Source organism: Roseateles sp. GW821-FHT09G03 (assembly GCF_059416045.1).
Genome location: NZ_JBWKOK010000010.1, coordinates 115344 through 170042, shown reverse-complemented (window position 1 = coordinate 170042; position 54699 = coordinate 115344). Strand labels below are relative to the sequence as shown.

Annotated in this window: 60 protein-coding genes (1 of these 60 cut by a window edge); 27 read left to right on the top strand and 33 right to left on the bottom strand. The window is 65.0% G+C overall.

What is annotated here, in order from left to right; all coding sequences use genetic code 11:
* Nucleotides 1-56: 56 nt before the first annotated feature.
* From AC07OZ_RS27500 to AC07OZ_RS27485, 4 genes are all read left to right on the top strand, one after another.
* Complete coding sequence (locus tag AC07OZ_RS27500; RefSeq protein ID WP_495470210.1) at nt 57-464, top strand: Hpt domain-containing protein; 408 nt, start codon at nt 57-59, stop codon at nt 462-464.
* On the top strand, nt 461-2668 hold the full coding sequence (locus AC07OZ_RS27495; protein WP_495470209.1) for a putative bifunctional diguanylate cyclase/phosphodiesterase: 2208 nt from the start codon (nt 461-463) through the stop codon (nt 2666-2668). Before AC07OZ_RS27500 ends, AC07OZ_RS27495 begins: the two co-directional genes overlap by 4 nt.
* A gap of 57 nt (nt 2669-2725) precedes the next feature.
* Nucleotides 2726-4591, top strand: a complete 1866-nt coding sequence (locus tag AC07OZ_RS27490) for a GGDEF domain-containing protein (protein WP_495470208.1) — start codon at nt 2726-2728, stop codon at nt 4589-4591.
* A gap of 116 nt (nt 4592-4707) precedes the next feature.
* Nucleotides 4708-5298, top strand: a complete 591-nt coding sequence (locus AC07OZ_RS27485) for a hypothetical protein (protein ID WP_495470207.1) — start codon at nt 4708-4710, stop codon at nt 5296-5298.
* A 27-nt stretch (nt 5299-5325) separates the two neighbouring features.
* On the opposite strand, the gene AC07OZ_RS27480 is transcribed toward AC07OZ_RS27485, so the two are convergent.
* The 7 genes from AC07OZ_RS27480 to AC07OZ_RS27450 all read right to left on the bottom strand — a co-directional run bounded on the left by AC07OZ_RS27480 (nt 5326) and on the right by AC07OZ_RS27450 (nt 10561).
* Entirely contained in the window at nt 5326-5841 is a 516-nt protein-coding gene (locus AC07OZ_RS27480; protein ID WP_495470206.1) for a DUF1697 domain-containing protein, read from the bottom strand.
* A 59-nt stretch (nt 5842-5900) separates the two neighbouring features.
* A complete protein-coding gene (locus AC07OZ_RS27475) occupies nt 5901-6335 on the bottom strand; it encodes a hypothetical protein (protein ID WP_495470205.1) in 435 nt (144 codons plus the stop codon).
* The gene (locus tag AC07OZ_RS27470) at nt 6325-6909 is read right to left on the bottom strand and encodes a nucleotidyltransferase domain-containing protein (protein ID WP_495470204.1); all 585 of its coding nucleotides are present in this window, start codon (nt 6907-6909) and stop codon (nt 6325-6327) included. The genes AC07OZ_RS27475 and AC07OZ_RS27470 overlap by 11 nt, the downstream gene beginning before the upstream one ends.
* A gap of 117 nt (nt 6910-7026) precedes the next feature.
* Complete coding sequence (locus AC07OZ_RS27465; protein ID WP_495470203.1) at nt 7027-8271, bottom strand: DUF445 domain-containing protein; 1245 nt, start codon at nt 8269-8271, stop codon at nt 7027-7029.
* A gap of 275 nt (nt 8272-8546) precedes the next feature.
* A complete protein-coding gene (locus tag AC07OZ_RS27460; protein ID WP_495470202.1) occupies nt 8547-9110 on the bottom strand; it encodes an SMI1/KNR4 family protein in 564 nt (187 codons plus the stop codon).
* A gap of 53 nt (nt 9111-9163) precedes the next feature.
* Complete coding sequence (locus tag AC07OZ_RS27455; RefSeq protein WP_495470201.1) at nt 9164-9541, bottom strand: hypothetical protein; 378 nt, start codon at nt 9539-9541, stop codon at nt 9164-9166.
* A gap of 279 nt (nt 9542-9820) precedes the next feature.
* Nucleotides 9821-10561: a hypothetical protein gene (locus tag AC07OZ_RS27450; RefSeq protein ID WP_495470200.1), complete on the bottom strand. Its 741-nt coding sequence runs from the start codon at nt 10559-10561 to the stop codon at nt 9821-9823.
* Nucleotides 10562-10699: 138 nt separating this feature from the next.
* On the opposite strand from AC07OZ_RS27450, the gene AC07OZ_RS27445 reads away from it, so the two are divergent.
* Nucleotides 10700-11494 carry a hypothetical protein gene (locus tag AC07OZ_RS27445; protein WP_495470199.1) on the top strand — a complete coding sequence of 265 codons (795 nt, stop codon included), beginning with the start codon at nt 10700-10702 and terminating at the stop codon, nt 11492-11494.
* Between the two features lie 36 nt (nt 11495-11530).
* Here the strand turns inward: AC07OZ_RS27445 and AC07OZ_RS27440 are convergent, their stop codons facing one another.
* Nucleotides 11531-11815 carry a hypothetical protein gene (locus AC07OZ_RS27440; RefSeq protein ID WP_495470198.1) on the bottom strand — a complete coding sequence of 95 codons (285 nt, stop codon included), beginning with the start codon at nt 11813-11815 and terminating at the stop codon, nt 11531-11533.
* 37 nt (nt 11816-11852) lie between these two features.
* Nucleotides 11853-12353, bottom strand: a complete 501-nt coding sequence (locus AC07OZ_RS27435; protein ID WP_495470197.1) for an endonuclease V — start codon at nt 12351-12353, stop codon at nt 11853-11855.
* Nucleotides 12354-12472: 119 nt separating this feature from the next.
* Between AC07OZ_RS27435 and AC07OZ_RS27430 the strand changes: the two genes are divergently transcribed.
* A complete protein-coding gene (locus AC07OZ_RS27430) occupies nt 12473-12946 on the top strand; it encodes a hypothetical protein (protein WP_495470196.1) in 474 nt (157 codons plus the stop codon).
* A gap of 60 nt (nt 12947-13006) precedes the next feature.
* Entirely contained in the window at nt 13007-13462 is a 456-nt protein-coding gene (locus AC07OZ_RS27425) for a GNAT family N-acetyltransferase (RefSeq protein ID WP_495470195.1), read from the top strand.
* A gap of 337 nt (nt 13463-13799) precedes the next feature.
* On the opposite strand, the gene AC07OZ_RS27420 is transcribed toward AC07OZ_RS27425, so the two are convergent.
* The 3 genes from AC07OZ_RS27420 to AC07OZ_RS27410 all read right to left on the bottom strand — a co-directional run bounded on the left by AC07OZ_RS27420 (nt 13800) and on the right by AC07OZ_RS27410 (nt 15604).
* Complete coding sequence (locus AC07OZ_RS27420; RefSeq protein ID WP_495470194.1) at nt 13800-14165, bottom strand: hypothetical protein; 366 nt, start codon at nt 14163-14165, stop codon at nt 13800-13802.
* 103 nt (nt 14166-14268) lie between these two features.
* Complete coding sequence (locus AC07OZ_RS27415) at nt 14269-15021, bottom strand: hypothetical protein (RefSeq protein WP_495470193.1); 753 nt, start codon at nt 15019-15021, stop codon at nt 14269-14271.
* A complete protein-coding gene (locus tag AC07OZ_RS27410) occupies nt 14996-15604 on the bottom strand; it encodes a hypothetical protein (protein ID WP_495470192.1) in 609 nt (202 codons plus the stop codon). The genes AC07OZ_RS27415 and AC07OZ_RS27410 overlap by 26 nt, the downstream gene beginning before the upstream one ends.
* A 924-nt stretch (nt 15605-16528) precedes the next feature.
* On the opposite strand from AC07OZ_RS27410, the gene AC07OZ_RS27405 reads away from it, so the two are divergent.
* Together AC07OZ_RS27405 and AC07OZ_RS27400 are read left to right on the top strand one after the other, a co-directional pair.
* Nucleotides 16529-17248 (top strand): hypothetical protein, encoded by a 720-nt coding sequence (locus AC07OZ_RS27405; RefSeq protein WP_495470191.1) that lies wholly within the window; start codon nt 16529-16531, stop codon nt 17246-17248.
* A gap of 57 nt (nt 17249-17305) precedes the next feature.
* Nucleotides 17306-18217 (top strand): hypothetical protein, encoded by a 912-nt coding sequence (locus AC07OZ_RS27400; protein WP_495470190.1) that lies wholly within the window; start codon nt 17306-17308, stop codon nt 18215-18217.
* A gap of 150 nt (nt 18218-18367) precedes the next feature.
* Here the strand turns inward: AC07OZ_RS27400 and AC07OZ_RS27395 are convergent, their stop codons facing one another.
* The 20 genes from AC07OZ_RS27395 to AC07OZ_RS27300 form a co-directional block, all read right to left on the bottom strand.
* Nucleotides 18368-18640: a hypothetical protein gene (locus AC07OZ_RS27395; protein WP_495470189.1), complete on the bottom strand. Its 273-nt coding sequence runs from the start codon at nt 18638-18640 to the stop codon at nt 18368-18370.
* A 138-nt stretch (nt 18641-18778) separates the two neighbouring features.
* Nucleotides 18779-19255 carry a hypothetical protein gene (locus AC07OZ_RS27390; protein WP_495470188.1) on the bottom strand — a complete coding sequence of 159 codons (477 nt, stop codon included), beginning with the start codon at nt 19253-19255 and terminating at the stop codon, nt 18779-18781.
* Nucleotides 19256-19545: 290 nt separating this feature from the next.
* Nucleotides 19546-20271: an abortive infection system antitoxin AbiGi family protein gene (locus AC07OZ_RS27385; RefSeq protein ID WP_495470187.1), complete on the bottom strand. Its 726-nt coding sequence runs from the start codon at nt 20269-20271 to the stop codon at nt 19546-19548.
* A 25-nt stretch (nt 20272-20296) separates the two neighbouring features.
* The gene (locus AC07OZ_RS27380; protein WP_495470186.1) at nt 20297-21661 is read right to left on the bottom strand and encodes a methyl-accepting chemotaxis protein; all 1365 of its coding nucleotides are present in this window, start codon (nt 21659-21661) and stop codon (nt 20297-20299) included.
* 71 nt (nt 21662-21732) lie between these two features.
* Nucleotides 21733-22446, bottom strand: a complete 714-nt coding sequence (locus AC07OZ_RS27375; RefSeq protein WP_495470185.1) for an RNA polymerase sigma factor FliA — start codon at nt 22444-22446, stop codon at nt 21733-21735.
* Nucleotides 22447-22467: 21 nt separating this feature from the next.
* Nucleotides 22468-23289, bottom strand: a complete 822-nt coding sequence (locus tag AC07OZ_RS27370) for a MinD/ParA family ATP-binding protein (protein WP_495470184.1) — start codon at nt 23287-23289, stop codon at nt 22468-22470.
* A gap of 318 nt (nt 23290-23607) precedes the next feature.
* Nucleotides 23608-25296: a flagellar biosynthesis GTPase FlhF gene (flhF, locus tag AC07OZ_RS27365; RefSeq protein WP_495470183.1), complete on the bottom strand. Its 1689-nt coding sequence runs from the start codon at nt 25294-25296 to the stop codon at nt 23608-23610.
* On the bottom strand, nt 25293-27395 hold the full coding sequence (gene flhA / locus AC07OZ_RS27360) for a flagellar biosynthesis protein FlhA (RefSeq protein WP_495470182.1): 2103 nt from the start codon (nt 27393-27395) through the stop codon (nt 25293-25295). Before flhA ends, flhF begins: the two co-directional genes overlap by 4 nt.
* A 137-nt stretch (nt 27396-27532) precedes the next feature.
* Nucleotides 27533-28729 carry an EscU/YscU/HrcU family type III secretion system export apparatus switch protein gene (locus AC07OZ_RS27355; RefSeq protein ID WP_495470181.1) on the bottom strand — a complete coding sequence of 399 codons (1197 nt, stop codon included), beginning with the start codon at nt 28727-28729 and terminating at the stop codon, nt 27533-27535.
* Nucleotides 28730-28897: 168 nt separating this feature from the next.
* Nucleotides 28898-29536 carry a protein phosphatase CheZ gene (locus AC07OZ_RS27350; RefSeq protein WP_421033191.1) on the bottom strand — a complete coding sequence of 213 codons (639 nt, stop codon included), beginning with the start codon at nt 29534-29536 and terminating at the stop codon, nt 28898-28900.
* Nucleotides 29537-29552: 16 nt separating this feature from the next.
* Nucleotides 29553-29945: a chemotaxis response regulator CheY gene (cheY, locus tag AC07OZ_RS27345; protein WP_067276146.1), complete on the bottom strand. Its 393-nt coding sequence runs from the start codon at nt 29943-29945 to the stop codon at nt 29553-29555.
* A gap of 73 nt (nt 29946-30018) precedes the next feature.
* A complete protein-coding gene (motB, locus tag AC07OZ_RS27340; protein WP_495470180.1) occupies nt 30019-30966 on the bottom strand; it encodes a flagellar motor protein MotB in 948 nt (315 codons plus the stop codon).
* A 15-nt stretch (nt 30967-30981) separates the two neighbouring features.
* Nucleotides 30982-31839 (bottom strand): flagellar motor stator protein MotA, encoded by an 858-nt coding sequence (gene motA, locus AC07OZ_RS27335; RefSeq protein ID WP_088403404.1) that lies wholly within the window; start codon nt 31837-31839, stop codon nt 30982-30984.
* A gap of 181 nt (nt 31840-32020) precedes the next feature.
* Complete coding sequence (locus tag AC07OZ_RS27330; RefSeq protein WP_495470179.1) at nt 32021-32779, bottom strand: class I SAM-dependent methyltransferase; 759 nt, start codon at nt 32777-32779, stop codon at nt 32021-32023.
* A gap of 10 nt (nt 32780-32789) precedes the next feature.
* Nucleotides 32790-33326 (bottom strand): flagellar transcriptional regulator FlhC, encoded by a 537-nt coding sequence (flhC, locus tag AC07OZ_RS27325; RefSeq protein ID WP_067276156.1) that lies wholly within the window; start codon nt 33324-33326, stop codon nt 32790-32792.
* Between the two features lie 56 nt (nt 33327-33382).
* Entirely contained in the window at nt 33383-33706 is a 324-nt protein-coding gene (gene flhD, locus AC07OZ_RS27320) for a flagellar transcriptional regulator FlhD (protein WP_067276158.1), read from the bottom strand.
* A 188-nt stretch (nt 33707-33894) separates the two neighbouring features.
* Nucleotides 33895-34935, bottom strand: coding sequence for a glycosyltransferase (locus tag AC07OZ_RS27315; RefSeq protein WP_495470178.1), 1041 nt, complete (start codon nt 34933-34935; stop codon nt 33895-33897).
* A 28-nt stretch (nt 34936-34963) separates the two neighbouring features.
* Nucleotides 34964-35500 (bottom strand): flagellar transcriptional regulator FlhC, encoded by a 537-nt coding sequence (gene flhC, locus AC07OZ_RS27310; protein ID WP_088403400.1) that lies wholly within the window; start codon nt 35498-35500, stop codon nt 34964-34966.
* A gap of 75 nt (nt 35501-35575) precedes the next feature.
* Entirely contained in the window at nt 35576-35902 is a 327-nt protein-coding gene (gene flhD, locus AC07OZ_RS27305) for a flagellar transcriptional regulator FlhD (RefSeq protein ID WP_067276165.1), read from the bottom strand.
* A gap of 249 nt (nt 35903-36151) precedes the next feature.
* Nucleotides 36152-36643: a tetratricopeptide repeat protein gene (locus AC07OZ_RS27300; RefSeq protein WP_495470177.1), complete on the bottom strand. Its 492-nt coding sequence runs from the start codon at nt 36641-36643 to the stop codon at nt 36152-36154.
* A 655-nt stretch (nt 36644-37298) separates the two neighbouring features.
* Here AC07OZ_RS27300 and AC07OZ_RS27295 point away from each other — a divergent pair.
* From AC07OZ_RS27295 to AC07OZ_RS27265, 7 genes are all read left to right on the top strand, one after another.
* Nucleotides 37299-38138 carry a flagellin N-terminal helical domain-containing protein gene (locus AC07OZ_RS27295; protein WP_495470176.1) on the top strand — a complete coding sequence of 280 codons (840 nt, stop codon included), beginning with the start codon at nt 37299-37301 and terminating at the stop codon, nt 38136-38138.
* A 461-nt stretch (nt 38139-38599) separates the two neighbouring features.
* The gene (locus AC07OZ_RS27290) at nt 38600-39442 is read left to right on the top strand and encodes a flagellin N-terminal helical domain-containing protein (RefSeq protein ID WP_495470175.1); all 843 of its coding nucleotides are present in this window, start codon (nt 38600-38602) and stop codon (nt 39440-39442) included.
* Between the two features lie 326 nt (nt 39443-39768).
* Nucleotides 39769-40638 carry a flagellin N-terminal helical domain-containing protein gene (locus tag AC07OZ_RS27285; protein ID WP_495470174.1) on the top strand — a complete coding sequence of 290 codons (870 nt, stop codon included), beginning with the start codon at nt 39769-39771 and terminating at the stop codon, nt 40636-40638.
* 164 nt (nt 40639-40802) lie between these two features.
* Nucleotides 40803-42272, top strand: a complete 1470-nt coding sequence (gene fliD, locus AC07OZ_RS27280) for a flagellar filament capping protein FliD (protein ID WP_495470173.1) — start codon at nt 40803-40805, stop codon at nt 42270-42272.
* Nucleotides 42273-42484: 212 nt separating this feature from the next.
* Nucleotides 42485-42919, top strand: a complete 435-nt coding sequence (gene fliS / locus AC07OZ_RS27275; protein ID WP_431263284.1) for a flagellar export chaperone FliS — start codon at nt 42485-42487, stop codon at nt 42917-42919.
* 110 nt (nt 42920-43029) lie between these two features.
* Entirely contained in the window at nt 43030-43329 is a 300-nt protein-coding gene (locus AC07OZ_RS27270) for a flagellar protein FliT (RefSeq protein WP_088403911.1), read from the top strand.
* 162 nt (nt 43330-43491) lie between these two features.
* Nucleotides 43492-44229: a flagellar brake protein gene (locus AC07OZ_RS27265; protein ID WP_495470172.1), complete on the top strand. Its 738-nt coding sequence runs from the start codon at nt 43492-43494 to the stop codon at nt 44227-44229.
* 84 nt (nt 44230-44313) lie between these two features.
* Here the strand turns inward: AC07OZ_RS27265 and fliE are convergent, their stop codons facing one another.
* Complete coding sequence (gene fliE, locus AC07OZ_RS27260) at nt 44314-44634, bottom strand: flagellar hook-basal body complex protein FliE (protein ID WP_495470171.1); 321 nt, start codon at nt 44632-44634, stop codon at nt 44314-44316.
* 163 nt (nt 44635-44797) lie between these two features.
* Here fliE and fliF point away from each other — a divergent pair, with 163 nt between their 5' ends.
* The 11 genes from fliF to fliP form a co-directional block, all read left to right on the top strand.
* Nucleotides 44798-46522 carry a flagellar basal-body MS-ring/collar protein FliF gene (gene fliF / locus AC07OZ_RS27255; RefSeq protein ID WP_495470170.1) on the top strand — a complete coding sequence of 575 codons (1725 nt, stop codon included), beginning with the start codon at nt 44798-44800 and terminating at the stop codon, nt 46520-46522.
* A 47-nt stretch (nt 46523-46569) separates the two neighbouring features.
* A complete protein-coding gene (gene fliG / locus AC07OZ_RS27250) occupies nt 46570-47565 on the top strand; it encodes a flagellar motor switch protein FliG (RefSeq protein WP_495470169.1) in 996 nt (331 codons plus the stop codon).
* Nucleotides 47566-47604: 39 nt separating this feature from the next.
* Entirely contained in the window at nt 47605-48468 is an 864-nt protein-coding gene (locus AC07OZ_RS27245) for a FliH/SctL family protein (RefSeq protein ID WP_495470168.1), read from the top strand.
* Entirely contained in the window at nt 48465-49889 is a 1425-nt protein-coding gene (gene fliI, locus AC07OZ_RS27240) for a flagellar protein export ATPase FliI (protein ID WP_495470167.1), read from the top strand. Before AC07OZ_RS27245 ends, fliI begins: the two co-directional genes overlap by 4 nt.
* Nucleotides 49890-49923: 34 nt before the next feature.
* On the top strand, nt 49924-50394 hold the full coding sequence (gene fliJ, locus AC07OZ_RS27235; protein ID WP_067276196.1) for a flagellar export protein FliJ: 471 nt from the start codon (nt 49924-49926) through the stop codon (nt 50392-50394).
* Between the two features lie 32 nt (nt 50395-50426).
* Nucleotides 50427-51905, top strand: coding sequence for a flagellar hook-length control protein FliK (locus AC07OZ_RS27230; protein ID WP_495470166.1), 1479 nt, complete (start codon nt 50427-50429; stop codon nt 51903-51905).
* A 136-nt stretch (nt 51906-52041) separates the two neighbouring features.
* Nucleotides 52042-52623: a flagellar basal body-associated FliL family protein gene (locus tag AC07OZ_RS27225; protein ID WP_495470165.1), complete on the top strand. Its 582-nt coding sequence runs from the start codon at nt 52042-52044 to the stop codon at nt 52621-52623.
* Between the two features lie 25 nt (nt 52624-52648).
* The gene (gene fliM, locus AC07OZ_RS27220) at nt 52649-53650 is read left to right on the top strand and encodes a flagellar motor switch protein FliM (protein ID WP_067276207.1); all 1002 of its coding nucleotides are present in this window, start codon (nt 52649-52651) and stop codon (nt 53648-53650) included.
* Nucleotides 53643-54083, top strand: a complete 441-nt coding sequence (gene fliN / locus AC07OZ_RS27215; protein ID WP_088403384.1) for a flagellar motor switch protein FliN — start codon at nt 53643-53645, stop codon at nt 54081-54083. Before fliM ends, fliN begins: the two co-directional genes overlap by 8 nt.
* A 65-nt stretch (nt 54084-54148) precedes the next feature.
* Entirely contained in the window at nt 54149-54514 is a 366-nt protein-coding gene (locus AC07OZ_RS27210) for a FliO/MopB family protein (RefSeq protein ID WP_495470164.1), read from the top strand.
* Nucleotides 54515-54527: 13 nt separating this feature from the next.
* Nucleotides 54528-54699: the beginning of a flagellar type III secretion system pore protein FliP gene (gene fliP, locus AC07OZ_RS27205; protein ID WP_495470163.1), read on the top strand. 641 nt of this gene lie beyond the right edge of the window; the window shows 172 of its 813 coding nt (coding positions 1-172); it begins with the start codon at nt 54528-54530; its stop codon lies off the right edge, out of view.

Genomic DNA, 54699 nt, shown 5'->3' with positions numbered 1-54699 from the left:
GAACGACAATGGTCTGCAACTCCGCGTGGAACCGCCCGCGGCGCCATGATCAGAAGATGTCACCAGACTACGCCACGACCATGCCTTCCCGGACGCAGCCCGAACCCGCCGTGCTGGACGACCAGGCCCTCGCCCGTCTGCGCGAGTTGGACCCGTCGGGCGTGAACCACCTGCTGGAGCGTGTCGTGGCCGCCTTCCTGAAATCGCTGGACCAGCAGGAGCAGGTGCTGGCCCAAGGCCGCGACGCGCCGCGCGACCTGAACGCGCTGCGCCATGTGGCGCACACCTTGAAGTCGGCCGCGGCCAGCCTGGGCGCGACGGTGCTGTCGCAACGCTGCGCCGAGATCGAAAGCCTCGCCCGCGCCGGCCGCGAGGACGGCCTCGCCGACCTGGTCGGGACCGTGCTCGACGACATCGCCGCCGCCCGCCTCGCTATGCAGCAACTGGTGCAACCCTCACGATGAGCCGCGTCGTGATGGAAGGTGACCTGATCGAACGACCGCGCGTCCTGCTGGTGGACGACGACCCGGTCAACCTGATGCTGATCGAGGCGGCGCTGCAGGAACACGGCTTCGAGGTCACCGCGCTGACCGGCGGGCTGCAGGCGCTGCAGCTGGTCACGCAATGGACGCCCGAGCTGATCGTGCTGGACGCGCTGATGCCGGAACTGGACGGCTTCGAGACCTGCGAGCGGCTGCGCAACCTGCCCGGCTTCGAGAACGCGCCCATCCTGATGCTGACCGGCCTCGACGACGAGGCCTCGATCAACCGCGCCTACCAGGCCGGCGCGACCGACTTCTTCGTCAAGTCCACCCAATGGCGGCTGCTGGCCGGCCGGCTGCGCTACATGCTGCGCAGCTCGCGCACGCGCCAGGAGCTCGAGCGCAGCAAGTCCAAGCTGGCCCGCGCGCAAGACCTGGCCCGCATGGGCAGCTTCGAATGGCAGACCGGCCACGGCTTCAAGCTGGCCAACGAGGCGCTGCGCGTCTTCGGCCGCGGCCCCATCGATCCGCTGGACTTCATCGGCGTGATGCGCATGGTGCCGCGCGAGGAACGCCTGCTCTTCATGCGCCTGCTGCGCGACGTGGTCGCCCACAACTCGGTCCTGGTGACCGACCTGCCCTTCACGCTGCTGGACGGCCGCAAGCGCGTCATCCACATCGAGGCCGAGCCCGAGTTCAACGAACACGGCAACGCCTGCGGCTACACCGGCGTCATCCAGGACGTGACCGACCGCCGCATGGCCGAGGACCGCATCCGCGAGCTGGCCAACTTCGACGCGCTGACCGGCCTGCCGAACCGCCGCCAGCTGATGTGGCGCGCCGAGCGCGCCATCGAGGCCGGCCGTCGCATGGGCCATGAGGTCGGCCTGCTGCTGATCGACCTGGACCGCTTCAAGGTCATCAACGACACGCTGGGCCACGCCGCCGGCGACGACCTGCTGATGGAAGTCGGCCGCCGCCTGCGCTCCTGCGTGCGCCACAGCGACCAGGTGATGGAAGGCATGCTGGAATCGGTCGGCACGCGCTCCCACCGCACGCTGGAGGCGGTGGGCCGCCTGGGCGGCGACGAGTTCGTCGCGCTGCTGCCCGAGGTCGGCGACGAGAGCGACGCCGAACGGGTCGCCGAGCGCGTGCTGGAAGCCCTGCGCGAGCCCATCTTCATCGCCGGCCAGGAATGCTTCGTGACCGCGTCGGTGGGCATCTCGCTCTACCCGCGCGACGGCCTGACGATGGCCGACCTGCTGCGCAACGCCGACGTCGCGATGTACGCGGTCAAGAACCAGGGCCGCAACGCGTCGGCGCTGTACTCGCCGATGCTGGCGGGCCGCGGGCGCGAGAAGCTCGAGCTCGAATCCGCGCTGCACAAGGCGATCGAGCGTGACGAGCTGGTGCTCCATTACCAACCCAAGATCGACGTCCGCACCGCCCGCATGGTCGGCGCCGAGGCGCTGATGCGCTGGCGCCGCGGCAACACGCTGGTGCCGCCGGGCGACTTCATCCCGCTGGCCGAGGAAACCGGCCTGATCGTGCCGCTGTCCGAATGGGCGCTGCGCGAGGCCGCGCGCCAGGCCAAGGTCTGGCAACTGAACTTCGGCTTCAGCGAATCGATCGCGGTGAACCTGCCCAACCGGCTGTTCGAGCGCTCGGACCTGGTCGAGCACATCCACCAGTTCGTCAGCCAGTGGGGCGTGCCGCACCGCGCGATCCAGCTCGAGATCACCGAGACCGGCCTGATGAAGGACCTGCAGAGCGTGATCCCGTCGCTGCACCGGCTCAACGAGGTCGGCGTCGAGATCTCGATCGACGACTTCGGCACGGGCTACTCGTCGCTGGCGTATCTGACGACGCTGCCGATCTCCGAAGTGAAGATCGACCGCAGCTTCGTCCGAGACCTGGGCATCACGCCGCAGAGCTCGGCGGTGGTCACCGCGATCATCGCGCTGGCGCGTTCGCTGGGGCTGCAGGTCATCGCCGAGGGCGTCGAGACGCTGCGGCAGATGGAAGTGCTCAGACGCCTGGACTGCAGCCTGATGCAGGGTTTCCTGTTCAGCAAGCCGCTGCCGCCGGACGACCTGGAGCGCTGGCTCGCGCAGACCGTGCTGCCGCGCAAGGCCCCCTGGATCCTGCCGACGTCCGACGCCGGCGAAGACATTCCGACCCGCTGAGCCCGGTTCCGGCCGCGAGCGTCAGCGCCCCTCCCCGCATTCACCGAGTCCCGACCGATGCCGCAGCAGCCCCCCGCTCTCCTGGCAAAAGCGGCCCTGCGCCGGCTGGCGCTGGACAAGCTGGAACCCACCCCCGAGAACTACGCCCGCGCCTACGCGCAGGAGTCCGGAGAGCCCGCCCGCGGCGCCGCGAGCATGCAGTTGCCCGAACGCGCGCAGGCGTCCGTGGCAAGGCTGCTGGGTCTGGCCGTGCCCGATCCGCAGCAGCGCCAGGGCTTCGCGACGCAGGTGCGAGAAGGCAAGTGGGACGAGCTCCAGCGCGCGCTGGAAGCGCTGCAGCAGACGCATGGCCCCGGCGCGCAGGCCGAGCAGCTCGCCCAACTGATCGAGCGGATGATGCGCGGCCTGGAACGCGGCGGCCGGCAATGGACGCTGGCGCGCAAGAAGGACGGCGTGCTGCGCGTGTTGCAGAGCAACCGCAGCGACCCGCAACGACTGACCCTGCGCTTGAAGCAGCTAGTCGCGAGCTGGGATACCGACGTCAGCGACTCGCGCGTGGAAACACAGCCGGCGCCGCTGGATGGCGTCGAGGAGGAAGACGACGGCGAACGGACCGGCACGCCGACGCAGTTCTTCAGCGAAGAGGAAGCCGCGCAAGCGCCCGCGGAGGCGTCCGAGCCGGCGCGTTACGGCTCGCTCGACACGCTGATGGGCGACGCCAGCCCCGGCCTGCAATCGTGGCCGGAAGTCGGCACGCACCTGAACGGCACCGTGCGCCATGCGCTGCGCTCGGACGACGCGCGGGCGCAGGAACTCATCGACGAACTCGGCGTGGCGCACGCGGAGCTCATCCGCGACGGCGCGACGCCCGAGCGCGCAGCGCAGATGGATGCGCTGTGCATCCGCGCGCGCCGCTGGCTGGACCACCGCAATCACGCGTTCACCGAGCTCGGCAAGCTCTGCGGCGAGCTGACCGGCAGCCTGACCGACCTCGCCGAGGACGATTCCTGGGCGCAAGGCCAGTGCGAGGCGATGAGCCAGACGCTGGCGCAGGGCCTGACGGCGCGCAGCGTGCGCTCGGTCAGCGAGCTGCTGCACGGCACGCGCGAGCGCCAGCACAGCCTGCGCGAGGAGCGCAGCCGCGCCCGCGACGCGCTGAAGGGCCTGATCAACCGGATGCTGCAGGAGCTCGGCGAGCTCGGCCAGCACACCGACCGCTTCAGCGACAGCGTCGGCAAGTACGCCACTGTGATCGAGCAGGCGGACTCGCTGGAGAGCCTGGCGGGCGTGGTGCGCGAGATGGTCGAGGAAAGCCGCAGCGTGCAGTCGCTGGTGCAGAACACGCAAGGCCGACTGCGCGACGAACACGACCGCGCGACGCAGCTCGCCAGTCGCGTCGAGCAACTGGAAGGCGAATTGCGCCGTCTGTCCAGCGAGGTCCAGACCGACCAGCTCACGCAGGTGGCCAACCGTCGCGGCCTGATCGCGACTTTCGAGACCGAGCGGGCCAAGCTCGACCGCGATCCCAAGCCGCTGGCGCTGGCGCTGCTGGACATCGACAACTTCAAGAAGCTCAACGACAACCTCGGCCACGCGGCCGGCGACGAGGCGCTGAAGGCGCTGGCGTCGCGGGTGTCGGGGCTGCTGCGGCCTGGCGACAAGGTCGGACGCTGGGGCGGCGAGGAGTTCGTGCTGATCCTGCCCGAGGCGCCGCTCGACGAGGCGCAGGCGGTACTGCTGCGGCTGCAGCGATCGCTGTCGGCCAGCCTGTTCATGCACGAGGGGCGCGACGTCTTCGTCACGTTCTCGGCGGGCGTGACGCTGTTCCGCGCGGGAGAGACGATGGAGCAGGCGCTGGACCGCGCCGACGAAGCGCTCTACGAGGCCAAGCGCACCGGCAAGAACCGGGCGTGCGTCGCCTGAGGCGCATCATGCGTGTGAACCGGCGCGACTGAAGGACTGAAGCCGCCGGTCCGCTCAACTGCCTTCGATTGCCCTCGATGGCGCCGCAACCCGGCGCCGCGCCAGGAGCCCGACCGATGGACCACGCCGCGATCGATCCCACCCAGTTCATCCACATCCGGATGGTGCTGAGCATGGTGGTCAGCCTGTCGATCGCGCGGCTGCTGTCGGGGCTGGCGAAGTTCGTGCAGCACCCGGGCCGGCTGAAGGTCGACGGCGTCCACCTGCTGTGGGTGCTCTACATGCTGGTGACCCTGATCCACTTCTGGTGGTGGGAGTTCGCGCTCAGTCGCGTCGGCCCGTGGCACTTCATGCAGTTCGTGTTCGTGGTCGGCTACAGCGCGGTGCTGTACCTGCTGTGCGCGATCCTCTTCCCCGACGACATCGCCGAGTACGCCGGCTACCGCGATTACTTCATGTCGCGCAGACGCTGGTTCTTCGGGATCCTGGCGTTCACGCTGCTGCTGGACGTGGCGGACAGCGGGCTCAAGGGCACGGCGCACCTGCAGGAACTGGGGACGGCCTACGCCGTGAAGACGGCCGCGGCGATCGTGCTGTGCGGCGTCGCGGCGCTGGTCACCAGCCGGCGCTTCCAGTGGGCGCTGGTGCTGGTCGCGCTGGCGGTGCAGCAGTGGTGGATCCTACGGCTCTACAACGTGCTGTCGTGAGCCCGGCGCCCCGCCAGCCTTGATGCCTCAGGCCTTGATGCACTTGCGCACCGTGTCCACGGTGCGCGTCGTGATCTGCTTGCCGAAGGTCTTCTCCAGCATCGTCATGAACAGCGGGCCCTTGTCGTTGGGCAGGTAGTGGCTGTAGACCTCGACGCCGTCGAGCTTGCAGATCGCGGCGCCCTCGCCTTCCAGCGGCAGCGAGACCTGACCCTCGTGCGGTCTCTTGAGGAAGGTGATCAGGCGCTTGGCCGCGGCCGGCGGGTTGAACGCGTCGTGGTGGTCGGCGTCGACGAGGCGCGCCAGGTGCTCGACCGGCCGCACGGTGGTGCCGAAGGTCTTGCCCAGCGTGTCGGTCATCGCCTGCTCGGCGATGCGTTCGAGTTCATCGACCGGCGCGCCGTCATGATTGAACACCACGTTGCCGCTGGAGATCACCGTCTTCACCCGCGTGAAGCCGGCGGCCTCGAACGCGCGGATCAGGTCCGGCATCCTGGCGTTCATCGGGCTGACACCGCGGAGGAAGGCGACGTAACGGGGCATGGTGAGATTCCGGGAAGTGCAGGAGACGCCGGAGTCTACGTGCGGTCGGAGCGGTGCCGCTACGGCTTCACCGCAAGCAGCGACAACAACTCCGGGACGATGCGCTCCATCAGCGCCAGCGCCTCGTCGACATCCTTCGATGTCGCGGGGACGCCTTGATACTGGTCGTTCCGCAGATCACGGATGGCATCGAGTTGGTCGAAGACATTCGATGACAACCCAGCGTAAGCGCAAGCCGCTTCCAGCGCCTGGACGTGATGACCGTCTGCGGAGGTGCAGCGCCATCCCTTGGAACACAGCAACGCAAAGCTCAGGTTGAGGATCGCGTCGTAGGCGGCGCCGAGCCGTGTCGTGCTGGAGTTCTCCGCACGAAGCGAGTCAGCGACCTTGCCCTCGGAGATCGTGACCCAGCCCTTGATGGAACTGACGTTGAACGGTGCCTTGCGGAAGACCTTGCTGCCTTCCTTGTAGAAATCCTCTGGCTTACGGAGCATGCAGCGATCCTTTGAGCTCGATGGTCGGATGACCGAGGATGTCGAGCACAAAGGGGTTGCGATCTTCGCGTGCCTGCCGCCAGTCCTCGGGCGTGTAGACCAGCACGTTGACGGCCCGCTTCAGCGCGCGCCCGGCTGGTTTGAAGTGAGCCTGAGCTTGAAGGCGCGAGAGGTCGGCGGTCAACACGAGAAGATCAACATCGCTGTCGGAATGCATGTCTGCGCGTGCCGCTGACCCAAATAGCGCAGCAACTTCCACCTGTCCTTTGATGGACGCGAGATGCTCCCGCATGACCCGGACAAGTACGCTGTCCTGCATCACCAGCGCGCGCAGCGGAGAAAGCGCGGGATCGGTGGAGGCCTGAAAGACCGGCAGACCCCGAACGGCCTTGCGATCGACCAGGCCGACCTCCGCCCAGCGGCGGAGCCAACGCGACGCATTGCCCGCATCGATCTCGGCAGCGGCCGCCAGCTCGCGTGTGCCGAATTCGCGTTCGGGCTGTTCATAGAGGCAACGAAGCGCGCGGTAGCGTCCCGCGCCGCCCACAAGCTCGTTCATCAATGCCGTGTTCATCGCAGAAAACGCTTGGAGATCGATGTTGTTGATTAGGCCACAGTCGATGCTCAATGTACAACGAACGATGTTTATTGAACAACGATCATCGTCGATTCGTCCGTCGACCGACTACCTTCAGCGCTGTGCCAGGATCGTCACCGCATACAGCAGCAGCCCGATGACGCCGCCCACCAGCGTGCCGTTCAAGCGGATGAACTGCAGGTCGCGGCCGACGCTGAGCTCGATCTGCCGCACAAGGCTGCGGTCATCCCAATCCTTGACGGTCGAGGCGATGTGGCGCGTGATGCCTTCGCGCATGCTGCCGACCATGCGGCCGGCAGCGGACAGCACATGCTCGTTGATCGCCTGCACGAGCGCCGGATCGCGGCTCAGCCGGTCGCCGAGCGCTGCCAGCGACTGGTCCAGATGCCGCATCAGCACGGAGTCGTCACGGCGCAGGTCCTGCTCGATGGTGGCGCGGACCTCAGTCCACACGCCGTCGAGGTAGGCGCGCACGTCGTCGCTCTGCACGACGCGGTCCTTCATCGCGTTGACCTCGCTCGCGAACTCGGGGTCGTGGCGCAAGCGCTCGATGAACTCGTGGATCCAATCGTCGAACTGGCGACGCACCGAGTGGTCGGGCTGCGAGAGCGCCGTCTGCACTTCCTCCACCAACTGCAGCGCGAGCTTGTCGGACAGGCTGTCGGCCATCTTGTCGACGTTGGCGATGGTGTCGACGAGCTTGATCGCCTTCGGCCATTGGGTGCTGGCGAACTTCACCAGCCGCGCGGCGACGAGCGCCCTCACCTCGGGCGTGGAGAGGTAGTCGCGGAGCTTGGACAGCGCGCCGTCGAGCACGTCCTGATGGCGGCCGGACTTGGTCAGCACGTCCAGGACCGAGGCGGCCGTGCCGGTCGCGTTCCAGGACAGCGCGCGGGCGACCAGGAACTCGCCGATGGCGCGGCGCACGGCCTGCTCGTTGAGCAGCGAGAGCGCCTCGACGGCCATGGTGCGCACGGAGCCGGTGACCTGCGCGAGGTTGACGGGCTCGCGCAGCCATTGGCCGAGGCGTTCGGCGGGATTGAGGATCTCCAGCTTCTGAAGCAGGACCTCGGGGTGGAGGAAGTTGTCGCGGACGAACTCGGCGAGGCTGTCGGCGATGCGGTGCTTGCCCTGCGGGATGAGCGCGGTGTGCGGGATCGGCAGCCCGAGCGGGTGGCGGAACAGCGCGACCACGGCGAACCAGTCGGCCAGGCCGCCGATGGCGGCGGCCTCGCAGAAGGCCTTGAGCCAGGCCCACGGGCCCTGCGCGCCCATCACGAGACTGACGATCAAGCCGGCGAGCGAGGCCAGCAGGCAGCCGAGCGCCACCCGCTTCATGCGGCGCAGGTCGGCGGCGCGAGGGTCGGAAGGACTCGGTGAGGAGATCAAGGGCATCGGCGACGGGGCGGCAGATTCGGTGCCTGGGGCACTGCCTGGGCGGAGCGATGGAGAGCTTGTATCACCTCAGACCCGGCACGCCCGACTTAGTAGGACACCACGGCGACGCCATCCGGATGGCGAGTCCTCGCTGGGCAAGATGACCTCGTCGAAGCTGACCGGCGCGTGGAAGCCTTCCGCGTCCTTGCGGGTTTCCATGCGACCCGTTAGAAGCGTCAGGCGTCGTCCTTGGGCACCAGACCACCGTAGTCGTCCGAGTACACGTACTCGCCGGCCAAGACGGCCGAGACGTACTGCCTCAGCCACGCTCCGAAGCTCTTCGCAAGGATCTCTCTCTCGCTCGAGTCGTGCCACATCGTGATCACCTGGCCGACTTCTCCACCCTCATCCGGCGCGAGGTCGAGGCAATAGTGATCGCCTGCGCCGTTGTAGGTGAAAGGGATCCAGAGCGCGTTCCACCAATCGCTGCGCACGCCCTCTTCGGGCTCGGACTCGATGCCGTCGAAGTCGCCCGATTCGAGCAACTCCTTCCAGACCGTCCATTCGTCGAGGATGGCTTCGGTGGACAGGAAATCGGCGTTGTCGAAGAGCCCGCCGGCCGAGTCCGATTGCCCGTTGTGGACCTTCAGGCAGTCGATGAAGTCCTGAGGGAGTCGAGCGCCGAGCGCCTGCTCCAGCGCGGAGATCTCCTCGTCCGTCGCGGGCGGGTTGAGGGACTCCAGCCCTTCGGGCCAGTTGTCGGCGAGCCAGTCCTCGAACTGTTTCCAGAGATCGTTCATCAGTGCCACTCCTTCGATGCGCCCTTCCCCAGGGCCGGCGTGTCGATTCCCGCTCAGAAGTCCCGGTACTCCCCACCCGGCTCACCGTCGTATTCATCGGGGTCCACGCCACAGACTTGCACGGCATCGATGAACAGCGGGACCAGCAACTCCCGCTCGTCGGTTTCGAGCAGGCCACCGTCGGTGGCCTCCATGACCTCATGCAACCCGTCGTAGAGCTGCTTCATCTCGGCCAGCACCAAGGCGTCCGTCGCCGGTTCCGGCAGGGCCTTCAGGCGATCGAAGAACGCCTGGATCTCGGCATCCACGGCATCGGTCGCCGCCTGCGTATGCGCCGAACCCTCCACCTCGCGCATGGCCGTCCAGTGCGCCTCGATCTCGGGCCTCTTGTCGGCCAGCAGATCGTCCAGCCGTTGATTGCGCTCGCTCATGGCTCCATCTCCCTCAGGTGGTATTGCGCCGCTCCGCCGCAGCGTGCGGGACTCTATCAAAGCAGGCACAGGCGTCGAGAGCCAGACCGGCCGCCCCGACACCCCGTCGACGATCGGGAAGAAGCTATCCGGCGTTGGTGGCAGGAGCGTGAAAGTGAACCCATGGCACTCCGGCATCGTCCAGTGGCGTCTCGGCGAGGCGCGTCCGGCGGGAGAGAACTGATGCCAGACATGGGCGAGTCGACCCCTCATCAGGGAACGCGATGAGGGTGTGGCCGGTCATCGCGTCGACAGCTTGATCGACCAACCGTCGAGGCGTTGCGCCACGAGGGCGCGGAGACGCTCCTCGTCGGCGCCGATGAGACTGATCGCCCCGGAGTACCCACCGGGAATGTGCTGCAGTGGATGGTGAAGGACTTCGACGCTCGCAAGCTCCGATCGCAGGGGGACCGGCTCAGCCCTTTCAACAATGCGGAAGCTGCCGTCGGGCTCCTTGCGACTGCGTTCCACGACGGCCAACTTGAATACGGCGCCAATCGGAACGTTCAGCCTGCCAGCATTGGTCACCACCCAGCGCCCATCGGGTAGCTGACGATCGACCAGCACCTCATGGCGCGGCAGGTCCCCGCTCCTGAACGTCGCCCGGGCGCCAGCGCGAATGCAAGCCGCCTCCGCGCGTTCGACCTCGAAATCGAGAAACAGCCCGAGGTCCCAGATCAACCGCCCTTCCCGATGCTGCGCTTCCAGCTTGAACGGCTCGAAGCGCTGCGCAAAGGAGAGCGCATGCTTCAGCTTGAGCAGCAGCTTGAGGGCCTCCCTTTCGGAGTCGATGGTGACCGTGCCCGTGAACAGCTCGTTGCCCTTCGTTCCGGTGAGATCCGGGACGAAGTTGCAATGGACAGCGATCTCGCCGCCGCAGTTCTGGCATTGCCAGATCTCCATCGCCGATGGGGTCTCGGGCGCAGTGAACGTCGTGCCGCCGCAGGTGGGGCAATCCGAGGTTCGATCACGGGAAAGCATGGTTCTTTCACAAGAGAGTCCGGACCTCGAAGCATACGGTCCGCCCACGCCGCCGCGCGCGGCGTGGAGGAGTTGGCATGGCGCCCGGCCTGCCGGATTCGACAATCCCGCCTCGACCACAACAAGGCTTCAACAGTCATGGCCAACAGGGAATCCCGCGACGACGTCACCCGGTCCAGCGGCTCACGGCAGCGCGGCGCGCTGCAGCGGATCGGCGCCTTCTTCGGCGCCTGGTTCAAACCCGCCTCGAGCGGCACGCCGAGCGGCGCAGGCACCGAGGCCACTCCGCTCTGGACGCGCGAGCCGCTCGTCGAGCCCGGCCCGCCGCAACCGGACCACGCCCGGCTCCTCGACGCGACCCGCGCCCAGCACGCCGAGCGCCTCCAGCGCATGGACGCCGCCGCGCTGGCGGCCGTCAAGGGCGCGGCGCCGCCGTGGATGCAGCGGTCCGACGCGCTGCATGAGGTCCTCGTGCAACAGGAACTGCTGCTCACGAAGGGGCGGATCGTCTGGGCCGGGCTGGTCCAGGCCAACCGGCTCCTGTTCTCGCCCGGTGAGGTCGACAGCGCCGCGGCCATCGTGCATTCCGCCGATGCCTACTTCGACGACCATCCGCAGGAGATGAGGCACATCAGCCAGGCGTACTACGCGCTCAAGAACACGGAGCAGACCGACCCGGCGCTGAAGGAGGTCTCGCGCCGCGTCACCGACGAGATGAGCCGCCAGATGGGTCAGGTCGTGCCTGGCGTGTTCTCGCGCCGACCGCTGCAGGACTCCACCATCGTCGTCTTCCGCAAGCACCTGCCCACGGGCGTGCTGCTGCACGGACTCCTGCCCCTGCTGACCCACCCGTCGACCCCGGCCGTCATGATCCTGCCCGCCGAGTTCTGGCCGGAGGAGCTGGTGCTGCGCTGGAAGGCTCAGGCGCTCTGAGACGTTCTGGCCGTCCAGCGCCTCCAACGGTCTCGGTCAGACGTCGATGCCCAATGGGCGAAAGACGTCGAGCTGATGGATGACCCACGCTCTGAACTCCGCTTCGGAGATCGGGTTCTCGACCGGGAGCACCCCTGGCCAAACGCGCGTTGCCATTCCGATCCAGTCTTCGCCCAGTTGCTTGATGGCGGGGTTCGAGTTGTAGTGCTTGGCAGCGAATGCGAAGGTGACGGCCTCGCAGCAGACGAAGGAGAAGTGGATATCCCCCGCGATGTAGGCGCGCGCGCAGTCGATCAACTTGCGGAGTTCAGGGATTGCCATCGTTGAGCGTCGCCAGGGCGAACCGTTGCGGCGGGCATCAGTCCGCGTTCTTCGCAAGGCGGGCGGCGAGCTTCATGAGCGTCGGCACGCGCTTCCTGCCGTGCATGGATCGCAGCCGCACCTTGGCCGCGCCGATGTCGATGCCCGCGCAGGTCACCACCAGCGGCGGCGTTTCCTCTTCGCGCATGACCTCGAACTGCGACGACAGGCCCGGCAGGCTCTTCTTCGACACGCCGACGACGGGCACCCCGCCACCCAGCGCGTGATGCAGGTGCTGGCCGAGGCCAGGCGTGTCGTCGGCATCCAGGTGGACGAAGCCGTCGATCAGGACGAGCTCGGGCTCCAGGCTGTGCTCGCGCAGCAGCTGCATCACGCAGGGCAGTTCCCGCAGGTCGAGTTCGCCGCGGACGGCCTTCTCGACATGAGCGATGCGCGAGACATAGGTCTTCGCCGCTTCAGCGGCATCCCAGGCATCGAACGCCACGGCGGCGGCATTGGCCTGCGCGCCATCGAAATGAACAGCCACTACAAGTTTCATGCGGGGATTATGAGTCGCGCATTCCGAGGTCCGTCGATCCATGCGCTCACCGGATGCGATCGAGCGTCCGATTGGCCGGGACGTCCCGCTCATAAGATCCGCCTCTGGAGAATGCCCCCATGAAGAGCCACCCCGTTCTGCAATCGAGCACCGCGGTCATCCTGGCACTACTGACCTTGACCGCTCACGCGGTGCAGCCGGGAGTGCCGACGTACCGCATGCCGTCCATCAACGCCAAAGACCACTTCGCCGTGGCGACGCGGGGCGGCTATCAATACGCGCTGTCCGCGCAGCCCTGCGGCTACCCCGCGGTGACACGCCACCTTGAGGCGGGTCACGCGATGGCGTGCAAGGACGTGGCAGGCGGGTGCATCGATCCGTCGACCGCCAAGGTCTCGCCCTGGAAGAGCGCGCTGGTGATGTATCCCGATATGCGCCACGTGTCCGAGTCCTGCTGGAAGGCGACTGCCGTTTCTGACGCGGCCAAGCGGGGCAAGACCGAGATGGCCTCGATCTGCGCTCCGGACGATACGAACCGCCACATGGCCTGCGAGCTCATCCCGATGAGCGACTTCAAGCCGCTGGTCGAGTGATAGGAGCACTGCGGCCGAGGCCGGGGCAAGGGCCCGGGGTGAGGTACCGACAATGCCCGCATGGAAACCCCCTGGATCATCCGGCGCGTCGCCCCTTCCGACGCTGATCAAGTCGCGGCGCATGGCTGCTTTCGCGAGGACGACGCCGAGCGTCGCCCCGCCTACTCGGCCTGGGTGAAGCCGCGCATCGGGTCCGGGAGCTATCTGGGCTGGTTCGCCGTCGACGACGGGATCGTCGTGGGGGGCGCCGGCGTAGTCCTGCTGGACTGGGGACCCACGCGCGGCAATCCCGGCGGGCAGATGGCCCGGGTCACGAATGTCTTCACCGCCGGCACCCATCGCCGCCGCGGGGTCGCGAAGGCGCTCGTCGTGACCGCGCTCGAGCACCTGCGCCGGCTGGGCATCAACGAGGTCCGGCTCGGCGCGACCGAGGACGCGCGGGAGCTCTATCGATCGCTGGGGTTCACAGAGTACGCGGCGGAAATGCGGACACGGTTGCAGACGACCGAGGGGTAAAGCGGCGGACTCGCGCGTGGGGCACCGGTTGGGTCCCCTCGGCGGTCGCTGGCGACCGTTCTATCGGTGTGCTTCAGGCGCCACTGGGAGTGGCCCCTCCCACCCTGAATTCCTCCGCCAACCACAGGTCCAACAGCCGGTGGCGTGCCAGGTCTTGAGTGGTGACGAGCAGAGCGGACATGGGGGCTCGGTCCTGTGGCAGCGATGCCCCATCCTGTGATCGACGTACTCCTGTGCGACGTCCAGCGGAAGGCCTTCCAACCTTGCAATCGCTTCGGCGTAGTTCGCCGGCGGCAGCGTCGAAAGCTGGGCGACCGTCCCGAGCGATACGCCATGGTCAGCAAGGATGACTGCGCCGCATTTGATGCAAGGTTCGCGAGCTGTGGACATCGCCGAGGGTTTGTAGAGTGACCGGCTGGGTGCAGGTCAAGCTCGTCGCGCACAAGGACTGACCCCATTCGACCAAGGCGCCGATCGACAGCATCAACCGGACGATCTGCTTCGTGCCGCCAGACTGAGTGACGGGCATGACCTGGCACTCCTGGCCTTCGCCGTGATGGATGAACACAGGGAAGAAACGCCGCCTGCCGTCGAAGCCTTCTTCGCTGGCGATCTGAAGGTCGCCCTCCTGAAGAGACTGCTTGACGTAGCTGCGGACGTCGTCGTGCTTGCTCAGCAGTTGGGCAACCTTGTAGATGTCCATGAACAGCCATTCGCGCGTCTCGCTGCTGCCACGTTGAATTGGATGGCGCAAGCTGCGGTTCAGCCAAATGGAAGCGCTCCAGAGTCTAGTGCGCCCTCAAATGTCAAGTGTTGGCTTGATCCAGCTCTGCCAAAAAACTCGCCAAGAACCGCTGTGCAAATGCCTCAACCTTTTCATTGACGAAATTCAACTTGAGAAATGAACTCCAATTCTTCGCGTTTAAGATCCTATAAAAGAGACAGCATTGAATCAACAGAATCAACCTATCCAAATCTTTGGCAATAGCACTTACCCACACACCATTCTGCCGACAGTCATCAAACAACTCGATATCCAAGTCAACACATGGCTCACACCGACCGAGCTTCTCGAAAAGATTCTTCTCGGATATCGCCACACTCAACATATCTTTGTTTTCAGGGAAACAACCGTCCAGCACATCCCAAATGCGGATCAAATCAATGACATCCTGCGCTTCTGAAGCACTCTCAACAAAGAGTCCTGCCAGCTTCTCCTGCAAATAACGATCACAAATGTTCAAGCAAGAAGGCTGCAATGAAGCCCATCCTCTTCCATCCCACTTATTCTTCCAAAAATCCTCAATGAGTGCATCAGGTGGCAAATCTTCGCGCCGTTGCCGGGAGAGATCGCCGTCGATACGCGGGCGACGCGAAAGCCATGGCTGTATAGACTCGCAAGCAGACGAGTTCGATGCTTCGGAGTACTCAAGGTGGAAGCCGCGATTCAATTCACCTTCTTCTGCCAATTTCAACACCAAACCAGCGAGCTCCCGAGCAATCTCAGGCACCGAATCGGTTGCAAAAATTTCGTCAAGCGTTTGGCGAAGATCCTGCACGAAGGCTCCGTATAGCTTCTACCAATTTTAGGTTGTGCGAGCGCATGCGATCAATACCGTTTCGACTAGCGAGCAACGAAACTCCGAGAAGAAATGGGGCAGAAAGCCATGCAGGCCAGCCTGGCGCGGAGGTTTCAAACTCCAAATAGAATCCGACCATTACCAGCGCAAGAGCGCTCAGCCACAGCGACAGGGCCGTCTCGAGGACCATCACCCATTCGGCACGTTCCACGAAGACTCGGTTGTACAGGGTTTCGTCTTGCTTCCATAGCACCGCCAATTGATCGTCGGGATTAGGCTGTGGATGATTCAGAAGGATTGCGAGGGTCTCCACCAATCTTGCGCGCTCGCGTTTGTAGGCTCGCCAGGAAAGTGTCCATCGATAACCACGCACCGCATCGAGCACATAGCCTGTGAGCACCGAAAGAATGATGACCTGCGTAGGTCCGACCAACGGCTCCTTGCCGAAGAACAGCGTCGGTTCAACGAAAGACGCCGGAGCAATCAACGCAAGGAAGACAAAGATGAGACCAGGCACCACATATCGGGTGAAGGTCTTGGCAATTGCTTCTCCGTCGAACATTGTGAGACCTTAGAGTAATCGGGCAGTTGGCACCGAATAGGCTTTCTGGATCTCCAGCCGGCAGCAGTAGCCGCACCGGCCATTGAACGACTGTAAGTGCATCACCTTTTTCCGCCAACCGGAGTGTTGCCTGCGGCGGTAAATCTGCGGTCCGGCGCCCGGAGCTCAAGCACTTGGCCGCCAAACAGGACACGTTCATCCTGTCTTGTCGCCCTCATCCAAATCCCGCCGTTCGTTCTCATCGTGCTCCCTTGCTGCGCGGCATCGTACGCCCCAATATGAAGTTCGGCATCCTTTAAGTTGAGGATGCCGTGCTCCACATATCGTTGCTCTCTGACGGCGCGCGATAAGCGGCAAGAAAATCCCCCAAGAAACGTCCCATCAAAACAAGCCAAGTGACACGCGTTCCGCGTAGGCACTCGTTTTTCGTGGGCGGCCTGATCAGCGTCAATTGAAGTCGCATGATTGGGCAGCATCTCGCCTTCGCCCCTTGGCGAAGGCTCTTTCAACATCCAATCGGCGACGATTCAACTTATTTACTCCGAACGCGCCGGCCAAGTGGTTGTCCAGAAACGGCTTTTCGCCCCGGATTCAACATATCCGTTTGAGCCATTCAACTTACAGCTGACCAAGTGGGCCGGCGTGTGGCCGGAATCGATGGGCCGCCTCGACTTAGGACATCCGCGCTGGCAGGAGCTTTGCTAACCAACATGGGTATAGCTATGCAGATTTAAGTCAGCTCGACTGATGGATTCAAGTGATGTAAGCAGTTGCAGGTTTCAAATAACCGAAAGATGGCGACGATTCAAGTGCGCGATTCCTCCGGCCTATTCGAGGCAGCAGGGAATCCTTGGCAATGATCCAAGCTCATTGGGAGCAATTCTGGGACGCCAAGATTGACGCGCTTCTTAGGAGAAAAGAAAGATGAAGAGAATCGTCACCCTCGGACTTGTCGTCCTGCTGAGCATCGGAACCAGCTCATCTTTTGCGTACTGTGCAAACGACGAGTACCTGATGACCCCGAGCCCAGGCTCTGTAGAAACCCCACACAGTACGACTGTGAACGCGAGCGGCGGCAAGATTTCCAGCGTTCAGATGGACGGCAGGATGTTTCGAATCACCCGCTCCGCTCGGGGCACGATCACGGGGTTTGTGGACGAAGCAGGCCACGCTACGCCCATCGTAGAAATCGATGAAGCGGCCCCTTCGGGCAAGCGCGGCATCACTTCAGAAGCACTTGATCCGTGCCAAACGGGTGGGGATTCTTTGATGCTGGACGTCGCGGGGCTGCCGCGGGTGGAAATCACCAGAGAGAGTGCCGGTGACACCTATTTCTGGAAAGACATCGCGCAAACCGTTTACCCATCGGTCCCCGAAGTTGTGGGGCTTGGTCCAGATCCGGATCGTGTGAAGGCCTGCAAGCCAGGCTACGACAGCTGCATGAAACAAGCTGCTGAAAATCTTCCCATGTTCTTTTCGGCTTGCTTGAAGACCTCTGATTTCGCCAAAGTGAGGAGGCCGAGTTGGGGCGCCCTGATCTATACCGCCATCATCACGGCCTGTGGAGCAGCTGCAGAATGGATGAAGAAGCGGAATGAAAATGAGTGCGCGAATTCGTTCACCAGTTGCTCCGTCGGAGGCTAGTCTGCTGTTCAGCACCGAAAAAACACTTGAACCAATTTGACTTGAGGGAGAGTCGAGATGCGACTCAAATGGATCGTAGGCCTGCTTGTGCCCATTGTTCTATTGGCGCTTGTCGGCCTCTCGAAAGTTTCATCTGGAGAGGGCGAAGGAGCTAACGTCACAGCCAAGTCTTTAAACGCCCCGATTGCCGCTCCCGCACCACAGAAGTTATCACACGCTCGATCCGACGAACCAATCGTCGTCGCAAATACTGCGTCTCAGACCAAGGCGTCTCCCCAATTCGATGATCCGCCTTTCAGCTTCCAAGTTGAAGCCGCGCTGTCTGGCAGTGATGGCGAAGCAGCCATGAAAGCCGTATACGACATGGAACGGTGCGAAAGCACGGACAGGATGTTGGCCGACGTATTCAGGATGCGCGATGAGATCAAAGATCCGAAACTTAGAAGGGGATATGTATTGGTTGCAGAAGCACTGTCGAAAGAGCAAAGAAGCTGTCAGACCCTCTCCGCGTATCACAAGTCCCGTCGCGGCGATCTACTGAAGATTGCGAACGCACAAGGGGTGCCGGGCGCTGCGTTGAAATACCTCACCCAGTCGAATGAGGCTGTCGATTCAGACATCAACGCAAAGAATCAAGCGATCAAAAATCTCCAAGTCGACGCTCGGGCTGGAAGCCGCCATGCAATCTTCATTCTTGGGATCGAGGGGGAGAATTACCAACTTCCCCCTGAGACGCGCTGGGCCTTCGCTGCTGCGGCTGCTTGGATACAAAAGAACGATGGAAGCGGATTCAGCCAGATCGATGACTTTCTGATCATGGCTCAGCAAATGGCGTCGTATCCTCCAGACACTCCGGACGACGTTGCGAAACGAGTCGACGAAGCCGCCAAGCAGTTAATCGAGGCCTATCTCACGGCGCGTAAGAATCGTGATCCCCGTCTGCCGCCAATAAAACCTCCGTCGCAGTAGCTGACTTTTCGCCGTATTCGTGCAAACGCTAGCGAACCGCGCCTACAGACGCATAGGCCAAAACGAAACGAGTGCCACACGCTCCCGCGTGGGCACTCGTTTCATTGGCAGACTCCATTGCTTGACGCTGCGACTGGAGTAAGCGTGCTACTACTCGCTGCTCCGGCCTACCCCGCGCGAGACGTCTTCAATTGCCTTAAGAAGTGCCTCGGCGAATTTTTGAACTTCATCGACACTCAATTCGAGCTCACTATTCGCGGTCACGTGCAGATCAGCGATCCCCTCAATTCCGGAGACCGAGATATCAACATCGGGATGCACTTGCCACGTCTCGATGTTGACAAAGCCAGGATGGATCTGAGCCACCTCAATCCAACCTTGGCGATATGGAACGCCGATCGCCTTGATGCTGACATTTTTCATTGGTGTCTTCCTTGTTGCTCGACGCAGCGTAGCGCACGAAGCAACCCCAAAACAAAGCGAGTGCCGCACGCTCCTGCGTGGGCACTCGTTTTCTTTTGGTGGTCAGGAGATGAGTGGTCGATCTGAAACCCGACACTGTCAGCCTGCCTCGATCGAGTTTTTCAGCTGGCGGCCGTGGTCTTCGACGGCTGCAATCTCGATCACGGCGAAGAAGCTGGCGACATCGTGAAGGAGCTCGACGGCGATATGGCGCGGGTTGCCGTGCTTGCGGCTCCTGTCCATCGAAACGTCGACTTCCTGAAGGAGCGAGGTCGCGTGCGTGAGACGGTCGCGCACGTTGGCAATAGCGACGCGGACGGTGATGTTCTGGTCGAGCACAAGCGGATGGTTGTAAAACCCGCCGTCCTCCGCCATCCCGTAGTAATAGGGATTACCGGCGGCTACATTGAGCTGCTCCAACGTACGGTCGGAATTGAGCGCGAGGGGCTGACGGTCGAGGAACGGAACCGAGCGTGCGCCGGGACCGGGGTCCAACTCGATATGTTCGAGGGCGAGAAATTCCGAGAGACGGAAATTGCTGTCAGCGACGTCGTGGATGAAGCGAGTGGTGAGCATGGAAGTCCTTAACTAAACGGCAGTTGAGGGACGACCACCTGAGCAATTTAATGCGGAGGGTGGGCGAGATGTCAAAACACGCATTGCTGACGTGCGACCATCCTCACGGAGAAGTCCATCTCGCCCGTTGAACGGATTTGAGAAGCCGGCAAATCGCCGAGACGTGGCAATGAGTGTTTTGAGCACCTGAATGAATCCTCTCACCTTATCTATCGACCGACAATTCCCTATGAAGGTAGAAAATGAACATCAGAACAACTCGAACAAGTCAGCTACGAGCCTCTTTCAGGCTACATATCTTCCTTGATTTGCTCTGCGGTCAGTATTCTTGTTGTCAACCTCTGCACATCGGAGAATGAGTATTTAATCCCCTTCGCAGCCTGAAGAATATTGACAAACTCCGAAATTTCATCATCAGAGTTAATTACTATGTACTTTATGTCATTCGGCTCGAAGCTCAATCTCAACCCAGACAGGGCTTCATCGAAGTCCCTCTTCTCCTCTTTGTAATCGACTTCAGGGACCATAAAGTTCACAAGATCATCAACTGAGGGAACATAGCGCCACTCCCGCTCATCGGCGAACCTATACCGCTCTATGACTTTGCTTCCTCTTTGAAGCTTACCTTGAAAGTTCTTTATATACCGTAGAACATCCAAGAGATTGCGTTGAGCAGAATGGCTCTTCTTTGCATCGCGGACAAAAGCTTCAAAAACCTTTACTAGGCTTGCCGAAAGATGTGATTTCGAGTCCAGGTACAAAACCGGATTCAAACAATTCTTTTCGGCCCATTCTCTAGTTAACCCAATACCATAACAACCATACTTTCCAAGATGTTCATGAATTTGTGAGAGCGGAATGTCGCAAAAACTCACCATTGGCACTCTCATCGTGTAGTTGATTTCCCCTAGCTTGAAGTTTTCTCGACAATAGAAGATTCGGAAATTTTCCGAGAGGATTCCGGCAAGCGCCCTCTTGGTTTTTGTAAAATGAATTATGGTATTGGAGCTAATCATTATTAGCTATCCTCCGTATTGCAAGTCAGAACCCAAACGCCAACCTCACCCCACCCCAATGCCTCCCAGCAACGGTGACGGGTGCCGAAGCCTCCTTGAGCAGCACGAAATTCCCGCCGCCCATATCCCGGCGGTAGGTTTGCAGAAGGAACGGTCGTTGATTCCGGGCTGAAGCCAGCCCTGTCCGGTCGTTGAAGATCCGCCGGTAGCGGCTATTGGCTGTATTCCAAGCCACGTCGCCCGCGCGCTGGGGTTGGCAGTACCGCTTGTTATGCGCCGCCACGTACCCGTTGCGGTCCACCGCGATGCAGAACACCACCTTGTCCGAGAACTTCAGCACCCGCTCCTGGACCTCCGGGAACAGCTGATCCGCGATTTGCGTGAATCTCGTCGTGAACTGCTGCGGGTCGGTCCCCGCGATCGGCTGGTAATGCTCGTCGAAGAGCGACGACACATCGATCCGCTTTTCCTTCACCGCGCGTTCGAGCAACCCCGCGATCTCCGCCGCCGCCCCCTGCACCGCCTGGATGTACGGCGAGTCCTCGACCTCGACGCCGCTCGACGCGATCTGCTCGATCATCTGCTCCGACAGCCGCAGGAACCGGTCGCTGCACGCGAACGCCGACTCCAGCTTGCGCATCGCCTGCTGGATCTCCACCCCGAGCTCTCCCGAGCGCTCCGCCAACTGCTGCGTCGTCGCCTGGCTCTCCTGCGCCGACTTCGCGATGAGGTCGACGTCGACCTCCACATCCGCGAACGCCTGCAGGATCTTGCTCTGGCCGGCTCCTCCCGAGCCGTCCGCCCTCAGTTCCCGGCTGAAGGCCTCGATCCGCGTGTCCAGCGTCCCCACCGTGCCCATGATGGCCTTCGACGACGCCTCCACCTGCGCCGCCAGGTCCTTCACCGCATCCGCCACCACGCCGAAACCGCGGCCCGCTTCGCCGGCGCGCTTGGCCTCCACCGACGCGTTGAACGCCACCAGCCGCGTCTGCAACGCGATCTTCGTGATCTCGGACGCCGCCCCGGAGACCTGACGCAAGGTGGACACGATCCCGCCCACTTCGTCGCCGACGCCGGACAGGGCCGTGCGCGCGCGCTCGACCGCCTCGCGGGTCTGGTTCGTGGATTGATTGATGCCGTCCTGCGCATGCCGGACCTGCTCGAGCTCCGAGCCCAGCGCCTGCATCGCCTGCGCCTGCGAGGTCACGACCTTCTGCGTGTCCTCCAGCAGTCCGCGGACTTCGGCCGCGTCGCGGCCCAGTTTGGAAACGCCGCTCGAGAGCTCTCGAACGACCTTGGTGGTGTTGCCCTGCAGCGTCGGCTCGCGAAAGCCAACCTCGGCTCCCCCCACCGACGCGTCAGGCGCCGCCTTCCCGGCGCGCCTGCGCAATGAGTCCCACATCGGACGCTCCCCTCATGGTTCTTGGACCACAAGGATTGCGGCCGCGTATGCGGCTCGTTTTACCAGTCGCGCAGCTTCACGCGCAATCGGGCAATCGCTTGACTGTGCAACTGGCACACCCGCGATTCGGTCACCTTCAGCACCGCCGCGATCTCTTTCAGGTTCATGTCATGTTCGTAGTACATGGACATGACGTAGGCCTCGCGCTCCGGCAGGTTCTTGATCGCCTCCACCAGCGCCTCGCGCATGCGGTGGTCGCCCAGCATCGCCATCGGATCCGCCGAGTTGTCCCCGACGTGCCGGTCCAGATAGTCGTCGTTGTCCTCGCCTCCGGAGATGTCCTCCAGATAGACCAGCTGCGTCCCGCGCACCTTGCCCAGCATCTCCTGGTATTCGGTCAGCGAGATGCCCATCTCGGCGGCGATCTCGGACTCCTGCGGCGGGCGGCCGAGCTTCTGCTCGAGCTTGTGCACCGCGCTCTCGATCGAACGCTGCTGGCGGCGGTTGCCGCGGCTCATCCAGTCGCTGCCCCGCAGTTCATCGAGCATCGCGCCACGGATGCGCTGCGTCGCGAAGGTCTCGAACTGCACGCCCTGCGCCGTGTCGAAGCGCGACAGCGCGTCCGTGAGGCCGATCAGGCCGACCTGGATCAGGTCGTCCAGTTCAACGTTGGCCGGCAGTTTCGCGATCATCTGATGCGCCAGTCGGCGCACCAGCGGGCTGTACTGGCGGATCAGCGAGTTGTTGTCGAGTTGACCCTTGGCGGTGTACATCGTCTCGTCTCCAATCCGGCGTCAATGCGCAGCGAGGGTCACGCCTTGCGGGGCGCGGCCAGCCTTGGGCTGCCACATCGGCCGCGGACGCAGCGGCATCGCATCAGCAGCGCTGTCGAGCGCCGCACCGGGCACCGACGCCAGCAGCAGTTCGCGCGCCATGTGACGCATCTCGTGCGTCAGGGGCGCGGTCACCGGCTGGCGGGGATCCAAACAAGCCCACTCGCGCAGCACCGCGCCGAGGAAGCCGTCGCCGCAGCTCGAGAGCTGCTGGGCGATCCGCTCCGCCAGGCGCAGCTGCGGGTTGCAGGCCAGCAGCAGGCTGTAGACCATCAGGCCCGCGCGCTGCGTGAGCCATTTCATTCCGGCGTAGGCGTAGGTCACGCTCTGCACGTCGGTGTCGGCCAGCAGCACCGGACGCACTTCGCGCGACACCAGCACGCGGCTGAGTTCCGCGGCGCTGGCGTGCAGCAGGACGACGTCGGCGAACGGGGCCGCGTCGGTCACCGCTTCCAGGAATTGGGCGGCCGAGCCGTTGGCGTTGACGTAGCGCATCGGCAGTCCGCGCGCCGCGAGGAAGGAGACCTTCGCCGACAGCGGTTCCACGCAGGCTGCGAGGTCCACTGCCGCCAGCTCCGACGCCGCCGAGGCGTGCTCGCCCGCGTCCACGACCAGCGTGTGCAATCCGAGTTCGCCGAAGGCCGCGCACATGCCTTCCAGCAGCGCGCCGCTGCCTACGACATGCGGGTTGCTCACCACCGGCACCACGCGCACGCGCGCCGTGGCGAACAGACGGCGCAGGCCGTCGGCCTGGTCCTTGGGAGCATTGCTGAAGTCGCGCATTGGGCTGCTCTGTGTCTCTTGCGTGTTCCGCCCCAGCGCCCTTGTCCCTCTCGAAAGGAACCGGCCATTGCTGGAGCCGTTACCGGAAGTTTCGCCCCGGGGGCCACTCCTTGACCGGGAATTGAAGGGGGGAAACACCCCGCTTTTCTCTTCCGGCACCCTCACCTCGTGGACCTCTCACACAACGACTTCGAGCGTCCCCCGCGACAACGGAAAAAGGGGGAAGAGCCCGAGCCCGTCCCCCTTTCTAGAACTTGTGACCGGGTTTGGCAACTCCCGTCTCCCGGAAGCCCCTCCGATCGAGCGGTCAGCCCTGGGTCAGTTCATCCCCATGGGAGAGGATGCGCCCACGGCGCCAGCCATCGTGCCGGCGGTGAAGATCAGGTTGACGTCGGAGGCGTCCACGCGCCAGGCCGCCTGGCCGTGGCTGCGCAGCGCGCGCTGCACCAGCGCCTGCGACGACAGGCGATGCCAGTCTTCCGGCACGCGCTGGCCGTTGGTGACGCCCAGGACGCGCAGCTTGTGGCGGATCACGGTGTCCAGCGCCGGGGCCAGCTTCACCGCTTCGTCCAGCTTGGACAGGATGACGCCTTGCGCTTCCGCGCCGCGCCATGCGCCGACCACGTCCTCGATCGTCTCGCCCTGCTGGGCGGCGTTGACGACCAGGATGCGCTTGATGCTCTTGTGCGCCAGCATGTCCAGCAGCTCGGCGGTCCGGCTGTCGCGCTGGGCCGTGCCGGCCGTGTCGATCAGCACCATCTTCTTGGACGACAGCAGGTCCAGCAGGTCTTCCAGCGACGCGCGGTCATGCGCCGTGTGCACCGGCACGCCGAGGATGCGGCCGTAGGCGCGCAGTTGCTCGTGAGCGCCGATCCGGTAGGCGTCCAGCGTGATCAGGCCGAGCTGGCTCGCGCCGTACTTGGTCGCGAAGGCCGCGGCGATCTTGGCCGTCGTCGTCGTCTTGCCGACGCCGGTCGAGCCGATCATCGCGAACACGCCGCCCTGATCTTCCAGGGGCGGTTGCTGCTCGGCGGTCTGCACGTTGCGCGACAGCACGTTGGCGGCCCACGCGTGGGAGTCGGCTTCCTCGGTCGTCTGCGCCGGCAGGCCCTCGACCAGCTTGCGCACCAGGGCCGGAGAGAAACCGGAATCCAGCAGCTTCTGCGTCAGGCGGGCTTGAGCCGGCTGGCGCTGGAGCTTTTCCATGAAGGCCAGCGCGCCGAAGCGCTCTTCGATCATGCCCTTCATCGCGCGGAGCTCGGTCATCATCTCCTGCTCGCGACGCGAGGACGCCGGCATGTCGTTCAGCGGATGGTTGCCCATGCCGCCGAAGCCGTGGCCGATACCGCCCAGGTCCTGCATCGATTGCTGCTGCACGCGGATCTCGTCGCGCAGCACCGGCGGCACGACGCGTTGGGCGGGGGCCGGCGCGGGTTCGTAAGCACGCTCGTCGACGCGACGGGCGCCCAGGGTCTGCATCGCGGAACGCGCGCGCTGGTCGCGCTGCGCGGCCATCGAGGCGACCGATTCATTCATCTGCGTCTGCGAGAAGGCCGGCGCCGGCTCGTCCATCATCGGATCGGGCAGGCCGTTCATCTCGGCCGAGCGGCGCTTGAGCATCCGCTCCCGGACGTAGTCCTGGAAGGACAGCGTGCTCATCGCCATCGCGTTGACGTCCTCGCCCACCGAGCCGCCGAAACCGGGCTCGGCGCGCTGCGGGGCCGGCGACGCGGCCAGGCGCTGCTTGAGCGCCTGACGCGGTTGCACTTCTTCCCGTTGCTGCTGGCGCTGCGGCTGCGCGGCGGCGCGGGGCGCAGCGGCGGCGGCACGCGGCGTCGAGGCGGCGACGCGCTCGATCTGCGACATGCCTTCCGGCGCCATCGCCAGCACCTCCACCCCTTCGGGGCAGGGCTTGTTCGAGAGCACGACCGCTTCGTCGCCGAAGGCCTGGCGGACCAGGGCCATGGCTTCGCGGGAATTGCGGGCGGTAAAGCGTTTGACGTTCATGCCGTGCCTCCGATGATGGAGCCGATGCGGATCGTGTGCGTTTCAGGAATCTCGCTGTGTCCCAGCACCTTCAGCCGCGGCGCAGCGCGCTTGAGCAGACGGGCCAGGGGAGCGCGAATCAGGTCGGGCACCAGCAGGCAGGCGGGCAAACCGCGATCCTCTTGGGATTGCGCGGTCTGCGCGGCACTTCTTGCAAGCGTGTCGGCCACACCGGGATCCAGCGCCGCGCCGTGAGGCGAGTGCAGGGCCTGCGAGACCAGACGTTCCAGCTCGGGGTCGAGGGCGATGACGTCGAGCTCCTTGGCCGGTCCGTAGATCTGCTGCACGATCGCCGGAGCGATGTGGATGCGGATGCGACGGGCCAGCTCGGCGGGATCGGTCGTCTGCGTGGCGTTTTCGGCCAGGCTCTCCACGATGGAACGCATGTCGCGGATGTGCACGCCCTCTTCCAGCAGGAACTGGAGGACTCTTTGCAGGGCGGCGACATTGACCATCTTGGGAATCACGTCTTCGATGAGTTGGGGCGCTTGCTTGGTGAGGTGATCCACCAGCTGCTGGGTTTCCACCCGGCCCAACAACCGGGCCGCGTGAACTTGCAGCAAGTGTGAAAGATGAGTGGCCACCACGGTCGCGCAATCAACGACGGTAAAGCCCGCCATTTGCGCCATATCCCGTTGCCGCTCCTCGACCCAGACCGCCGGGAGTCCGAAGGCGGGATCCGTGGTGGGCGTCCCGATCAGCTTCTGCGTGGCGTGACCGGGGTTGATGGCGAGCCACATGCCCGGGTAGGCCTCGGCTTCCCCGATCACGGCGCCGCGCAGGGTGACGCGGTACTGGCTGGGGCGCAGTTCCAGGTTGTCCCGGATGTGCACCGAGGGGGGCAGGAAGCCGATGTCCTGCGCAAACTTGCGGCGTACGCCCTTGATGCGGCTCAGCAGGTCGCCTTCGCGGGTCTTGTCGACCAGCGTGATCAGGCGGTAGCCGACTTCCAGGCCCAGCGTGTCCACGGCGACGACGTCGTCCCAGGAGGCTTCGGCGTCCGGGTTCGGCGCGCCAGGGACCGGCGCGGCGGCCTTGCTGCGGGTCTCGGCGGCCTTGGTGGCCTGTTCCTTGGTCCGCAGCCAGTACGCCAGGTAGCCCAGGGCGCCGGCGATGATCATGAACACCAGGTGCGGCATGCCCGGGATCAGGCCCAGGAGGAACACGACACCCGCGGTGATGGCGACGGCCTTGATCGAGCCGAACACCTGCGAGCCGATCATCTGGCCGACGTCCTTGTCCTTGCCGACGCGCGACACGACCAGGGCGGAGGAGACGGAGATCAGCAGCGCCGGGATCTGGGCCACCAGCGCGTCGCCGACGGCCAGCAGGATGTAGCTGTCGGCGGCCTGGCCAGCGGTCAGGCCGTGCTGGACCACGCCGATGACGAAGCCGCCGACGATGTTGATGAAGAGGATCAGGATGCCGGCGATCGCGTCGCCGCGGACGAACTTCGAGGCACCGTCCATGGAGCCGAAGAAGTCCGCTTCGTCGCCGAGTTCAGCGCGGCGGCGCTTGGCTTCCTTCTCGTCGATCAGGCCGGCGGACAGGTCGGCGTCGATCGCCATCTGCTTGCCGGGCATCGCGTCCAGGGTGAAGCGCGCGCCGACTTCGGCGATCCGCTCCGCACCCTTGGTGACCACGATGAAGTTGATGACCACCAGGATCGCGAAGACGATCAGGCCGACGGCGAAGTTGCCGCCGATCAGGAAGTGGCCGAAGGATTCGATGACCTTGCCGGCGGCGCCGGCGCCGGTATGGCCTTCCAGCAGCACCACGCGGGTGGAGGCGACGTTCAGCGACAGGCGCAGCAGCGTCGTGATCAGCAGGACGGTCGGAAAGGCGGCGAAGTCCAGCGGCCGCAGCATCTGCGAGGCCACCAGCATCACCATGATGGACATGGCGATGTTGAAGGTGAAGAACAGGTCCAGGGCGAAGGCCGGCAGCGGCAGCACCATCATCGACAGGATGATCATGATGGCGATCGGCGCCCCGAGCGCCTGCACGATGGCGGCGCGGGGTCCGAGGAAGTTCTGCAAACGGGCCATCAGCTCGTTCATCGGGTCTGCCTTCTGCCTGTTGGATGCCGGGGGAATCATTCGCCCGACACTGCCGTCGAGCCCCGCCATTGTTCGGCGGAAGCCTCGTTTCCTTTAGCTGGATAAGGGGGGGAATCTCCCCCGAAATCGGGTCACTTTCAGGCGGGGTTGCCCTCGGGGAACTGGTCGTCCAGCTCCTCTTCCGGCGGTGTCCAGCCCGGCTTCTTGTGCGGGTCGAGCTCGTCCGGCACCGGTGGGTTCGGCACGGCCTGCGGCGAGGCGCCCTGCCCCTTCAGCGCGGCCTTCAGCTGGTACACGTACGCCAGCACCTGCGCCACGGCGCCGAAGAGCGCGCCGGGGATCTCCCGGTCCAGCTCGGCGTGGGCGTACAAGGCACGGGCCAGCGCCGGCGCCTGCAGGACGGGGACCTTGTTTTCCTTGGCGATGTCGCGGATCTTGAACGCGAGCAGGTCCAGGCCCTTGGCCACGACGCGCGGCGCGCCGAACTTGGTTTCGTCGTAGGCGATCGCGACCGCATAGTGGGTCGGGTTCATCACGACCAGGTCCGCCTTCGGAACCGCCGCCAGCATCCGGCGCTTCACCAGTTCCCGCGCCTTGGCGCGCATCTTGTGCTTCATCTCGAGGTTGCCTTCGGCTTCCTTGAGCTCGTTCTTGGCTTCCTCGCGGGACATCTTCAGCCGCTTGAGGTACTGGAAGCGCTGCAGCGGAACGTCGATGACTGCGAACAGCGCCAGGCACAGGCCCAGCATCATCAGGCCGCCCATCAGCTGCTTGCCCGCGAAGGCCAGCGCCGCCGGCAGCGGCACCGACATGATCCCGATGAAGCCGGCAATGCGGTCCTTCAGCGCCATCGCGCCGACGACGCCCAGCACCAGCGACAGCGCCACGGCTTTGAGCGCCGTGGTCAGGTTCTGCATCTGGAACAGCTTGCCGAACCCGGTGATCGGATTGAGGTTGGAGAACTTCGGCGCCAGCGGCTTCATCGTGAAGTTCCAGCCGCCCGAAGCGATGTGGGCCGCGATCGCGGCCAGCGCCAGGATGATCAGCGCCGGCAGGCCCAGCATGAAGCCCTGCCAGGTCAGCGTGGACAGGCGCTCGGTCATCATGCCGGCGCTGCGCAGCTGTTCGGCATCGAAACGCAGTGCCCCTTCAAGCATGCGCTGCAGGGTTTCGACCGCGTACGGCGTCGAGGTCGCGAACAAGGCGCCGCCCGTGGCCATCACCGCGAAATGCGGCAGGTCCCGGGAGCGCGGCAGTTGACCCTCCTTGCGCGATCTTTCGATCTTTTTCTGCGAGGCGGGTAAGTTGCGGTCTTGTGCGTCTTGATCGGCCATGGGTGGTCACGGCCCTATGCCGTGGCCCCGCCATTGTTCGGCCGGAGGGGGTTTCGCTTTAGCCGGATAAGGGCCTGAAATCAGCCGGACTTCAAAACACGCGGCCCCCCAAAGCGGAAACCCGCGCCAAGGCGCGGGTTTCGTTGCGGCGAGGCCGGCTTCGAAAGATCAGAAGCCCAGCGAGGCCAGCAGATCGTCCACTTCGGACTGGTTGGCCACCACGTCGGCGCGGCCTTCCGGATTCACGACCGGACCTTGCAGGATGCTCGGATCGACCTTTTCGCGCTGTTCCGGCGGGACCACCGAAACCAGCAGCTTCACCAGCGAATCTTCCAGGTCATTGGCCAGCGTCACCACCTTGGCAACCACCTGGCCGGTCAGGTCATGGAAGTCCTGCGACAGCATGATGTCGGTCAGGTGCGTGTCGATCTTCGTGGTCGAAGACTCGACCTCCTTGACGAAGTTCAACACCGCGCCCGACGCCACCGCGCGAACCGGGTCCGCGGTAATCGCCTGGGCCATCGCATTGGCGGCTTCGGTGATCTTGGCGTGCTCGGCCTTGGCCTGGTCGACCGAGTTCAGCACCTTGTTGGCGGCGTCGGCGGTCTTGTTGGCGATGTAGGTCAGGCGGCTGCGCGCATCGGGCAGACCGTCGGTCGCCACCTGCAGCTTGGGCATCACGCCCAGCTGCTGCATCGTGTCGTGCAGCACGCGCGTGATCGTGCCGATCTGTTGGAACACCTCGGGCGAGACCGTCAGCGGCTCGTTGGATTGCGAGGTCAGTTTGGCCAGCTCTTCCATCTGCATGGTGGGACTCCCAGCGTCAGGCCGCAGCGGCCAGCTTCTGCATGATCTTCAGGACCTTCTCCTCCAGCGTGGCCTTCGTGAATGGCTTCACGATGTAGCCCGCCGCACCGCTTTGCGCGGCCAGGACGATGTCTTCCTTGCGGGCTTCCGCCGTCACCATCAGCACCGGGAGGTGCTTCAGCGTGGCGTCTTCCTTGATGGCCTTGAGCAGCTCGAAGCCATTCATGTTGGGCATGTTGATGTCGCTGACGACGAAATCGTATTTCGCCTGTTTCAGCATGCTCAGGGCCTCGACGCCGTCTTCCGCCTCTTCGGCGTTGTTGTAGCCGATCTCCTTCAGCAGACCGCGCACGATGCGGCGCATGGTCGAGAAGTCGTCGACGATCAAGAATTTCATGTCAGTGCTCATGGCGTTCCTCTGAGGGGACTGGAGGGCTTAAGGCGAGATCTGGTTATAGATGACAGACCGTCGATCCGGAACGTTATCGGCCCAAGGGCGCGGAACTTGAGGCCTGCGGCGCACTTGCCGCGGGGTCTGAAGCGTCCTCGTCCTCGTCGGGCAGGTTCTTCAGCACCGCATCCTCGGCATCGCGATTCATCACGATGATGCTGATGCGGCGGTTGACTTGGGCCTTGGGGTCTTTCGTGTCGAGCAACTTGCTCGACGCCAACCCCTGCACGCGAAGGACCCGGGCATCCGGCAAACCGCCCGCCACCAGCTCGCGCCGCGAGGCATTGGCCCGGTCCGCCGACAGTTCCCAGTTGCTGTATCCGCGCTCGCCTGCAGAAAACGGCTGTGAATCCGTATGTCCTTCCAGCGTCAGCCGGTTGGGCACCTCGGACAACACGTTGCCGAGTTCCTGCAGCAACTCGCGCATATACGGTTTCACCACCGCGCTGCCGCTGTCAAACATCGGACGATTATTCTCGTCCACGATTTGAATCCGCAAGCCCTCGCGTGTCATGTCCAGCCGGATTTGTCCACCTAATGCCGCAATTTTTGGGTTCTCGGCGATGATTTTCTCGACCTTGTCCTTCAACTGCTGCAGTCGTACGCGCTCCGCCCGCCGCTGCTCTTCCTTGAGAGCCTTCAGGTTGATGGTTTTCCGAGGAGATTCGACGTCGCCGGCCTTCACCTGGCCGGTCTGGCGCGTCAGGTCCTGACCGCCGCCCTTGATGATGTGAGAGGCGTCGCCCGAACCCGAACCGCCGAACATCGCCACCTTCAACGGCGAGGCGAAATAGTCCGCGATGCCCTTCTTGTCGCCCTCGGTCGTCGAGCCGAGCAGCCACATCAGCAGGAAGAAGGCCATCATCGCCGTCACGAAGTCGGCGTACGCGATCTTCCACGCGCCGCCGTGGGCGGCATGGCCGCCCTTCTTGACGCGCTTGATGATGATGGGCTGGAGCTTCTTGGCGTCACCGGCCATGGTGATTCACTCCGTTCACTTCTTCTTCACATGGCCTTCGAGCTCGGCGAAGGTCGGGCGCTCGGTCGAGTACAGCACCTTTCGTCCGAATTCGATCGCCACCTGAGGCGCGTAGCCCTGCATCGAGGCCAGCAGCGTGGTCTTGATGCATTGGAGTTCCTTGCCGGCCTCGTCGACCTTGGCTTCCAGCGCGCCGGCCAGCGGCTCGGCGAAAGCGTAGGCCAGAAGAATCCCGAGGAAGGTGCCAACCAGCGCCGAGCCGATCATCCCGCCCAGCACTGCCGGCGGCTGGCCGACCGAGCCCATGGTGTTCACCACGCCCAGCACCGCGGCCACGATGCCGAAGGCCGGCAGGCCACCCGCCAGGCGCTGCAACGCAATCACGGCAAGGAAAGCTTCGTGGTGATGCGTATCGATCTCGGCGTCCATCAGGGACTCGATCTCGTGCGCGTTCAGGTTGCCGGAGACCATCATCCGAAGGTAGTCGGTGATGAACTCGGTGACGTGGTGGTCGTTGCCCACCGTCGGGTATTTCTGGAACAGCGGCGAGCTGTGCGGATCCTCGACGTCCTTTTCGATGGACATCAGGCCTTCCTTGCGCGCCTTCTGCAGGATGTCGTAGAGCAGCGCCAGCAGCTCCATGTAGCGCGCCTTGGTGTACTTGCTGCCCTTGAAGCAGTCACCCAGGCCCTTCATGGTGGCCTTCATGACCTTGGGCGGGTTCGTGGCGAGCATGCCGCCGATCGCCGCGCCGAAGATGGTGGTCATCTCGAACGGCAGCGCGTGCAGCACCACGCTGATGTTGCCTCCGTGCGCGATGAACACGCCGAAGATGCAGGCCAGTGCCAGCAGCCAACCGATGATGACAAACATGGAATTCGTTCCGTCCTGAAGTTGCCGCCGCGTCCCCTCGCGGTCCGGGCCATCTCATCCCTTATCGACCGGCTCTCCGCTCGCTTGAGTCCGGCCTGTGACGGCTGGTTTCCTGCGCGGGCGCCGGTCGGGCGTCGCTGTCTTGTGTCGTTCGAAATCGGCGGAGCGTGTCCCGCCAGCCTCAGGCCTGAAGGTCTCGCACCCGGTAGACGTAAAGCTGGTGGCGGGTGCCGGTGTCCAACTGTGCGAAGACGGGTTGTCCCGGCAGCGGGAAATCGAGGCTGACCAGCCAACTGCCCGGCCGCATTTCCGTACGCGCCTTGTCCAGCGCGCGCGGCATCGACTCGGGTCTCTGGAAGAGGTAGACCAGGTCCGTCTCGCGCCACGACTGGGCCCACAGGTCGCCCCGGGCGATGTCGGCCCAGGGGCAACGCAGGCGGGCCAGCAGCCACAGGAAGCCACTGTATTCAATGCCCGCGAAACGCACGCCCGGATAAGCGCGGCGAAGGGCCACCAATCCGTCGCCTAGTCCGCAGCCGGCGTCCAGCACACGGGCGCCCTCGTGCAGCTTCACACGCTCGGGGAGCGCGCGCAGCGCGTCGTGAGGTGTCGGGAACAACGGAGCGTCGCTCCAGCCGCGGCGCGGATAGGCCAGCACCAGAACAGCCAGCGGGATCAGCCAGATCCAGGCCGGCAGATCGGTGCCCGTGAAGAGCAAGGCCATCGGAAAGCCGCCGGCGACGATCATCCGGCGCCAGGTCTGCCGATGGAGCCCGGCGAGGATCAGCCCAAGGCCCGAGGCGACGATCGCCGCCGGCCAGTCGGGTCCGAACAGTCGCCAGACGGCAAAACAGGCGCCCCAGCTCAGCAGCGCCAGCGTCGGCCAGCGCAGCGCGGAGGGAGCGTCTCCAGAAGCGGCGTGGGGGAGTCGGGCGGCCATGACGGCGCCCTCAATGCATCTGGATGCCGCCGGCCGCCTTGCCCTTGCCGGCGCGTGCCGGGGGGTTGCACAGGCCGCAGACGTAATGCTTGGCGACCTCGTGCGGGTGGGTCACGAAGTGGCCGCCGCACTTGCTGCACTTGGTCATCGTCAGCATGCCGTTGTCCACGAACTTCACCAGGCGCCAGGCACGGGTGACCGACAGCAACTGCTCCAGGTTCTGCGCCGCGGTCTGCTCCTGGTACAGCTGATAGGCCTTGATGACGACGTCGATCTCGTCCATCTCGGCGACCTTGTTCAGGTACTCGTGGATGTTGAGGAACAGGCTGGCATGGATGTTGGGCTGCCAGGTCATGAACCAGTCCGTCGAGAACGGCAGCTGGCCCTTGCTGGGGCTCTTGCCCGAGACTTCCTTGTACAGGCGCAGCAGACGCTCGTAGCTCAGGTCCGTTTCCGACTCCAGCACCTGCAGGCGCGCGCCCAGGTGGATCAGCGTCACCGCACGATCGATCTGCTTGGCTTCGGTCAGGATGGACTTGGTGCGCATGTCGGTGTCTCCGGCTTCAGTTCAGCTTCAGTTGACGCAAGGGGCTTCGATATGACTCAGGCGGCTTCCTGATGACGTCCAGCCATCAGGATGGAGGCATGCAGACGGGACACGCTGTCGTTGGCGGCCGGCTTGCCGTGCGAGGTCAGCAGGCCCCACACCAGGTCGTCGTCCATGCGGAAGCGGCACAGCAGCGTGTTGCCCGAGGCGATCTTCAGCATCTGGGCAGCGCTCAAGGTGTTCAGCAGCGTCGCAGTCTCTTCCGAAATGCCGAGGCGGTACAGCGCTTGTTCGCGGTCGGCACGGATCAGGCTCTGGGCCAGCATCAGGTACGACAGGTTGGCTTCGCGGATCTCGGCGAGGATTTGGTCGGCGTTCATCGTTCGGCTCCTGGGTGTTGGGTGCTGATGTCGTTTCGTTTCAGCGTGAGACGAACTGTAGAGATCACGACACGTCAGCAACATCAGGTCGCTTCCATCTCCGGGTTAGGGAGCGCGCCGACGCGCTTGTCAGATGAATTCCTACAAGATGCCAGATCAGCGCCATCCCGGCGCTGCTTTTTGAGGGATCACCGCGCCTCGCGCAATGTCCTCGCCTCCTCTGGACGCCCGGTGGCGTCCAGGACCAAGGCAAGGTTGTAGGCCGCCAGGCGGCTGCCCCGCCCCTCGACCGCGCCAGGCTGGTCCGGCCGCTCACCGATCTCGAGGCAGCGACGCCAGGCGTCTTCGATCATCGGGATCAAGGTATCCGCCTGCTGCGGCTCGTCCGCCGCCCAGTCCAGCAGCAGATCACCCAGCGCAAAGAAGAAGTCCGGCGAATCCGCGCATCCGTGCAATTGCGTTTCGGCGAAGACCATCCCCTCGGCATGGCGCTTGAGCGACTTCAGGCCGAAGAGTCTTCTCGCGACCAGATCGTTCCACCATGAGGGCAATACGGCCAAGGCGTTCAAGCGGTGGACTGCATTCGCGAACGCTGCCTCCGCATCCGCGAAGCGGTCGTACACCGAAAAGTCCTTGCCCAACTGATACCAGAGGTACGGATTGCCAGGATCCTCATCGACCGCCGCGCGCAGCAACTGCTCATTGCGTCCCTGCTTCACGTGAAGCCGTTCGGGCAGATAGCCGTCGTGCGCGACGTGGATATCAAGCGATCGAACGGGCAGTTCATGCAAGGGCTGTTCGTGGATGCGGCCGGCGTAGCGGACATGCCCCGGCAGCACCCGGCTGAGGCGCGATTGCGCAGTGCCGCCCTCGAAGTGGTCCTGAAGCGCGATCGTGCCGACGAAGTCGGGGGCGGTGGTGCGCAGTGCTTCGAGTTCCGCACCACTGCCCTCCCCGATCAGCCATTCATCGGCGTCGAGCACGATGTGCCAGTCGGCGCCTGCCGCCTCGAGCGCGGCGTTGCGCGCGGCGGCGAAATCGTCGATCCAGGGGAAATGCGCGACCCGGGCGCCCCCGGCTTCAGCCAGTCGGACGGTGTCGTCGGTGGACCCGGTGTCCATCACCAGCAGATCGTCCACGAACGGACGAACGCTGGCCAGCAACCTCGAGATCGTCGCCGCTTCATTGCGGACGATGACGACCAGGCAACTGCGCCAGCGGGTAGACATTCGAGGGAGGCGTCCTGACTCGAAGGACTCAATGCATCTGGATGCCGCCGGCCGCCTTGCCCTTGCCGGCGCGTGCCGGGGGGTTGCACAGGCCGCAGACGTAATGCTTGGCGACCTCGTGCGGGTGGGTCACGAAGTGGCCGCCGCACTTGCTGCACTTGGTCATCGTCAGCATGCCGTTGTCCACGAACTTCACCAGGCGCCAGGCACGGGTGACCGACAGCAGCTGCTCCAGGTTCTGCGCAGCGGTCTGCTCCTGGTACAGCTGATAGGCCTTGATGACGACGTCGATCTCGTCCATCTCGGCGACCTTGTTCAGGTACTCGTGGATGTTCAGGAACAGACTGGCGTGGATGTTGGGCTGCCAGGTCATGAACCAGTCCGTCGAGAACGGCAGCTGACCCTTGCTCGGGCTCTTGCCCGAGACTTCCTTGTACAGGCGCAGCAGACGCTCGTAGCTCAGGTCCGTTTCCGATTCCAGCACTTGCAGGCGCGCGCCCAGCTTGATCAACGTCACGGCGCGATCGATCTGCTTGGCTTCGGTCAGGATGGACTTGGTGCGCATGGGGTGCTCCGGTGGCGTTCGGATGTTCTCGGGCGGCAAATTCTCTGCCTGGGGCAGTTGCCTGAATCTTCTGGGTCAGGCAGCGGCTTCCTGGTGCCTGCCGGCCATCAGGATGGAGGCATGCAGACGGGACACGCTGTCGTTGGCGGCCGGCTTGCCGTGCGAGGTCAGCAGGCCCCACACCAGGTCGTCGTCCATGCGGAAGCGGCACAGCAGCGTGTTGCCGGAAGCCATCTTCATCATCTGCGCCGGGCTCAGCGTATTCAGCAGCGTCGCGGTCTCTTCCGAGATACCCAGGCGGTACAGCGCTTGTTCCCGGTCCGTACGGATCAGGCTCTGAGCCAGCATCAGGTACGACAGGTTGGCTTCGCGGATCTCGGCAAGGATCTGGTCGCTGTTCATCTGGTGGCTCCTGGTGGGTGGCGTTGCTGCGATGGAATGAATTCTGAAGAAACACCCATTCGCGCAACATCAGGCTGGCGCCAGAGACAGGCTAGGGAGCGGGACGACCGCCTTGTCAGCCTGATTCCTACACGTTGACAGGGCCCAAAGAGAAAACCGCCGGACGAAACCCGTGGTTGCGGGCTCGGCGGCGGTTTTTCAGGGAGACAGCCTGTCAGGCCATCTCGGCGGCGACGGATCGTCGACCGCTCAGGCGGCTTGCAGGCGCAGCAGTTCGGAGTCGACGATCGCCATCAGTTCCGGCGAATCGCGGCGCAGCATCTCGAGCGCCTGGCCTTCATTGAGGATGCTCAACACCTCGATGGCCGCCTTCACCTCGCCCAGACCCGACAGCGCGAAGCCGAGGGTGTAGAGGGAAGGCGCATGCTGCGGCGACAGCTCGACCGCACGATGCGCATACAGCGCGGCGTCGCTCAGTTGGCCCGCGGCCAGCAGCAGCGCGCCGACGTCGGACAGCAGGTCGACGCTCATCGGCGCCATTTCCAGCGCGTTGTAGAGCAGCGCGACCCCGTCGCCGATGCGCCCCTGCGCGGCCTGCGCATAGGCGGCGTTGCGCGCCTGGGCCAGCAGCAGGCGAGCCTCGCTGGATCCCGGGCGGATCTTTCCGTGAAATTGTTCATCGATCGACGCGTCGATCATCGACACGGTGGACCGTGCCTCGGTTTGCGCTTGCAGTGGCATAGACCTCTCCATGGTCGTTGGGACTCGTCGATCGAGTCCGGTCTCTAGCCGAGACCGGTCCCGGCGAAGGTGGCGGATGCGGCGATCCCGCCTGTCGGCATCGCCAGGAAGCACTTTAGGGGGCCACCCCCGTGATCGAGCACACGAAAAGCGCTGGAACTCCCCCTCAATCCTGGCTCATTCAGGCCGTAGTTACCCCCATGTCCGTCGCCAGACCGACACCCGGGCACGAGTCCGGGTCGAAGTCAAACGACAAACAACACGTTGCAAGGCCTGCTTATCCACGGATCACAAGTCTTGACAAATTGCCCTCAAGTTCTAAGGAGAGGGGCCCGATAACCAACTCAACGGGGCTGCTGAATGCAGCGACAGGCAAGCAAAGACAAGCAGTCTTGCTGGCAGGTCGAAGCAGGCAGGCGGCACGTGGTCCGGTTAGAAGGCCTGACGTTCTTGGCTTCCGATGAGGGGTGGGACGGCAACGGTTGACTAGCGTCGGACTGGGACCGAACCGGGAAATGGCCCGGGCGGTTCAGCAGGAGCATCCGAGATCCTCGGCCGGTTCGCCTCACGGCGGGCCGGAGGATCGGAGGACTCAGGCGCTCATGTGTGGTTCGGCGCTTTTGCCGGTATTTACGTATAGCTGTTAGGAGCAATCATGGCCCAAGTCATCAACACCAACCTGCTGTCGCTCAACGCCCAGCGCAACACCAGCACCAGCGCCACCTCGTTGGCCACGTCGATGCAACGCCTGTCTTCGGGTCTGCGCGTCAACTCCGCCAAGGACGACGCTGCCGGCCTGGCGATCGCCGACCGCATGAACTCGCAAGTCCGCGGCATGAACGTCGCCCAGCGCAACGCCAACGACGGCATCTCCCTGGCGCAGACCGCTGAAGGCGCGCTGTCCAAGGTGGGCGACTCGCTGCAACGCATGCGTGAACTGGCGGTCCAGGCTCGCAACGCGACCAACACGACCACCGACCTGGACTCGATCGGTCAGGAATATGCCCAGCTGGGTTCTGAAATCCAGCGCGTCCTGGGCGGCACGACCTTCAACGGCCGCGCCATCCTGGCCGGCGACTCCGGCACGCAGACCTTCCAGATCGGCGCCAACACGACGACCAACGACTCGGTCGACGTCACGACGACCAACATGACCACCGACACGACCATCACCGGCGTGACGAGCGGCGCGATCACCAACGCCTCCTCGACCAGCGACCTGGCCACCGTGATCGACAACATCGACTCGGCGATCAAGACGGTCTCGGGCGAACGTTCGAAGCTGGGTGCCTCGCAGAACCGTTTCGACGCGATCGTGTCGAACCTGCAGATCTCGGTCGAGAACCAGACCGCTGCCCGCAGCCGGATCATGGATGCCGACTTCGCTTCGGAAACCGCCAACCTGAGCCGTGCGCAGATCCTGCAACAGGCCGGCAACGCGATGATTGCGCAGGCCAACCAGGCGCCCCAGCAAGTGCTGGCCCTGCTGCGCTGATAGACGGAAGAGAAGGAAGAGGTCACCCGCCGACGCTCACACGTCAGCGGGTGCCAGGACCCTCGAAGGGGACGCGGTCCCCTTCTCTTTCCCCATCGCTCCGGTGGTGGTGGTGAAAGAGAAGTCAGCGAGCGAGGGTGGGGCCGGAATGGGGCTTGGGGTTCGCGGACGCGAGGCCCCATGCCCCGTGGAGAGCCCGCGCCAGGCCTCTCGAAGGCTGTCTTCAACAAGGCGCGCCGCAAGCGCACGCCCAGTGGCTCCCCGCCACTCCATCACGGCCGTCAAGGGCCGTTACACGCTTTCTTTTGAAGAAGGCCTCAAGTCCATTCCTACGCGGCCCGATAACTGCATCAACGGGTCCGCAATTCAACAGCATGGGCCGCGTGGTCCGGCTCAGTCGGACGATTATTCAACCGTCCGCCGAGACCGCAGAAGGTCTTTGAAATTTAAAGGAATGGATCATGGCTCAGATCATCAACACCAACCTGCAATCGCTCAACGCCCAGCGCAACCTGTCGTCCTCGCAGTCGTCGCTGTCGATCTCGATGCAGCGCCTGTCCTCGGGGATGCGCGTCAACTCCGCCAAGGATGACGCCGCCGGCCTGGCGATCGCCGAGCGCATGAACGCCCAGGTCCGTGGCATGAACGTCGCGGTGCGCAATGCCAACGACGGCATCTCCCTGGCGCAGACCGCTGAAGGCGCGCTGTCCAAGGTGGGCGACTCGCTGCAGCGCATGCGTGAACTGGCGGTGCAGGCGCGCAACGCGACGAACACGACCTCCGACCTGGATTCGATCGGCAAGGAATACGCCCAGCTGGGTCAGGAAATCGGCCGCGTCATCGGCGGCACGACCTTCAACGGCAAGTCCATCCTGGGTGATGACGCCGGCACGCAGACCTTCCAGATCGGTGCCAACACCAGCGCCAACGACTCGGTCGACGTGATCACCAACAACATGACCAATGACGCGACGATCACCGCCGTGACCGGTGGCGTGATCGACAACGCCTCGACGCCTGACACGCTCAAGACCGTCATCGACAACATCGACGCGGCCATCACCACGGTCAGCGGCCAGCGCGCGATCCTGGGCGCCTCGCAGAACCGCTTCGACGCGATCATCTCCAACCTGTCGGTCTCGGTGGAGAACCAGACCGCCGCCCGCAGCCGCATCATGGACGCCGACTTCGCCGCGGAAACCGCCAACCTGAGCCGCGCGCAGATCCTGCAGCAGGCCGGCAACACGATGGTGGCGCAGGCCAACCAGCTGCCGCAGCAGGTGCTGTCGCTGCTGCGCAGCTGATCCCTCTTCTATCGGTCGACTCCTCAAGCACCGGCCTTCGTGGCCGGGCCTCCAAAGGCTCCGCATCGCCCCTCCGGGACCGATGCGGGGCCTTCTTTTATTGGTTTGCTAATGGCGGGTTTTCCGCCCGCTAATCGGCCAATCGGCGTTGATGCACGTTTCGCACAATGGGAACCATCGAGCACGTAGTACCGCTCGACCACCGGTCCAACCGGCAGATCCAAACAATGACTGCGATGGCGCAGCGAGGATCCGCAGGTGAGGTCGGGACCCGACCCACCTAACCGGGATCGCAGCCAGGACAGGATCTCCGCAGGAGTGCATCAATGCCACAGACCATCAACACCAACATTGCCTCGCTGAACGCGCAACGCAATCTGAACTCGTCGCAGTCGTCGCTGGCGACCTCGATGCAGCGCCTGTCGTCGGGCCTGCGGGTGAACTCCGCGAAGGACGACGCCGCCGGACTGGCGATCGCCGAACGCATGAACGCGCAAGCTCGCGGCATGACGGTGGCGATGCGCAACGCCAACGACGGCATCTCGCTGTCGCAGACCGCTGAAGGCGCGCTGGGCAAGGTGGCCGATTCGCTGCAGCGGATGCGCGAACTGGCGATCCAGGCCCGCAACGCGACCAACGCGGACAGCGACAAGGATTCGCTGGACAAGGAATTCGGCGAGCTCGCCAAGGAAATCCAGCGCGTCACCGCGGGGACGACCTTCAACGGCAAGTACATCCTCGGCCAGGACGCGTCGACACCGCAGACCTTCCAGGTCGGCCCGAACACGACGTCCAACGACGAGATCACGGTCACGACGCCGAACATGTCGGAGGACGCGACCATCACCAACGTCGCGGGTCAGGACGCCAACGGCACCGGCCGGGCCGTCATCGACCGCACGGCGGACGCGGCGGCCATCGCCACCGTCGTGGCCAACATCGACACCGCGCTGGACACCGTCAACAGCCAGCGCGCCACGCTCGGCGCGACGCAGAACCGCTTCGACGCCGTGATCTCCAACCTGCAGGTGGCCTACGAGAACCAGACCGCCGCCCGCAGCCGGATCATGGACGCGGACTTCGCGGTGGAAACCTCCAACCTGAGTCGCGCGCAGATCCTGCAGCAGGCCGGCAACGCGATGGTCGCGCAAGCGAACCAGCTGCCGCAGCAGGTGCTGTCGCTGCTCAAGGGCTGATAGAAAAACGCAATCGATTCCCCGGGTCGCCGTCCTAAAGTCGGTGCGAGGGGCGCCGATATGCAGGACAGGGCCTCACGCGGTTCACGCGAGGCCCTGTCGCGCATGGGGTTTCCGCCGAGGGAATCCGGCAACAGTGGCCAGGGTCACAGGGAGTACGAACGATGGCATCCATTACTTCGGCCGGTCTCGGCAGCGGCCTGGACGTCGAGAGCATCGTCACGAAGCTGGTCTCGCTCGAGAAGCAGCCGATCACCGACCTCCAGACGCGCACCGACACGATCAAGACGCAGATCTCCGAATACGGGAAGATCAAGAGCGCCTTCAGCGCGATGCGCGACGCGGCCGCCAAGCTGGCCAATCCCAGTACCTGGGCCGCGCTGACCGCCACCTCCTCCGACACGAGCATGGCGACCGTCATCGCCGGCGCCGGTTCGGGCGCAGGCTCCTATGCGCTGAGCGTCACCAACCTCGCGTCGCCGCAGTCGCTGTCGAGCAAAGCCTTCGCGACCAACGCGACGGTCGGGTCGGGGTCGATGACCATCGAACTGGGCCAATGGAGTTCGGACAGCTCGACCTTCACCAGCAAGAACGGCGCATCGCCGGTGAGCGTCTCCATCTCGGCCACCGACACGCTGTCCAGCATCCGCGACAAGATCAACGGCTCGGGCGCGGGCGTGCTCGCTTCGGTCGTGACCGACGCCAACGGCCAGCGTCTGGTGATCCGTTCCAAGGACACCGGCGAGGCGAACGGCTTCCGCATCACCACCGCCGACGACGACGGCAACGGCTCGGATGCCAGCGGCCTGTCCGCGCTGGCGTATGACCCGACGTCCTCGGTCACGTCGATGACGCAGAACACCGCGGCCAAGAACGCCAACCTCACGGTCAACGGCCTGGCGATCAGTTCTGCCTCGAACAACATCGAAGGCGCGGTGGACGGCCTGACGATCAACCTGCTCAAGGGCGGCACGAAGGACCCGGCGGATTCCACGGGTGCGACCATCATTCCCGCGCAGTCGACCATCACCGTCGGTCAGGACAAGGACAGCGTCAAGAAGGCGATCAACGACTTCGTCACGTCGTACAACAGCCTGATGACCTTGATGCGCAACGACACCAAGTACGACGACGCCAACAAGACCGCGGGCACGCTTCAGGGCGACAGCACCGCGGTCGGCCTGCAGAGCCAATTGCGCAACATCACCGCCTCGGGCAGCAGCCTGGGCGGCCAGTTCGGCCGGCTCTCGGACATCGGTGTGGACATCGGCGCGGACGGCACGATGAAGGTGACGGACACCAAGCTGACCAGCGCGCTGGGCAGCATGAGCGATCTGAAGAACCTGTTCATGGGCGTGGACAAGAACGACGCGAACAACAACGGCCTGGCCACGCGCTGGCGTGCCTTCGCCGACCAGGTGACCGGATTCGACGGCTCGATCACGACCCGGACCACCGGGTTGCAATCGCGCGTGACCGCCAACGGCAAACGCGTCGACGAGCTCAACGACCGCGCCGACGCCTACGAGAAACGCCTGCGCGCGCAGTACACGGCGCTGGACACGCAGATGGCCAAGCTCAACGACCTGCAGAGCTACGTCAACAAGATCACCAGCATGATCAGCAGCGGCTGACGCCGGGATGGCGGCCGCGCCCGGAACTGGGCCGTCGCCACCGCCCTTCTCCGGCGCTTCGAAAAGAGCGCCGACAAGCCTCCTCACGGAGGCTTTCCTTTTTCTTCACGCGAGCAAAATTTCGAGACAAATTCGACACGGGGGAGGCTCAAGTTGGGCCGGCGGGGGCCGAAAACTGATTCAAGCACTACAGCACACCGCAGCGACAAATCATGTACGGCAACTCCTCCCCCTTCGCCTCCCACGGTCAGCGCGCCAGCAGCATGTACAACCGCGTCGGCGTGGAAACGGATGTGATGACGGCCTCGCCGCATCGCCTGGTGAGCCTGCTGCTGGACGGCGCGTTCGATTCGATGACGCAAGCCATCGGCGCGATCCGCTCCGGCAATGTCGAAGTGAAGAACCGCAGCCTGAGCCGCGCGGTCCGCATCCTGGACGAAGGCCTGAAAGCGGCCTTGAATCTGGAATCGGGCGAACTGGCCCTGGACCTGCGCGATCTGTATGCCTACATCTGCACCCGGCTGACTTACGCGAACCTGCGCAGCGACGACGCCGCGATCGAGGAATGCGTGAAGCTGCTGCAGCCGATCAAGGAGGCCTGGGCCAGCATCGCCCCGGCCACCGCCGACCAACGCGCCGCGGCCTGAGCCCCGGCCCCCAAGCCTTTCAGCCTGACGACTTGAGAAGTTCCATGTCCAAGTACACCGCCAAGCCCCAGACCTCCGCCGCCCACGCCGCCCCGACCCCGGACCGCCTCATGAGCACCCAACTGCTGAGCTACTACGAAGCCATCGAACAAGCCAGTGCCGACATGCTGAGCGCCGCCCGCTCGGGCAACTGGGACGAAGTGGTGAAGCTGGAAGGCGCCTGCGTGCTGCTGATCTCGCAACTCAAGCATGCGGCCGCCAGCCAGAACCTGGGCCCGGACGAAGCACAGCTGAAGACGCGCATCATGCAGCGCATCCTGGTCAACGACGCGGAGATCCGCCATCTGGCCGAGCCGTGGCTGGAAGACCTGGACCAGTTGATGAAGGGCAAGTCCAAGACGGTCCACTGATCGTCTTGCCGACCGGCTCCGCGATCCGAGACATCGATCACGCGAGCGGGCTCCGGACTCACGACAGCGCCGCGACCGGCCCCTTGAACGGATGGGGTTGGCGCGGCGTTTGCCTTGGGGATGCGAGAGAATTTTTCCAACGAATCCTGCCGGATATTGGCCTTGAGCGACCTGAAGCTACCCCCGAGTCCCCCCGACGCCGCGGACACCGATTTCCGGATGGACGCGCCCGGCGAGATCATGAACTGGCTGCGCGAACTGCTGCAGTCACAGGCGCGCATCCAGCTGTCGACGCCGGAGGGCGAAGCCATCCACACGGTGCTGCGGGCGCTGGACACGCCGCACGGGATGCTGACGATGGAAGCGCCGCAGGTCGGCGACACGCTCGCGCCGGTGCTGGCGAGCGATGAACTGGTCGCGACCGCCTTCCTGGACAAGATCAAGCTGCAGTTCGACGTCTCCGGGCTGGTGGCCGTCCGCGGCGACGGCGCCGAAGTCCTGCGGTCCCCGGTCCCGCTGCGGCTGTACCGCTTCCAGCGACGTCAGGCCTACCGGGTGGCGTCGGCCGGTCAGCTCTATCCCGCGCTGAAGCTGTCCAACCCGGACCTGCCCCGCATGCGCGTCATGAACGTGAGCGCCGGCGGCATCGCGCTGCAATGGCCGGCCAACGTGGTCCCGGTCCCGCAAGCGGGCGAGGAAATCAGCGGCACGCTGGAACTGGAGCGCGAAGTCAGCTTCTCGACGCTCCTGCGGATCCAGCACATGTCGGACAGCGAGACGGGCGCGCCGCATCATGCCGGCTGCGCCTTCGTCTCCTTGTCGCCCACGGCGGCCCGCGCGCTTCAGATCTTCATCGACCAGGCGCAGAAGCGCGAACGGTTGATGCGCCGCAGCCTCTGAGCCCTCGATTTCAGAATGCAGAAAGCCGCCCGGGAGGCGGCTTTTTCGTTGGCGATGTGACGGAGCGCTCGACGTCCAGGCCGCTCACACCTGCATGTTCATGATTTCCGAATAGGCCGACACCAGCCGGTTGCGCACCTGCAGCGTCGCCTGGAAACCGATCTGTGCCTTCTGCATGGCGACCATGGTCTCTTCGAGGCTGACCGTGGGGTTGTCCAGCTGAACCTCCCTCTGTAGCCGCGACGCCTCGTTCTGCTGCGTGCTGACGGACTTCAACGCCGAGCTCATCGCATCCGCGAAGCTCGTGCCGCCCGTCGCGGCCTTGGCCACCGGCTGACCCTGGGGGGTCAGGCCGGCGCGCGCCACCGCGTTGGCGAAGTCGAAGGGTTTGAGTTTCAGGTCCACGGAACGCATCGTACGGATCCCCGCGCCGTCCATAGCTCTGAACTGGGGGGCCTTCTTCGGCCTGTTCCCACCATTCTTGAGGGCGCCGATCGAAATAATCCAGACCTGTGCCGAGGCGTCCGCCTGGGCACTCCGTTCGACACCAGCCGTACACCGACGCCCCATGGACAACGCCCTGAGCAGCCCCGCCGCCGGACTCCCCGAGGTGCAGCAGACCGCCAAACCGGCCGGCCTGCCCGCCCGCCTGGCGGCGATGCCCACCAAGAGCAAGATGATGCTGGGCGGCGGCGTGGCCGCCCTGCTGGCGGTGATCGTGGCGATGTCGATGATGACGGCCAAGCCGGACTACCGGCCGCTGTTCTCCGGCCTGTCCGACAAGGACGGCGGCGCCGTCATCGCGCAGCTGTCGCAGATGAACGTGCCCTACCGCAATGACCCGGGCGGTGTGATCATGGTGCCGGCCAACCAGGTCTACGACCTGCGCATGAAGCTGGCCTCGGCCGGCCTGCCCAAGGGCGGCGTCGTCGGTTTCGAGCTGATGGACAAGCAGTCCATCGGTCAGACCGCCTTCAACGAGCGGCTGAACTTCCAGCGCGCGCTCGAAGGCGAGCTCACCCGCACCATCACCGCCATGGCCGACGTCGCCGATGCGCGCGTCCATCTGGCCATGCCGCAGCAGAACGGCTTCTTCCGCGAGCAGCAGAAGCCCAGCGCCTCCGTCATGCTGACGCTGCGCGGCGGCCGCACGCTGGACCGCGCCCAGATCGCCGGCATCGTCCACCTGGTGTCCTCGTCGGTGCCGGAACTGAATCCCAAGGCCGTCAGCGTGCTCGACAGCACCGGCGCCCTGCTCTCCCAGAACCCGGACGGCAACGCCATCGGCCTGGACAGCCAGCAGCTGCAATACAAGCAGCAGATCGAAGCCAACCTGAACAAGCGGATCGCCGAGCTGCTCGAGCCCATGGTCGGCCGCGACAACCTGCGCTCGACCGTCACCGCCGACGTCGACTTCAGCCAGGTCGAATCCACCGCCGAGGAATACAAGCCCAATCAAGGCCCGAACACGCAGAGCAGCGTGCGCCGCCTGACCTCGGAAGAACAATCCGGCGGCAGCGCCGGCGTGCCCACCGGCGTGCCCGGCGCGACCACCAACCAGGTGCCGCCGCAGGCAGCCGCGCCGATCAACGGCCAGGCGCAACAACTGCAGCCGGCCGGCCAGTCCGGCGGCACGCAGAACCTGCGCCGCAACAACGACACGCAATTCGAGCTCGACCGCACCGTGCGCGTGACGCGCAACGCGATCGGCCAGATCCGTCGCCTGAACGCCGCCGTCGTCGTCAACCAGAAGACCGTCACCGACAAGAACGGCAAGACCTCCAGCCAGCCGCTGTCCGAGAACGAGATCCAGAAGCTGGACTCGCTGGTCAAGGAGGCGCTGGGCTTCTCGCAGGACCGCGGCGACTCGGTCAAGGTGCTCAGCGCCCCGTTCGTCTCCGACAAGATCGAGAACGCCGACGTGCCGCTGTGGCAGCAACCGTGGCTGCGCGACGTCGCCCGCGACTTCGCCGTGCCCGCCGCCCTGGTGCTGGTGGCGCTGATCGCGGTGTTCGGGCTGGTTCGCCCTGCTCTCAAGGCGGCTTTCCCGCCGCCCGCCGAACAGAAGGACGACACTGCCAGCAACAACGCGCTCAGCGTGGTCGAGGACGAGCAGATTGCCCTCGGCGGTCCGCGCGGCCTGCCGGCCCTCGAGGCGCCGGTGTCCAACGACAAGCTCGAGCGTGCCCGCCTGCTGGCCAAGGAGAACCCGATCGCCGTGGCCAACATCATGCGTGCCTGGGTCAATGGCGAGGAACTGGACACGGCCGCTCCCGCCGGCGGCCGCCGCTGAGCCGCGCCCACAAGAACGCCCCACCGGATCGTTAGCGAGAAATCATCATGGACGACAAAGGCGTAGAAGACGCAGCCATCCTGCTGATGTCGCTGGGCGAGGAAGAAGCCTCCGAGGTCTTCAAGCACCTCGCGCCCAAGGAAGTGCAGAAGCTCGGCGAGACCATCGCCAAGATGAAGGTCGTGCCGCGCGAGCGCGTCGAGCGTGTGCTCGACAAGTTCGACCTCGTCGCCGAGACCCAGAGCACCCTGGTCAGCGACACCGACGAGTACGTGCGTTCGGTGCTGCGCAAGGCGCTGGGCGAGGACAAGGCCAACCTGCTGCTGGACCGGATCCTGCAGGGCTCGGACGTGTCCTCGATCGAATCGCTGAAGTGGATGGACCCGGGTTCGGTCGCGGAGCTGCTGCGCAACGAGCATCCGCAGATCGTCGCCGCCATCCTGTCGCACCTGGACTTCGACCAGAGCAGTTCGGTGCTGCGCGTCTTCACCGAGCGCCAGCGCAATGAGGTGCTGATCCGCATCGCCACGCTGGACGGCATCCAGCCGCTGGCGCTGAAGGACCTCAACGAGGTCATGGGCCAGATCCTGGCCGGCGGCGAACGCATGAAGAAGTCCAACCTGGGCGGCGTCAAGACCGCGGCCGAAATCATCAACATGATGGGCACCAGCGTCGAAGCCTCGGTGCTGGACTACATCCGCGAGGCCGACTCCGACCTGGCGCAGAAGATCATGGACAACATGTTCACGTTCGACGACGTGGACAAGATCGACGACCGCGGCATCCAGGCCATCCTCAAGGAAGTGCAGTCCGAATCGCTCATCGTCGCGCTCAAGGGCGCCGGGCCGGAACTGCGCGAGAAGATCTTCCGCAACATGTCCACACGCGCCGCCGAGACCCTGCGCGAGGACCTGGACTCGCGCGGTCCCGTCCGCCTGTCCGAGGTCGAGGCCGAGCAGAAGGAAATCCTCAAGGTCGTCCGCCGCCTCGTCGACGAGGGTCAGATCGTGCTCGCCGGTGGCGGCGACGACCAGTTCCTGTAATACGCTGGTCGCCCCTTCCGCCGACGGATACCCGCACCGATGGTCACCCGCCCTCCCCGCCAAGTTCCGCCACCGCCGCGCGCCGACGGCGACCAGCAGCGCGGCAGCACCTATGGCCGCATCATTCCGCGCGAGGAGCTCTCCGGCTTCGCCGCGTGGAATCCCGGCGCGCTCGAAGGCGGCGCCGCACCGCGACGCCCGGCCGTCACGGCCCCGGCACCGGTTGAACCGCCGCCCCCGCCGCCGCCGCCCGGCCCGAGCGTCGAGGAACTGCTGCAGCAGGCCCGGCAGTCCGGCTACCAGGATGGCTATCGTGACGGCATGGCCGCGCTGGACGCCTTCAAGCAGAGCTTCGCCAAGCAGATCAGCGCCCAGGTGGGCCAACTGGTCGCGAGCTTCGACCAGGACCTGTCCGCCATGGAGCAGGACATGGCCGAGGCGCTGGCGCGCACTGCCGTCGAACTGGCCCGCCAGGTCGTCCGCAATGAACTGGAAACCGCGCCGGAACTCGTGTCCAAGGTGGCGCATGACGCCGTCGAGGCGCTGCTGATCAACGCCCGCCACGTGCGTGTGCGCGTGCACCCCGACGACCTGCCGCTGGTGCTGGAAGGCGCCGGCCAGGAGCTGCGCGCCCGCGAGGCCCAGGTCATCCCCGATCCCTCGCTCGCCCGCGGCGGTGTCAAGGTCGACGCCGACATCTGCAGCGTCGACGCCTCGTTGCCGGCGCGCTGGCAATCGGCGGTCGGCGCGCTGGGGCAGACCTCCGTCTGGGAGAACCGCCGCAGCGCCGCCGATGAACAACGCGACGCGCGGCTGGACTTCCGCCTCGAACCCACGCCCAGCCAGTACGGCGGCTTGCCCCACGGGACGAACCAAGGCGCGCCCGAGGACCGCGAGTCATGAGCGCACGCACCGACCGCTGGCGCCAGTACTTCGACGACCTGCAGGCCTTCGCCGGCAATGCGCCGCCGATCGAGCCGCAGGGCAAGCTGGTGCGCGTCGCCGGTCTGGTGCTGGAAGCCACCGGCGTCAAGGTGCCGGTCGGATCGGTCTGCGAGATCCACATGCCCTCGACGGCGGCCTCGCCGCGTCGCGGGCAGCGCCCGGTCACGGCGGAGGTGGTCGGTTTCTCCGGCGACCGCGCCTACCTGATGCCGACCGACGAGATCCAGGGCCTGGCCAGCGGCGCGATGGTGCTGCCGCGACCGGCGGCGCTGCATGGTCCCGTGCTGGGCGAGGAACGCCATCCCTGGCGTCGCGACGAGGACCGCGGCCTGCATCTGCCGATGGGCGACGGCCTGCTGGGGCGCGTCGTCGACCCGCAGGGTCATCCGATCGATCGCCGCGGCCCCTTGGCCGACATCCGCGATGAACCCATGGTCCGCCGCCCGATCAACGCGATGGACCGCGACCCGGTCCGCCGCCCGCTGGACACCGGCGTTCGCGCCATCAATTCGCTGCTGACCGTGGGCCGCGGACAGCGCCTCGGCCTGTTCGCGGGCACCGGCGTCGGCAAGTCCGTACTGCTGGGCATGATGGCCCGCTACACGCAGGCGGACGTCATCGTCGTCGGCCTGATCGGCGAGCGTGGCCGCGAAGTGAAGGAATTCATCGAGGACATCCTCGGCGAGGAAGGCCTGCGCCGCAGCGTCGTCGTCGCCGCGCCGGCGGACGCGCCGCCGCTGTTGCGGATGCAGGGCGCGACCTACGCCACCGCGATCGCCGAGCATTTCCGCGACCGCGGCCAGCATGTGTTGCTGCTGATGGATTCGCTCACCCGCTACGCCATGGCGCAGCGCGAGATCGCCCTCGCGATCGGCGAACCGCCGGCCACCAAGGGCTATCCGCCTTCCTGCTTCGCGAAGCTTCCGCAACTGGTGGAGCGCAGCGGCAACGGCCTGGCCGGCGAAGGCTCGATCACGGCCTTCTACACCGTGCTGTCCGAAGGCGACGACCAGCAGGACCCGATCGCCGATGCCGCCCGAGGCATCCTGGACGGCCACATCGTGCTCAGCCGCGAGTTGGCGGAGAGTGGGCACTACCCAGCGATCGACGTGGAACGGTCCATCTCTCGCGTCATGACCAGCGTGGCCGACAAGCGCCACGTCGAACTGGCGCGCCGTTTCCGGCAGTTGCTCGCGAAGTACAACAAGGCGCGCGACCTGATCCAGCTGGGCGCCTATCAGCCCGGCCACGATCCCGAGTTGGACATGGCGGTCCGCCTGCACGGCGACATGGACCGATTGCTCCAACAAGACATGCATTCCCCCGCTTCTTTGAACGATTGCCTCAATCAGTTGACCGCCACACTTAACTTTGCGTGATAGCTGCCGACATCCGTAAAGCGAGGTCATCGACATGAGTAGTTCCAATCTGCAGGCCCTGACCGTTCTCCTCGAACGCGCAGAGGCCGAGCGCGATGAAGCGTTGCGTCATCTGCAAGACGCGCAGTCGCGTGCGAACGCGGCGCGCAACCAGCATGACCAGCTGTCGCAGTACCGCACGGACTACCGCACCCGCTGGTCGCAGGAATTCGCCCAACGGACGACCGTGCAATTGCTGGGCTGCTATCAGAACTTCGGCCAGCGCCTGGACCAGGCCATCGGTCAGCAGGGCGGCATCGCGGACTACGCCGACCAGCGCCTGTCCGCCGCCCGAGACCTGGTGCGCGAGCGCGAACTGCGGGTCGCCTCGGTGCGCAAGCTGATCGAGCGCCGCCGCGCCGAGACGCTGCGCACCCAGATGCGCCAGGAACAGCGCGCCACCGACGAACAGGCCGCCCGCGCGGCCTCGCGCGGCGGCAACCCGATGTCCCGGCTGGTCGCCTGACCGCGGCCCGGTCCACCCGGAACCCCCTCGCCATGACGCAGATCCAGAACACCACCCCGATGCCGGGCGCCCTTGGCGGCCTCGGCGCGAACAACCCCGCCTACTCCGGCCGCAAGGACGGGGCATCGACGGACTTCTCACGCCTGCTCAGCCAGAGCAACCAGCAGTTGCAGAACCAGTCGGCGCAATCGGCCAAGACGGCCATGGCCCAGCTGCAATCGCAGCAGTTGGCGAGCCAGCAGGCACAGACGCAACAACAGGCCCGGCAGCTGGAAGCCCAGCAGCAGGCGCAGCGCCAGGAATCGGCACAGCCACCGAAGCCGGCATCCCCGCCCGCGCGCGCACCCGAGAACACCGCCGCGAAGGACGAGAGCAAGCTGGCCGCCCGCAATGCCGCCGCCCGCAACAGTGCGAACAAGGCCGAGGACGGCAAAGCGTCGTCCCGTGCCACGAAGGCGGATCCGGCCAACGCTGCTGAAGCACCGGACACGACCGACGCCGCTGACGCAACCGACCCGCAGGACGCGGTCAGGGCCGACGCGGCCAGCGGCAGGGACGCCGAACGCGTCGACGCCAAGGACGACGACGGCAAGGACAAGAAGGCCGCCAAGGATGCGAAGGACACCGGCGCGACCGCTGCCGAGCAGATCCTGGCCATGCTGCGGGGCGAGGCCCCGGCAGAGACCAAGACCCAGCCGCGCGCCGGCGCTGCCGAAGGCGACGAGGCGGGTGCCGAGGCTCTCCCCGGCGGCGCGCATGCCCACGGCAAGCAACCGACGACCGGCGATGTCCTGCGCGAGCGTCAGCAACTCCAACGCGAGCTGAGCCAGGCGGCCTCAGGCGCTGCTGGCGCGACCGAAGGCGCAGACAAGGCCGCCCAGACCGATGCGTTGCAAGCCGCATCCAGCGGCGCGCACGAGATCTCGATGGGCGACGGCGCTGCCAAGGGCCCGCAGCCGAGCTTTGAGGCTTTGCTCGCCGCGGCGCAGCAGACCGGTTCGGCGTCCGGCACGTCCGGAGCCGATGCGACGTCCGCGACCCAGGCCCCGAGCGTCCCGCTCAGCCAGCCTCTGGACAGCCCCGACTTCGCGCCGGAACTGTCCGCCAGCGTTAGCCTGCTGATCCAGGACGGCGTGCACGAGGCGCAGCTCCAGCTCAACCCGACCGAGATGGGTCCGGTGTCGATCAACATCCAGCTCGACGGCCAGCAGGCGCAGGTGAACTTCCATGCTCAGCACGCCGCGACCCGCGAGGTGCTGGAACGCAGCCTCCCTGATCTGGCAGCCGCCCTTCAAGCGCAGGGCTTGACCCTGAGTGGCGGCGGGGTCTTCGCCCAGTCGCAGTCCAGCGGCGGCCAGAATCGTGGCGATGGATCTGCTGACGGCGCCTCGAACGGCCAGGGTCGCCGGAGCGGCCGTGGCCAAGGCTCGGATGACGACGGCGCGATCGCCGCCGCCGGCCGGTCGGAGCGCCGCTCCGCACCGCGCGGGCTGGTCGATCTGTACGCCTGACGGTCGCCGAGTCTGACCGGAATCCGCCGCCTTTTCGCGCGTTGAGCGCTGTGGCGGCGCTTCACAATGGGAGACATTGCCGGGTCATCAGGCCCGGTTCCCCGCCAACGTCCCTCTTTTCATCACCGGAGCGCCCATGGCCACAGCCGCCGCAGGCAACGACGCCGCCGTCAAGGGCGGCGGCAAGAAGAAGCTGATCATCATCGTCGCCATCGTTCTGGTGGTGGTGCTGGTGGGCGTCGCCGCGTTGCTGATGATGAAGAAGAAGTCGCATGCCGACGACGAGGAAGGCGCCGCCGCCGACGAGAAGCCAGCGGCGGCCGCGCACGCCAAGCCGGGTACACCGCCCACCTTCGTCCCGCTGGACCCGTTCACGGTGAACCTGGCCGACAAGGAAGTCGACCGCTTCGCGCAGGTCGGCATCACGCTGGAAGTCGCCGACGCGCATTTCGCCGACCAGCTCAAGGCCTACATGCCGGCGATCCGCAACAACGTGCTGCTGGTGCTGTCGCACAAGACCTCGGCAGAACTGCTGAGCGCCGAAGGCAAGGAAAAGCTGGCCAAGGAAATCCGCCGCGAAGCCGTTCGCCCGATGGGCATCGAGCTCGACGACGAGGATGAGGACGAGGACGCCGCGCCCAAGAAGAAAAAGAAGAAGAAACGCCAGGTCGAGAGCCCGGTGACGCAGGTCTTGTTCTCCACTTTCATCGTGCAGTGACGGGCCGCACAGCAAGGAGCGCGCGATGAATCAGCAGATCCTTTCCCAAGACGAAGTCGATGCCCTGCTGCAGGGCATCACCGGCGAGAGCCAGAAGCTCGAGGCCGAAGAGGTCCAGACCGGCGGCATCCGCGAGTACAACCTCGCCAGCCAGGAACGGATCGTCCGTGGGCGCATGCCCACGATGGAAATCATCAACGAACGCTTCGCGCGGAACATCCGCATCGGGCTGTTCAACTTCATCCGCAAAAGCCCGGAAGTGGCCATCGGCGGCATCAAGGTGCAGAAGTACAGCGCCTTCCTGCGCGAGATCGTGGTCCCGACCAACTTCAACATCGTGTCGGTGAAGCCGCTGCGCGGCAGCGGACTCATCGTCTGCGATCCGACGCTGGTGTTCGCGGTGATCGACTCGCTGTTCGGCGGCATCGGCAAGTTCCACACCCGCATCGAGGGCCGGGATTTCTCCGCCACCGAGCAGCGCGTGATCCTGCGCCTGGTCGAAGTGATCATCCAGGAGTACACCAAGGCGTGGAAGGGCATCTATCCGCTGGAGCTGGAATACCAGCGCTCGGAGATGCAGCCGCAGTTCGCCAACATCGCCACGCCCAGCGAGATCATCGTGTCCACGTCGTTCACGCTGGAGATCGGCGAGACCAGCGGCACGGTGTACTTCTGCATTCCGTATTCGACGCTGGAGCCGATCCGCGACGTGCTGTACAGCACCACGCAGGGCGACTCGAGCGAACCCGACCGCCGCTGGGTCAACCTGCTCAAGCACCAGATCCAGTCGGCCGAGGTCGAACTGGTGGCGGAACTGGCCAAGGCCCCCGCGACGGTGGAACAGCTGCTGGCCTTCAAGCCGGGCGACTTCATCGAACTGGACCTGGAACAGATCATCCAGGCCAAGGTGGATGGCGTGCCGGTGTTCGACTGCCACTACGGCACCTCGAACGGCAAATATTCGATCAAGATTGAAAAGATGCTGACCGGCCCGGACGCCGGCTGGCTGGGAGCCCGCAATGGCTGACAACACCCCGATGGACGAACAGGACGCGATGGCCGCCGAATGGGCGGCGGCGCTGGCGGAAGCCGGCGGCGGCGGCAGCGAGGTCGCGGCCGAAGTGCAGCAGGTGACCGAACAGGTCGCGCCGGCCGCCTTCACCAACTTCTCGCCGACGCCGGGCAACCTGCCCGGCAGCGACATCAACATGATCCTGGACATCCCCGTCCAGCTCACAGTTGAACTCGGCCGCACGCGCATTCCCATCAAGAACATCCTGCAGCTGGCGCAGGGCTCGGTCGTCGAACTCGACGCGCTGGCCGGCGAGCCGATGGACGTGCTGGTCAACGGCTACCTGATCGCGCAGGGCGAGGTCGTGGTCGTGAACGACAAGTTCGGCATCCGCCTGACCGACATCGTGACCCCGTCCGAACGGATGCGGCGCCTCAGCAAGGCATAACCTGACCCCTCCTCAGCCCCACTCCGGTGGGGCTGAGGCGTTTCAGGGACGCATAATTCAACGCCATGAACAACAGCCTCGTCCCCCTGCTCTGGTTCCTGGCCATCCTGGCCTTGATTCCGGTCGTGCTCTGGCTCCTCAAGCGCACGCCGCTGGGCGGCGGCGCATTGGGCGGACAGCTGCGCACCGTGGCTCAGCTGGTCATCGCGCCGAGCCAGCGCATCGTCATCGTCGAGGTCGGCCAGAACGAGGACCGCCAATGGCTGGTGCTCGGCATCACCGGCCAGCAGATCCGGACGCTGCACGTGATGCCGCCGCAGGCGGACGCCGGCGCGGCGTTGCAGGCGGCGCAGCCGTCGTTCTCGTCGCTGCTCAAGCGCAGCCTGGGCGGCAGGCACGCCGATGGCCCCGGTTCGAGTACTTCGGCCTGATCGGGAACGGCGCATGACCGCTTCGACCTCCCACGCACCAGCCTTGCCGGCGCCCCACGCCAGGCGGTCGCCGCGACGCGCGCTGGGCATCGTCGGCGTGCTCGCGCTCGGCGGCCTCGGTGCCGCGGCCTGGGCCCAGCAAAGTGGCGCACCGGCCAGCGTGCCGCTGATCATCGGCCAGGGCG

Bases quoted from the DNA above. Each gene is read 5' to 3' on its own strand.
- AC07OZ_RS27500 (WP_495470210.1), top strand. From the start codon at position 57: ATGTCACCAGACTACGCCACGACCATGCCTTCCCGGACGCAGCCCGAA.
- AC07OZ_RS27495 (WP_495470209.1), top strand. From the start codon at position 461: ATGAGCCGCGTCGTGATGGAAGGTGACCTGATCGAACGACCGCGCGTC.
- AC07OZ_RS27490 (WP_495470208.1), top strand. From the start codon at position 2,726: ATGCCGCAGCAGCCCCCCGCTCTCCTGGCAAAAGCGGCCCTGCGCCGG.
- AC07OZ_RS27485 (WP_495470207.1), top strand. From the start codon at position 4,708: ATGGACCACGCCGCGATCGATCCCACCCAGTTCATCCACATCCGGATG.
- AC07OZ_RS27480 (WP_495470206.1), bottom strand. From the start codon at position 5,841: ATGCCCCGTTACGTCGCCTTCCTCCGCGGTGTCAGCCCGATGAACGCC.
- AC07OZ_RS27475 (WP_495470205.1), bottom strand. From the start codon at position 6,335: ATGCTCCGTAAGCCAGAGGATTTCTACAAGGAAGGCAGCAAGGTCTTC.
- AC07OZ_RS27470 (WP_495470204.1), bottom strand. From the start codon at position 6,909: ATGAACACGGCATTGATGAACGAGCTTGTGGGCGGCGCGGGACGCTAC.
- AC07OZ_RS27465 (WP_495470203.1), bottom strand. From the start codon at position 8,271: ATGAAGCGGGTGGCGCTCGGCTGCCTGCTGGCCTCGCTCGCCGGCTTG.
- AC07OZ_RS27460 (WP_495470202.1), bottom strand. From the start codon at position 9,110: ATGAACGATCTCTGGAAACAGTTCGAGGACTGGCTCGCCGACAACTGG.
- AC07OZ_RS27455 (WP_495470201.1), bottom strand. From the start codon at position 9,541: ATGAGCGAGCGCAATCAACGGCTGGACGATCTGCTGGCCGACAAGAGG.
- AC07OZ_RS27450 (WP_495470200.1), bottom strand. From the start codon at position 10,561: ATGCTTTCCCGTGATCGAACCTCGGATTGCCCCACCTGCGGCGGCACG.
- AC07OZ_RS27445 (WP_495470199.1), top strand. From the start codon at position 10,700: ATGGCCAACAGGGAATCCCGCGACGACGTCACCCGGTCCAGCGGCTCA.
- AC07OZ_RS27440 (WP_495470198.1), bottom strand. From the start codon at position 11,815: ATGGCAATCCCTGAACTCCGCAAGTTGATCGACTGCGCGCGCGCCTAC.
- AC07OZ_RS27435 (WP_495470197.1), bottom strand. From the start codon at position 12,353: ATGAAACTTGTAGTGGCTGTTCATTTCGATGGCGCGCAGGCCAATGCC.
- AC07OZ_RS27430 (WP_495470196.1), top strand. From the start codon at position 12,473: ATGAAGAGCCACCCCGTTCTGCAATCGAGCACCGCGGTCATCCTGGCA.
- AC07OZ_RS27425 (WP_495470195.1), top strand. From the start codon at position 13,007: ATGGAAACCCCCTGGATCATCCGGCGCGTCGCCCCTTCCGACGCTGAT.
- AC07OZ_RS27420 (WP_495470194.1), bottom strand. From the start codon at position 14,165: ATGGACATCTACAAGGTTGCCCAACTGCTGAGCAAGCACGACGACGTC.
- AC07OZ_RS27410 (WP_495470192.1), bottom strand. From the start codon at position 15,604: ATGTTCGACGGAGAAGCAATTGCCAAGACCTTCACCCGATATGTGGTG.
- AC07OZ_RS27405 (WP_495470191.1), top strand. From the start codon at position 16,529: ATGAAGAGAATCGTCACCCTCGGACTTGTCGTCCTGCTGAGCATCGGA.
- AC07OZ_RS27400 (WP_495470190.1), top strand. From the start codon at position 17,306: ATGCGACTCAAATGGATCGTAGGCCTGCTTGTGCCCATTGTTCTATTG.
- AC07OZ_RS27395 (WP_495470189.1), bottom strand. From the start codon at position 18,640: ATGAAAAATGTCAGCATCAAGGCGATCGGCGTTCCATATCGCCAAGGT.
- AC07OZ_RS27390 (WP_495470188.1), bottom strand. From the start codon at position 19,255: ATGCTCACCACTCGCTTCATCCACGACGTCGCTGACAGCAATTTCCGT.
- AC07OZ_RS27385 (WP_495470187.1), bottom strand. From the start codon at position 20,271: ATGATTAGCTCCAATACCATAATTCATTTTACAAAAACCAAGAGGGCG.
- AC07OZ_RS27375 (WP_495470185.1), bottom strand. From the start codon at position 22,446: ATGTACACCGCCAAGGGTCAACTCGACAACAACTCGCTGATCCGCCAG.
- AC07OZ_RS27370 (WP_495470184.1), bottom strand. From the start codon at position 23,289: ATGCGCGACTTCAGCAATGCTCCCAAGGACCAGGCCGACGGCCTGCGC.
- flhF (WP_495470183.1), bottom strand. From the start codon at position 25,296: ATGAACGTCAAACGCTTTACCGCCCGCAATTCCCGCGAAGCCATGGCC.
- flhA (WP_495470182.1), bottom strand. From the start codon at position 27,395: ATGAACGAGCTGATGGCCCGTTTGCAGAACTTCCTCGGACCCCGCGCC.
- AC07OZ_RS27355 (WP_495470181.1), bottom strand. From the start codon at position 28,729: ATGGCCGATCAAGACGCACAAGACCGCAACTTACCCGCCTCGCAGAAA.
- AC07OZ_RS27350 (WP_421033191.1), bottom strand. From the start codon at position 29,536: ATGCAGATGGAAGAGCTGGCCAAACTGACCTCGCAATCCAACGAGCCG.
- cheY (WP_067276146.1), bottom strand. From the start codon at position 29,945: ATGAGCACTGACATGAAATTCTTGATCGTCGACGACTTCTCGACCATG.
- motB (WP_495470180.1), bottom strand. From the start codon at position 30,966: ATGGCCGGTGACGCCAAGAAGCTCCAGCCCATCATCATCAAGCGCGTC.
- motA (WP_088403404.1), bottom strand. From the start codon at position 31,839: ATGTTTGTCATCATCGGTTGGCTGCTGGCACTGGCCTGCATCTTCGGC.
- AC07OZ_RS27330 (WP_495470179.1), bottom strand. From the start codon at position 32,779: ATGGCCGCCCGACTCCCCCACGCCGCTTCTGGAGACGCTCCCTCCGCG.
- flhC (WP_067276156.1), bottom strand. From the start codon at position 33,326: ATGCGCACCAAGTCCATCCTGACCGAAGCCAAGCAGATCGATCGTGCG.
- flhD (WP_067276158.1), bottom strand. From the start codon at position 33,706: ATGAACGCCGACCAAATCCTCGCCGAGATCCGCGAAGCCAACCTGTCG.
- AC07OZ_RS27315 (WP_495470178.1), bottom strand. From the start codon at position 34,935: ATGTCTACCCGCTGGCGCAGTTGCCTGGTCGTCATCGTCCGCAATGAA.
- flhC (WP_088403400.1), bottom strand. From the start codon at position 35,500: ATGCGCACCAAGTCCATCCTGACCGAAGCCAAGCAGATCGATCGCGCC.
- flhD (WP_067276165.1), bottom strand. From the start codon at position 35,902: ATGAACAGCGACCAGATCCTTGCCGAGATCCGCGAAGCCAACCTGTCG.
- AC07OZ_RS27300 (WP_495470177.1), bottom strand. From the start codon at position 36,643: ATGCCACTGCAAGCGCAAACCGAGGCACGGTCCACCGTGTCGATGATC.
- AC07OZ_RS27295 (WP_495470176.1), top strand. From the start codon at position 37,299: ATGGCCCAAGTCATCAACACCAACCTGCTGTCGCTCAACGCCCAGCGC.
- AC07OZ_RS27290 (WP_495470175.1), top strand. From the start codon at position 38,600: ATGGCTCAGATCATCAACACCAACCTGCAATCGCTCAACGCCCAGCGC.
- AC07OZ_RS27285 (WP_495470174.1), top strand. From the start codon at position 39,769: ATGCCACAGACCATCAACACCAACATTGCCTCGCTGAACGCGCAACGC.
- fliD (WP_495470173.1), top strand. From the start codon at position 40,803: ATGGCATCCATTACTTCGGCCGGTCTCGGCAGCGGCCTGGACGTCGAG.
- fliS (WP_431263284.1), top strand. From the start codon at position 42,485: ATGTACGGCAACTCCTCCCCCTTCGCCTCCCACGGTCAGCGCGCCAGC.
- AC07OZ_RS27270 (WP_088403911.1), top strand. From the start codon at position 43,030: ATGAGCACCCAACTGCTGAGCTACTACGAAGCCATCGAACAAGCCAGT.
- fliF (WP_495470170.1), top strand. From the start codon at position 44,798: ATGGACAACGCCCTGAGCAGCCCCGCCGCCGGACTCCCCGAGGTGCAG.
- fliG (WP_495470169.1), top strand. From the start codon at position 46,570: ATGGACGACAAAGGCGTAGAAGACGCAGCCATCCTGCTGATGTCGCTG.
- AC07OZ_RS27245 (WP_495470168.1), top strand. From the start codon at position 47,605: ATGGTCACCCGCCCTCCCCGCCAAGTTCCGCCACCGCCGCGCGCCGAC.
- fliI (WP_495470167.1), top strand. From the start codon at position 48,465: ATGAGCGCACGCACCGACCGCTGGCGCCAGTACTTCGACGACCTGCAG.
- fliJ (WP_067276196.1), top strand. From the start codon at position 49,924: ATGAGTAGTTCCAATCTGCAGGCCCTGACCGTTCTCCTCGAACGCGCA.
- AC07OZ_RS27230 (WP_495470166.1), top strand. From the start codon at position 50,427: ATGACGCAGATCCAGAACACCACCCCGATGCCGGGCGCCCTTGGCGGC.
- AC07OZ_RS27225 (WP_495470165.1), top strand. From the start codon at position 52,042: ATGGCCACAGCCGCCGCAGGCAACGACGCCGCCGTCAAGGGCGGCGGC.
- fliM (WP_067276207.1), top strand. From the start codon at position 52,649: ATGAATCAGCAGATCCTTTCCCAAGACGAAGTCGATGCCCTGCTGCAG.
- fliN (WP_088403384.1), top strand. From the start codon at position 53,643: ATGGCTGACAACACCCCGATGGACGAACAGGACGCGATGGCCGCCGAA.
- AC07OZ_RS27210 (WP_495470164.1), top strand. From the start codon at position 54,149: ATGAACAACAGCCTCGTCCCCCTGCTCTGGTTCCTGGCCATCCTGGCC.